Origin of the sequence: Actinocorallia libanotica (assembly GCF_039525175.1) — a bacterium.
GTDB lineage: Bacteria > Actinomycetota > Actinomycetes > Streptosporangiales > Streptosporangiaceae > Actinocorallia > Actinocorallia libanotica.
Genome location: NZ_BAAAHH010000017.1, coordinates 56895 through 112499, shown reverse-complemented (window position 1 = coordinate 112499; position 55605 = coordinate 56895). Strand labels below are relative to the sequence as shown.

The window sequence follows — 55605 nt, the reverse complement described above, 5'->3', positions numbered from 1 at the left end:
CCCGCAGGTTGAAGCCCTCGGCGCGGGACAGCCCGAGCGCCAGCAGGGCACATTGCTCGTAGCTGTTGGCGGCCAGGATGACCCGGGCCCGCTTTTGGTCGCTCTCCTTCTCCGACGCCCGCAGCCTCTCGATCTTCTTGGCGATCTTCGAATACAGGCGGGTGCCGAGTTCGATGAGCGCTTCGCGCTTTCCTGCGGGGTGGCTGCCGGCGATCCGGATCGGTTCGCCCATCATCTGGTGTCCGGGCCCGTAGGTGAGGGTGTGGGACTCGGTGACGATCGAGCGCGCTTGGGCGTCGGTCATCCACCAGGTGACCGGGACGTGCACATGCTCGCGGACCGCTTCGGGGAAGTATGCGGTGGCCGACAGACCGATGACAGCCCGTTCGACGCGGGCGGTGAGCAGTGATACCAGGCCGCCGAGTTCGCTGACGTAGGTGTGGGGGTCGCCGGAGATGTTCTGCGCCGATAGTTCGGCGTCTTTCTCCTTGTTGTCCAGGCCGGTGACCCGGTAGCCGGTGATGGCGCGGCCGAGCATTCCCAGCGGGAGAACGGCGTTGATGGACCGGGGTTGGGCACCCTCCAGGATCCGATTGGCCGAGGCCAGGCCCGAGTGCCGTAGCTGCTGGACGTCGTCGCGCAGGATACCGAGGCAGGCGTCGAGTTCCTTCAGGTAGCCGCGGACGATGAGGAGGTTGATGGCGCGGCTGCGCATCCGGGTTTGGGGGATCAGAGGGGCGAGCAGGCCGTGCAGTTCCAGCTTCACCAGATCGAGGAAGTCCTGACCGCGGGGCGCGGACAGGGAATCGAGGGCCATGCCGACGTCCTGCCACAGGCCGGAGCGTCCCGCTCCAGCCGCCGTCCCGGCCGGGGCGGCGGCGTACCGTTCGGGCAGCAGCGCCTCCAGTTGACCGTACACAGCGGAGGGGATGGGCTGACCGGGGGTGACCTGTCCGGGGAACAGCAGGTCGATCAGTTCGCGGTCCCGTGCTCCGGCCAAACGCCATCCGGCGTTCTGGCCCGCGCCGCTGCGCTGCCGGGTGGTGTCGTCATCGCTGACGGTCAGGTGCAAGGCGCTCTGGCAGACGGCCATCAGCAGGGATTCGGCCATCAGCCGGACGTGGCTGACGGAGGTGAGCAGGCTGGATTCGACCCGGATGGGCAGGTGCTTGGCGTCGGTGTCGAACAGCTGGGGCGCCGATTCCCAGGGTCGGCGGGTGTGCAGGATCATGCGAGTGGCGCACCGGTCCACGACCGTGGACTGGAACTGGTCGATCTCGTCGACGATGACCGCGTGTGAGGTCCGTAGCACGAACTCGCGGACGGTCAGGCCGCTGGTCGGCCGCCCGTCGAGGTTCACGCCTATTTTCAGAGTGCCGTCGATGAAGTTGTGGTGGTTGGTGACCACGACCGAGGCATCACATGCGGCGTAGACGGGCGCCCACTTCCCGCAGTGGGGGATCCACGGACAGGCCGCGAACATGGTGCCGTGCTGCAGGGTCAGGCAGTTCTCCTGGCCAGGAGGATAGGTTCCGGCGCTATCGAGGAACCGGGTCTGAGCACAGCCGTAGGCAAGGACGTCGACGTCACGGGCTCCCCTCACACCCCACTCGCCGGGCGCGGAGGCATCCTCGCGGATAAGCGCGGCGTGTTTGAGGGCGCGTTCGTGCCGCTTACTCGGAGCCATCAGGGGAGCGCAGGTGGCGGCATGGGCGAGGTGGCCCTCGCGGTGCAGGTAGGCCAGGTCGGCGGAGATGTCCCATACGGTGGACAAGGTGGCCTTCACATTGGGGACCACCAAAGTGATCCGCAGGTCGTGCAGGGCGAACCAGGAGGCAAGGACTCGGATCAGGACGGTCTTGCCGGTGCCGGTCGGCGCGTTGAAGATCTGTGTGGCGCCAGCCAGCAGCCGCATCACCTCCACGATGTCCGATTCCTCGCACCGCAGTTCCCTGAACAGATTGGACAGGACGTTGTGCAGGTATCGGTCCTCATCGAGTTCGTAGCGGCGCTCGATCAGCGCCGCGACGTCCAGGAGTTCCTTGACCGTCGGCTCGATCGCCTGGATGTGCGGCACGGTGAGGGCATGCGGCAGGACGTCATGGTCGGGGGCCTCGGTGAAGTCGGGGTAGATGGGGATGGTGAGCTTGCCGTGGACCCTGCCCTCACCGGTGACCCAAACCTTCTTGGTGGCCCAGATGCCCGGGCCGGCGAACTCAGGCGGTTTCGGGCGCGTGCTGGGTCGACGGAACCGTGCTGTGATCCGATCGACATAGGCCAGCAGGTCAACGCCGACGTGCGGGTGGGCGGCCTCTGCCCGGAACGGAGCGAGGCCGGCCAGCAAGAACGGATGCATCACCGTGGTGGGCGCGTCCGGATCTCCGTCGTGGTGGTCGCCCTGTAGGGCGCCCAGGAGGGAGCGGGCAGTGATGGCGAATCGGCGCGGCTGCGCCAAGTCGGCGGGCGCCAGCGCCATGACGTCGGCGATGCGGCGCCGCTCCTCGGGGTCCAGGAGCGGCCAACGGTCCCACGCCTGCGGTTTGCGGGTTGCGAAGAACGCCGCTTGATCGAAGGCGGCCAGGAGCCTGCCGTCGGCGTCGTGGCGGGGGAAGTAGTGCCCGGTCAGCGCCAGTGCGGCGTACACGTAGGTTTCCGTCACGGACAGTTCGTTGCTCATGCCCACCGCACTCCTGCCTCGTCGCACACCATTACTGCGAAATCCGTGACCGCTAGAGCCCGCATCCCGTACTGGCGGCAGATGCCATCCAGCATCGGCACCTGGCCGGAGCGGTGGTCGGGGACGATCAGCCACTGTGCGCCGCCGCGGTCTCCCTGGGCACGGTGGATCGACTGGCCGAGGGTGTGGCCGTGGGTGTAGTCCTTCAGATCAGCCTTGAACACCTTCGCGGCGCCGCCGGGCTGAGGGATGTCGATTCGGTGGTCGTAGGCGTCGCCTAGTGGCCACAGCTGCACCGTCGCTCCCATTCCAGCCAGCCGATCCTCAAGCACCTGGTGGAGGCGGAGCTCGGGCAGGCCGGGCACGGTCGTGTACCGCCACACGCCGCGGTCGAGGGCCTTGCATCCTTCAGCTCGGCGTGCTGGTGGCGGGTCGTCGGAGACCGACAGATGCAGGAGCGCTTCCCTGTTGGTAGGACGGCTGGGTTCGGTAAACGGCTGCAGATCGGGCGGGCCGCCGTCGGTGGGGTGGAAGGAGTAGCGGGCACCGGTGTCGGCGTGTCGGGCGTAGAAGCACTCGACCCGCCCGAACAGCCGGCCGCCTTGCTTGTACTCTGTCACCTTCATCGGCCACCGGCACACCGGGCAACCAAACCACCAGCCCAGGTACAGACACTGGTAGGAGATGTCGGTGTAGAACCCGATGGCCTTCAGCGGCAGCCCGAGCTCCGACAGTTCCTCAGACGTGCCGGCGGGATGGGTGATGAGGTTGCGGCGGTCGGTGACGTACTGGTCCGGACCTCGACCGGAGATCGCCGCGAACACCTCGGCCTGAGCACGGTGGCTGCGGACCTGGTCGGCGCTGACCCGCTGGCCGGAGAAGTCCCGCAGGCTCCGGATCAGCGACAGCAGCTCCGCGTTCTCCCAGCCCAGGTCGAACGCGTCCTCGGTGACGTACCCGTCGGCATCTAGAATCGTGACGCCCTCCATGCCCTCGCTGGAGATCCAGTCGGGGAGCAGGTCGCTGATCGGGCCGCGCAGCCGGGCACGGAAGTAGCCGAAGGGAAGATGGGCGGAGGGGCCGAGCGCGGCGAGGACATCGCCGTGGCACTCCATCAGGGTCGCCGCTCGCTCTTGGGGGTGAAGCCCAGGTGCGGTGAGTGCTTCGCCGGCGAGGATGAACGCGGTGTTGAGCAAGGACAGGCCTTCGGCCGCGCCGAAGGTCACGTCGTCGGACTGTACAGATGCCATGTCGCGAGACCGTAGAGGTATCCACTGACATTTCCAGGTCCCGAGAAAACACTACTCGGCGGTAATACTAGAATTGGCCCTAAATGACTATGTCATCGGTTCCATCGGGGTCATCCGAATTATGATAAATGGTCCGGTATCGGTGGAGATACTCCAGGGTGTGGCGTCGGCCGAGGTCGGTCAGCTGCCAGCGGTACTCCCGCACATGGGTTCCGTCATCGGCCATGATCGGTTGTGACGCGATGAAGCCCCGGCTGGCGCGCGCGTTCGGGGATGGCTTGTATCCGACCGCGAGATAGAAGGGCGCCTTTCCAGCCAGGGAGTTCTCTGGGAGCCCTTCGGGGCCCGCTTCGATGATCCTTTTGATGGTTCTCCACAGCCATTCCGACAGCAGGTGTTCCGGCGGTCCGGGATCACGTGGCTCGCCCCACCCTGCGCGGGCGGCCGACCGGCCTGCCCGAGTGATCTCCACCAGGACGCAACCGACGACACCTGCGCCCGGCACCTCGACCTGATCCTCGCAGACCGACACGAGTCCGCGATGGGCGAGCGCGTGCAGGGTCGGACCTGCTCCCGGATCGTGTAGTCCGCGCTGTTGTAGCCGCTCCTGGAGTCGGGTGTAGCCGACGAGGTCGGAGGGTGCGCGCAGGGCGAACGGCAGCCTGCGCCACTCGGCAGCCGGCGGCACGGGCAGGCGGTGAGTGCGGCGCAGCCACATCTCCACCTCGACCATCCGGTCCTCTCGCATGATCTCACCCAGGTAGATCCGCTGCCGATCGTTCAAGCCCTCCCACCGCTCCACCGCCGCGGCACTCGGCGGTTTCGTGCGTGGTTCCGGCATTACGGGAACCTGGTCGCCTGGCCGGGACCGCATCCAGGCGTCCAGCACCATCCGCACTGGCACCCCGTACAGATGGGCCAGGCGTTGCACCAGGCGTCCGGTGACCTGAGGATCCCGCCATGCCCACCCGCGCACCGGTCGGCCGCGCTCGAGGTCACGCAGCTTGGTGGCGCTGAGGAACAACTTCTCGCCCAGAGGTTCCTCCCGTAGCACCGCGGCGGCCTTCTCCGTGGACAGCCCGGCTGTGAACCGCAGGTCGGCCAGGGATTCCATGCCTGGCTGACGGCCCGTCAACGCAGCCACCGAGCAGGCGAGTGCCTGCGCGAGTCGCTCCACGTTCTTCGCCTCCGGTGTGTGCCGACCCTCCTCCCAGTAACCGACCATCCGGGTCGTCACACCGACCTTCTCGGCGAGTCCATGGGCGTCCAAACCCGCCTGCAGGCGCAGGGACCGGAGCCGAGTCGGATCAACCATCAACAGCCGCTGCACCATGTCTCCAGTTAAATGCAACGAAGACTTCATCGCAACTGCTTGGCTTGAGGGATACGGTGCGCAGAAGGGTCGCTGAGCGCGGAAGATGAACCGTTGGGGGGACGCGTATCCAACTGTCGGATAGATCTATTTCGTCCCTGCAGGTAGCCACGGGAGGCGCAGACCTACCAGAGCACAGCGGTCGCGGAGGCGGGCGGTGAGGCGGCAGGTGAGATAAAGGAGATGGTGGTGACGTAGGGGCTGATAGGGAGGGTGCTGCCCATCGCGAGAAGGAGACCGCCGACCAAGGAGGCGATGACGCGCATGGCGGCCGCGGCGGAGTGCAGATGGGGGAGAGGGCGAGTAGTGCGCCGATGGTTCGCGGTAAGCAAGAGCGCGGCCAGGGCCCCGGGGAAGGACAGTTCCGCGATGCTGCGCACCGCAAAATGCAGGTCGCACATCATCACAAGGATGCTGACGAGCCCGCCGACCAGGCCGAGGACCGCGCCCGTGATGAGGGAGCCGCGCATCAGGACGAGCAGGTCGCCGTATCCGTCGAAGTCGAAGACCTCGTACCAGAGGCTGGCGGGGGCCCTCGCCGGAGGTCGCCAGAGAGGCAGCGAAGTTCCCTCTTCCCACCTCACATACTCGGACCACGACCCTCCCAGGCGGGGACTAGTGGCTTGTAACCCAACCTTGCTGGGGTAACTGGTCCATGAGCGGATCGGGGAACTGGCCGCGAAGCCGACCTTGGGCTTGGCGTTCTGGTTGTGCCAGCGGATGTAGGCGGCGATCGCGTCGTTCTGCTCGGTGTGGCTGCGGTGGTCGGTGCCGTTGAGGGCGAAGTAGCGCAGGGCGGCGAACTCGGATTCGATCCAGTTCAGCCAGGAGCCGTAGGTCGGCAGGAACACCAGGTCCACATCGTTGGCCGCGGCCCATGTCCTGACCTGGGGGTGTTTGTGGGGTGAGTAGTTGTCGCAGACCACGTGCAGGCGCTCGCCGGGCCAACGCTCGCGCAGGGACTTGAGGAAGGACAAGAACTCGCGCCATCGTTTCCGGTGCCGGATGCGGTAGTAGAGGCGGCCGGCGGCCAGATCGAGGGCGCCGAGCAGGTGGCGGACCCCGTCGTTGCGGTTGTAGGTCGCCCGCAGCCGGGCCGGACGCGTGGGCGGCCGCCAGGCCTTGCCCTTGCGCGGCTGCAGGTTCAAGGGGCCGAACTCATCCACGCAGACCACCCGGCCGCCCTTGGGCGGGGTGTCGTAGAGGGCCAGGATCCGCTGCATCTTGGCGATGAAGTCCGGATCGTTCGAGCTCTTCCACGTCGTCGTGGTCTGCCAGGACACCCCGCCGGCCTTGAGGATGCGGGCCCGGTGGGTGCGGCTGAGCGAGGTGACCAGGCCGATCTTCTCCAGGTGGGCGGCGAGCTTGGCCAGGCTCCAGGTCGCAAAGGCGGTGATGCCCCATTCGGCGGGGGTCGTCCGGGCGATCAGGCAGATGCGCTCGCGCACCCACTCACCGATCCTCCGCGGACGGCCCCCTCTCCATTTTGGGTCCAGGGCGTCGAACCCCCGCTCGTTGAACGCGTGCACCACTGAGCGGACGTAGTCGTCGCTCACCTGCATCAACGACCTGATGGCGGAGGCCGGCTGGCGCTGGGCGGACATCAGGACCACGATCGCCCGCCGCAGTTTCACCGGGTCCTTGGCCCGCCGGGTGATGCCTTGCAGCTTGCGGCCTTCCTCCATCGTCAACGCCCGGACGAACACCTCGGGTTTGCGTGCCACGACCACCTCCCGGAAACGACTCCGGGACCAGGCTGCCGGGCCCGCCTGCCGAGATCAATTCCCCAGCAACGTTGGGAGACAAGCCACTAGCTGGGGACCACACGGCATGCGCACCCCCGCTCGAACAGGGCTAACGGAACGCTCCGCAGACCCATACGGGCACCCTGAGCTGGAAAAACGGCTTCCGAATCTGTACTAGGGGTCAAGGGGTCACAGGTTCAAAGCCTGTCGTCCCGACCATGAAGCAGCAGGTCAGAGGCCTCATCTCCCCTTGGGAGGTGGGGCCTTTGATCATCCGTCCGCGATTCGTCCGCGGGATTGAACGTGATCACCTGGCCTGGGCCGCTCCTGGTTGGTCCGCGCTGCTACGCCTCGGACACTGCCATCGGCTCGTTTGAACATGGCTGTCCGCGCCAGTAGGGGTGGTTTGTAATCAACGGGGTGGTGCCGGTCTTCGGGCTTGGACGGTCTTGGGTCGCGTCGCTCTGGCGGAGGTTGTTGATCTGCGGCGTGGATCGACTTGTGAATCTACGGCGTAAAGGCAAACGCTGAGGGCGCCTCCGTTATTTTCTAGGTGACGACGGATGCCAAGCAGGTGGAGCCTGCTGCGATCAGGTGATGCGGACCGCGGACCTCCCCGGTTTGAACGGAGATTCCGTCCGCGCAGGGCGCTTCATTCCCTGCGCGGATTCCCGACGAGGCTGCCGCCTACTTCTTCTCCGCAATTCGGATTTCTCATGAGACATCTGCCGTCTCCTGGCTGGTGCCTGATGACCGCCGCACGCGAGCCGGTCGAGTCCTTCGACCCCGAGGAAGGCTTTCCCTGACCTCAGCCAGTCGTAGCAATTCTGCTGGTCAGTAGATCGGCGAAGACTTCTTTGGGCTTGAGGTAGCCGAGGATAGCCCAGGGCTGGTTGTTGAGCTCATTGGTGACGGCCTGCAGATAGTCCGGGTTATTAGTGATCGCGGTGCCTTTTGGGGAAATGCTTGCGCAGTCATCGGTTGGTGTTCTCGTTCGTGCCGCGTTCCCAGGGCGAGTGGGGGTGGGCGAAGTAAACGGGAAATTCGGCTTTGAGGGTGATGGCGGCGTGGTCGGCCATCTCCGACCCGCAGTCCCAGGTCAGCGACCTGCGCAGCACTTCGGGCAAGCCATGGACGGAGTCGATGACGGCCTCGGAGACCGTGGTGGCGTTACGGGCGGGCGAGTGGGACGAGCACGACGAATCGCGAGACGCGCTCGACCAGGGTGCCCACGGCGCTCTTGCCGTCATTGCCGATGATGAGGTCGCCTTCCCAATGACCGGGGGCCTGCCGGTCTACGGCGTCGGCGGGGCGTTCCTCGATCCACCGCATCCTGGCGATCCGCGGTGCTTCGGGGGTGCGCCCGTGGGCGGGTTTGCGGCGGGTGCGGCCCGAGCGCAGGGCGTAGATCCATCGGTAGACCGTTTCGTGAGACACGCGGACAGCCTCCTCGCCAGGGTGGTCGATGGGCAAGCGGCCGGCGATCTGCTGTGGTGACCAGCCCTGCTTGAGCAGTTCGACGGCCACCAGCAGCAGACAGGGGTCGTCGTCTAGTTTGCGTATCTTCAGTTTCCTGCGGCACATTTTCGCGGCCCGTTCCACCCGCGATGCTCGGTATCTCGCCCCGCCGCCGTGCCAGCCGATCTCCCGCGACACGACGCTCGGTCACCGGCCGATCCGTGCCGCGATCTGCCGATTCTGCAGACCTGGGCGATCCCCCGCGAGATTTCCTCCCGATCTTCCAAAGTCAGCATTCGACGTACAACTCCCATGGCAGATTCCCCGGCTCGGCTCGACGAGAGAACTACCAGCCAACAAGATCAATTACTACGACCGATGGAGGGCAGGCTTCGCAGCGATTCACGACCGTGACACCCACAACCGCGGGCAGGACAGGTCGCTCGCAAAGCCCGGACGCTTGCTAGCCGTCCAATCGTGGGCACCGGGCCCCGCACCCTCGGCCAGAGGGGTAAGACGGCCGATGTCGACATCGAAAGCGGCGGTCCAGGCCGTCATGCTTCAGGACGGTCTCACGGATCGGAACGGTGATTCTGAAGAGCTGCGTTTGACTGACAAGAGGCGGTTGGCATGGGTTTGGTTGACAATGTGGGGATCGGGGGATCCTTCGGCTGAGAGGGCGGAGCGGTGTCGTTCCGACGTGCGGGTCTTCATGTGGTCGCAGGTGTGGCCGGGGTCGTGGCTGCGGGTATCGCGGTCAACCAGGTGCTCAACGACAGCAAGTGGAACTTCTGGGCGCTGGGAATCGCGATCGGTATCGCTGCCGTCGCTGAGTCGGTGAAGTGGTGGCTGGACCACCACTCGCCCAGACCAGGGGTGGCCTCGGCACAGCAGGTCGACGACGCCGCCGCGGCGTTGGCCCATCTGGTGGCGGGCCAGTGGGAGAGCGAGGCTGAGCTGCGGTCGCTGGAGGACCCGGACCCGATGCCGGTGCGATGGCGGCTCACTCCCGACCCCGATCTGGCGGATACGGCAGGTCAGGCCGCAGCCGCGGGATGGGATGCCACCGGCGACGAGGTCGAAGAGCTGGCCGTGCAGTTTCGGGCGTTGGGGCGGTGTCGGCTGGTGGTGCTGGGCGGGCCGGGGTCGGGCAAGACCACGCTGGCGGTCCAGCTACTACGCGAGCTCCTGCGCACCCGGGATGAGAACGGGCGTGAGCCGGTACCGGTGCTGCTGTCGGCCTCCTCCTGGGACACCGCCGTTCACCGGGGGGTGTGGGAGTGGATAGCCGACCAGCTCGCCCTGACCTACCCAGCCCTCAAAGCAGAAGCCTACGGACCTGATGCCTGCCGGGACCTGGTCACCGGCCCCGAGCCGCGCGTCCTACCCGTCATCGACGGCCTGGACGAAATCCCCCCAACCAACCGGATCGCGGTCCTCGAAGCACTCAACCGCAGCCTGGGCCGCGGTCAGCTGATCCTCACCTGCCGCACTACCGACTGGGTCGACGCTGTCGCCGCGGCCGACACCGTGCTGAGTGGCGCCGCCGTCATCGAACCCGATCCGTTGACCCCCCGGATAGCTGCCGATTATCTACGGCGATGCCTACGCCGCGCTCCCAGCCCGGCCTGGCAACACCTGCTGGGCCACCTCACCGCCCAAGACGATATTCCGGCCAGTCCTCTGGCCGAGGCGTGCTCCACCCCCCTGGGTCTGTGGTTGGTCCGTGCTGTTTACCAGCCCCCTGCCACCAGCGCACCCGCACCCGACCTCACCCCCCTGATCGACCCAGCCGCCTACCCCAGCGCCGACGACTTGCGCGCCCACCTGTTCGACCAGCTCATCCCCGCCCTCATCCGCCAACGTCCACCCAGCACTGACCCCCGCCACCTGTTCCGCCCCCGACTCCTGCACGATCCCGACGACGCCACCCGCTGGCTCACCTGGCTCGCCCACCATCTCACCCACCCCCGCGCCCCTGAGGGCCAACCCCGCACCCGCGACTTCGCCTGGTGGCACCTCGCCCGCCACACCCTCGCCCCTAAACAACTCAACATTGCCACCGCACTCGCCATCGGGCTCGGGGTCGGGCTCGTGGCATGGCTCGTGGCTGGCCTCATGGCAGGCCTCCTAGGCGGGGTCGTGTTCGGGCTCTTGCTCGGGCTCGGGGCCGGGCTCACAGTCCGACGCGCATCGAATTGGCTCCATGACCAACCGGGATACGCCAATCTCACCTTGCACAGCCGCAAGAAGGACTTGGTCAGAAAGATCGCAACTGGTCTCCCACTTGGGCTCACCTTCGGGTTCATGTTCGGGCTTGTGTTTGTGACCGAGGTCGGGCTCGCCTTCGGGTTCGCGTTCGGGCTTGTGTTTGGGCTCGCGGTCGGGCTCGCGGTCGGGCTCGTCGAATGGACAGAATCTCCTGCTACTGCGGATCGGGTGAACACACCGACTGGGGTACTGAACGCTGACCGTGCCCTCGCAATCTTTCGGCTGCTCGTGTTCGGGCTTGGGGGCGGGCTCGTGTTCGGGCTTGTGTTTGGGCTCGCGGTCGGACTTGCGGTCGGGCTCGGGCTTGGGGGCGGGCTCGCGGTCGGAGTCCAGGTCGGTCTCCTGCTCGGACTCCTGCTCGGGCTTAGGTTCGGGCAGCATCATGCGTGGTGGTGCTACCTCCTGGCGACCCTCCATCTCAGCCGACGCGGTGCACTTCCCCGCGATCTGATGGGCGTCCTCGACGATGCCCACCGGCTAGGCCTGCTCCGCGCCGTTGGCCCGATGTACCAGTTCCGCCACGCTGATTTCCAAGACCACTTCGCTCGCGAAGCATCCTCTGAGACTGCGGAGGGCTCGGCCTCGACGGATCGCTCCGGGACTTCTTCTGCCGCATAGGTGATGGCGGATGATCACAGCTCTGGGTTCGTCGAGGCGAGGTAGCGGTGCAGGGAAGTCTTCGGGATTCCGGTCTTGGCGGCGATGACGCCCAGGGAGCCGCCTTGGGCCTTGAGGAGCCGTGCGTATTCGATTTTGTCGGCGGGTGGGCGAGGGGCCGGCCGATGTGGCGGCCGGAGGCCTCGGCGACGGTGTGGGCGCGGGCGGCACGCTCGGCGGTGAAGGTGCGTTCCATCTCGGCGAACAGCGCCAGCAGCAGGAAGGCGATGCGGCCCACGCCTTTGTCGGTGGTGTTGATGGGTAGGGGGCTGGCCAGGGAGCGTATGCCGATACCGCGTTCGGCGAGGTCGTGCACGAGGTTGAGGACTTTGCGTAGGTTGCGGCCGATGCGGTCCAGGGTGTGCACGACGACGGTGTCGCGGGCTGGGCGTAGGACCTGTTTTGTGGAATCTGATGTTCCCCCGTTTGGCGGGCACCGTGATGTTCCCCCCGTTTGACGGGCACGGAGGTTGATAGAGATACGGTTCGGCGACCATCTGAAGGAGATCGTTCGTCGTGTCCAAGCCCTATCCGCCGGAGTTCCGGCGGCGTGCCCTGGACCTGCTGGAATCAGGCTGATCGGTGCGGGAGGTCGCCGCGTCGCTGGGTATCGCGGAGTCCTGTCTGCACCGTTGGAAGCGGTTGGACCTGATCGAGTGGGGCCTGAGGGCCCCGAGTCCGGCTGCGGTCGAGTCCGCTGCTCTGGCCCGGGCCCAAGCGCGGATCGCCGAGCTGGAGAATGAGGTGAAGATCCTGCGCAAGGCCGCCGCTGCGGTCGAGCAGGTGATGCCCCAAAAGTCCGGTTCAGCCCTCGTGGCCGAACTGGCCGGTGAGGGCGTCCCGGTCAAACAGGGCTGCCTCGCGCTGGGGGCGTCCAAGTCGATAGAACAGCGCCCGAAGCTCCTGATCGTGACGGTTCTTGGTCGTGGCGATCAACCCGTCTACCAGGAGCTTCTCTACGTTCGACTCGAACGGCCAACCTGCCGTCACGCTGTGACCAGCACGCCCTCTCCAAGGGATGAAAAACGTTCAGTGCCGAACATTATCGAGCGCTCCGCGCATGGAGAGCTCCTCTTTCGATGAGGGGCCTCTGTCAGAGCTTCTCTGGATATCAGCCTTCTTGGGGGGTTGGCCTGTGTTGGTAGTTTTCGATACGTGCGGCTTTGGTGATCAGTTCGGCCACCATCTCCTGTCCTTCGGGTGAGAGTTCGAAGAAGGTGCGAAGCTGGGCGCCACGGACCCCGGTGTCCCGCAGGATGGAGAGGAGTTCGATCTGATGTCTTATTTCTTCGGATATGTTCTCCTGGAAGAAATAAGCCGGACTCACCCCGAAAAATTTAGCCAGGCCTTCCAGTACCCGCTTGGTAGGGTTGTCGGATTTTCCGGTGCGGAGCTTCCACAGGGTGTTGTGTGAGACCTTCTCTCCGGTGAGCCGTTCTATGCCGTCGGCGGCCTCCTGCAGGGAGTAGGGACCCCGGTCGGCTGGGTGCACGGTCTTGAACAGGAGATCGATCTTCTCTGCCAAATCGGACTTGTCATCCGATTTAATTTTTTCGGTGGATGGCATGTTGTTTGTTCCTGTGTGCTTTCACCTGGGTTCAGCGACTCACCATGATGGTCTTCCGGCCGGGTGATTGACAACCTTGCTCGCCTGTTTCTAGCCTCTCGATCATCTGCATCACTCAAAGGTGATTTCGCTGGATCGAGCCTCGCGTCAAGGTGATGCGATGTTGCTGGTCGTCAATGGGGGAAACGGAATGATTCACGAAGGTGGTGCGCTTTCGATGGTCGCGGCCGATGGAAAAGGCGTGCTTCCGGGAAGCAGCATGTCAGAAAGTTCCTTCGACACGCCCGCCGAGATACAGGAAGGAGCCGAGAGCTTCAGGAGGGCTCTTCTGACACGGCTCCTCGTCAACGGCTCGGAGCAGACGCGGGTGGTCCTCGACCGCCGGGAGCTGGGGCGCCTGTTCGAGAGGCACGGGGACGCCATCGCCTGGGAGGCATTCCTGCCTCGCCTTCGGGTCTGTGACCTTCTAGAGGACGCAGTCGAGTATCTGGAAGCCGAGATGGCGGTAACCGACGCGAGACCGGTAGGAGAGAGCAGCGGAAGCCCGTACACCTGCTGGTTCACCACGCCGGGCGCCGATCTCGATGTGGTTCTCCAGACGCTTCAGGGCACACGGAGCCGTCGCTTCCTCGGCTTGCTGTTCGGACCGCGGCCCCACGTGTCGGCGGTCTACGCCATCGAGGACACCACTCGGCCGCGAGGCTTCGGGTTCTCTCCTGAGCTGTTGAGCGGAACTCCGGCAATGACCGAGGAAGAGGCGCTCCGTGCACTGACCTCGTGTCGCATCTGACCTCTGTGCCCTGACCGGCGAAAACGAACCGAACCAAGAAGGGACCTGACCCATGGACGACACGGAAGAGCTCCACAAAGAACTCGGCATCGCGGTGAGCCTGCTCAGAAGGCTGCAGACGATCGCTCGCGCGGAGTTGAAGACCCTGGGTAACTCGATGCGCTGGGGACCGGTGGACCTCGAGGCCACGAACGCACTCGACTCGCTGGGCGAGGCACTGGCGCTTCTGGAAAGCAGCGGGCCGGATCGGAAGATCAAAGCCGGAACCGAAGACTTGGCGGCTGTGGCCGCCGAGGTCGCGGCTTCGATGGAGAAGGCCACGGAGCTGGCACAGAGCCCCGAAGACAAGCTGGCCTGCCTGGATGCGGCCGTGCACGTGAGCCGCCTGCAGAGAGGCCTGCTGTAGATGGCGGCGACCTTCGGGGATCTGCTCGCCGTCGCTGACGCCCACTGGGTGGAGGCGATGGAGTGGCTCGAAACACCGGAGCTGTCCTGGCAGGCCGGCGACCGATCGACCACAGGTGAACTGGGTCAGGCGGCTCTGGTGCTGGCGAGATATGCCGAACGGATCGGAACGGGCTTCAGTGCCCAAGGGCGAGGCACTCCGGTGGCGCGGAAGGCCCAGCTCTGCGCTGCCTCACTGCGTGATGCCGCTTCGGCCTTGCACGAGAACGGAGAACCGCCCTCGGAGCGTTGCGAGCTGGCTCGAAGCCTGTTCATGGCCCGCCAGGCCCTGGGATGCGGATTGGACCTGCTGACAGCCCACTTCGAGGTGGAAGAGGGGAGACTGCGTCCGGTCACCGTGCAGAGCAAGGTCATCTCCAGCACGTCGAGTGTGGAGTGGCTGCTGACAACGGTGGACGGTTACGTCGGCCAGCTGCTGCGGATCGCTGAGAAGTCCGGAAAGGCGGACGCGGCGGCCGAGCTGAGTGAAGCGGTCAGGCACGCGAAGAGGAGAGGAAACCCAGAAGAGCAAGGACTGCGGGCCACGACCATGCCCGCGATCCGAACCACGCCTACGGTAGGTCTCGATGGACGAGAAAGCCTGCTCCCTGAACGAGTACCGCTCAAAGAAGGCGAGACACGAGAACGAGCTCTCGCCGGGATACAGGCCAACGTCCAATGGTTGCGGGCATCGGACGCGCCGCAGAGCGCGCGAACATGGCGATCCCTGGCAACGTCGACGCTGATGACCAGTGAGATCAGCGGCCAGATTCTGCGGCTGCTGATGGAACGCTGCCGCCAGCTCGAATGGCCGGAGACGAGGCATGCACTGGCTGAAGCAGAGGCGGCCGTCGGAGAGCTGAACGACAAGTGGGCCGACGTCACCTTCCTGTGGCGGGAAGTCGTCTGTGACCGGAAGGCACAGCTGGACCAGATGACGGTCGATGCGGGGGAGCTGGTGGTCAGGATGGGACGCCTGGCCTATGCGGACCGCAGGTGGAGGCCGAGCGCCAACGCCGTGACCAGGCTGGTCCGTCCCCAGATCCTCGCTCCTCAGTCCGTTGACGTACGCGTTGTCGCGTTGGCGGTCGAAGACGCTCTCAAAGTTCCGAGAGCAGTGGCTTCACGAGCCTTGGAAGGCCTGACGTCCGGCCGGATGACGGGGCTGAACCGGCGGGGCGAGACCCAGATGAAGCAGAGGCATGAACGGCTCAGCTTGCGCTACCTCCAGGCGCGGAACGCAGCCGGTAAGGCACAGGATGCACTCGCCGAAGCCATGCGGTCCCTGTCCCCGCCGGGAGAACGAAGACCAGGACGCCTGGCTTCGGAGAGCTTTCCTTTCTCGTCCAGGGAGGCGCTTGGCGCAGCCCAGCCGAAGGCCTCTGAAAGAAGAAGTGCCCGGCAGGAACAAGGCGCTCGGCTGACGTTGGGCTGAGCGCCCCGACAAGCCTCGACTGCGCTGAGCCGGGGATAAGTGCTACTTACCTATCTCTTGCTCGCTCGGCGGCTCGTACTTGAGACAGGCAGGGAAGAGGCTGCGAACGGCCTCAAGAGGAGGTCGCGTCGGCTGGATCAGGAGTGCCTCGACGGCGCCGGTCCCGGCAGAGAGAAGAGCGGCGACGCCAGGTCCGGATGCGCTTCAGTGAAGACGAGTACGCGGCGTTCGCGTCGGCCGCCCGGGGCCAGGAGCTGTCCGACGGAGCATACGGAGCACAGGTATGCATGGCGCACGTGCAGGGGCTGGACTCGGTGGAGCAGGAGGTGATGCGCGACCTGTTGAAGACGTTGATGCTGACCGCTGTTCAGGTGCGGAAGATCGGTGTGCTGTTCGACCAGGTGGCGACAAGGGAGAATGCGGCAGGCCGACAGGCGGAGCGGTTCATCGCTTACGCGGTAGCGGCTGATCGGACCTTGCGAAGGGTGGACGAACTAGCCGCCCGGGTTAGGGCATGCCTGCCGTGATCGGAAAGGTGATGCGGGGCAAACGGGTCCAGGGACTGATCCGGTACTTGTTCGGTCCTGAAGAACACGGAAGGCACGTCAACCCGCACATCGTCGCGGGGTTCCGGTCGGCCGAAGATCTCGAGCCGCCGAAGAGAGCCGACGGTCGGCCGGATTTTCGCAGGCTGGACGAGCTGATGACGCAGCCTCTGGCGCTGCTCGGAGAGTACGGGCCGAGGAGACCGGTGTGGCACTATCCGATCCGGGCTCATCCGGATGATCCGGTTCTCGCGGATGAGCAGTGGGCGGAGATCGCTCGCGAGGTCATGCATGCCACCGGTCTGGCCGGGAGGATGGATGGCGGCGGATGTCGTTGGTTCGCGGTGCGGCATGCAGATGATCACATTCATCTCGTGGCGACGCTGGTCCGCCAGGACGGCCGACGACCTGACCTGCACAACGATGCGATCAAAGCCCGGGCGGCGCTACGTCGGATCGAGCAGAAGAACGGCTTGGTACGGACTGCTCCAGCCGACCGGACCGCGGCGCGGAGGCCGAGCAGGGGAGAGCTGGAGAAAGCCAGGCGCCACCGGCGTTCGGAGCCTCCACGCGTTTCGCTGCGACGACAGGTCATCACCTGTGCCGCAGGCGCTCGGAACGAGCACGAGTTCTTCTCGAGGCTGCGCGCAGAAGGCGTTCTGATCAAGTTCAGGACGAGTTCTCAGGATCCGGATCAGGTATCCGGCTATGCCGTCGCTCTCTCCGACAACATCAACGGTGACGGCCGTCCGATCTACTTCGGTGGAGGCAGGCTCGCTTCGGATCTGTCCTTGCCGAAGCTGCGAGCGCGATGGCCATCCGCGTCATCCGGAGAGGATCCGAGCCGGCCGGATGAACATCCGGTCTCCGGATCTCACCTCTCCGTCGGGACTGCGAAGGCTGTTCTTCGGCAGACCGCACATACCTGCGCCGCGGAGGCCTCCGGTGTCACGGATTTCTTCGACCGTCTTGAGCGTGCTGGGCTGCTCCTGCACATCTACCGCAGTGAACAAGACTCCGGCCGGATCAGCGGTTACGCGATGACGCTGCCCGGCCATTGCGACGGCGGCGGACGGCTGCGTTGGTACAGCGGAGGCCAGCTGTCCGAAGAGCTGACGCTGCCAAAGATCACCCGTTCCTTCGGACGGGTGAGACCAGAGCCCGGCCTCACCCATGAGGAGCTCCAAGCGATCTACGACGATGCCGCTCGGGCGGCAGACCATGCGAGCGCCCAGATCCGCCGCTGTCTCGTCCTCAATCCCCAGGCCGCTCGCGACGCGGCTTGGGCGGCGTCCGATGTTCTGCACGTCGCTGCTCGAACCACCGGCAACCCGCATCTACGTCGTGCTGCCCGGGATTACGATCGTGCCGCCCGTGCACCTGACGGACGGATTCCCAAGCGGACCAGAGCAGGAAGCGGTCTTCGTACGGTCGCTCGAGTCATGGCGATGGCCGGTCTCCTTGAAGACCGGACGACCGTTGACCTGCTCACCCTGGTCGCCAGCCTCGTCGCGCTCGTCGACACCGTCTCCCAGCTCCGGGCTGCGGAGGGGCGTCGTGCTCAAGCCGAGGCCGCCGCCAGATCAGTGGGCCACCTTCGTCGTACTGATGCCAGGGCGAGTACCTGCGCGGACGTGGCGGACCCGGCCGGTGCTTCTTTCGCCGCGTCGACGCGACCTCCGCAAGTCGTTCAGCCGGGTAGAGCGCCGGTCATGCCTCAGCACGCCGGTCGGCGGCCGCTGCGGCGAGGATGAGTTCGTCCATGAGCCACCGCGTCTTGGGGGATAGGTCGATCAGGGCTCGCAGCACCTCCGGTTTGATCTCTGCGTTGTGCAGCTTCCGTAGGAGCGCTTTGAACGTCAGGTCTTCGTCGATCGATGTGGCTTCCTCGGCGAATCCGAAGTAGCCGATCGGCACGTCGAAGAACGTCGCCAGTGCTGTGAGCGTTTTGAACTGCGGGTTGTCCTGGCGTCCGGTGCGCAGCTTCCACACTGTGGTGGAGGACATGTCCTCGCCGGTCCGGTTCGATATGGCTTTGGCGATTTCGATGTTGGTGCCCGCGTCTGGCAGGTCGTCCGGCCAGGAGTTGTGGATGAGCCACTCGATCTTCTCGGCCAGGCTGGCCGATGGTGCCACCGCCTCCACCACGTTCACCTCCTGTAAGTGACAACACGCCGTGTGGTCACTTTTGGTTGACAGTGTTGCGTCCGGTCATGCAGAGTTCTTCGCGCCAAGAACCTTAGTTGACGAGCTTTCTTCTCGTCACCTTTCGACACTCAGGGGGAGTCGATGGCGGCGACAACCGGAAACGATCTGAAGACGCGGCAGCAGCTGCTGCTCGACCTGCAGGAGGAACTGGCCGACCAGGGCCTGGACGCCGTGATCCGCAAACCGCGCGGCGGCATCTGGAAACTGAAGGTCAGGCGGGGCCCGTGGTCCGAGACCATCATGTGCGCCGGAGCCGAGGGCGCCTACGCCTTCGTCACCGTCCACGGCCGGCTCCTCGGCAGCGCCGACGACTTCCGCGGCATCGTCGACCTGATCCAGTTCATGGTCAACCGGAGGCAACGGTGACCGCTTCCAGGACGATCCTGTGGTGCCAGATCGCCCTCGCCCCGCTCATCGCAGCTCTCGCCACCCTCGGTGCGGTCGGCTCGTTCGCCACCGTCCGGGACGCCTCCGTGGCCTACTTCGGTGAACGACTCGCCTGGATAGTTCCCATCGGCCTGGACCTGGGCATCCTCGTCCTACTCTCCTGGGACCTGCTGCTCGAGTTGCAGAACCTGGCGTGGCCGATCCTGCGCTGGATCGCCTGGGCGTACATCGGCGGCACCATCACCGTGAACGTCACCGCGGCCGGCGGCGACCCCGCGGGCATGATCGCGCATGCGGCCATGCCCGTCCTGTTCATCACCGTGACCGAAGGCGTCCGGCACCAGATCCGGCAACACGTCGGCCTCGCCGCAGGGACCCGCAGGGAGAAGGTCCCGGCTTCCCGCTGGGTTCTCGCACCCGCCTCCACCTTGCTGCTGTGGCGACGCATGGTGCTGTGGCAGATCACTTCATACGCCAAAGGGCTGGGTCTGGAACAGGAGCGGCTCATCGCCATCTCCAAACTCCAGCAGAGCCACGGCCGGTTCTGCTGGCGGTGGAAGGCGCCCCTCTCCGACCGGCTGGCTCTTCGCATCCACCCTGCCGACGACGTCCACCAGGACGACGACATCGAAGAGCTCGTCAACGCCGCGCAGAAGATCCTCGCCGTTGAGGAGAGCAGCGGGGTACGGATCAGCAACGTCAACCTTGGCCGCCATCTGCGCGCCCAGGGCTACTCGGTCGCCAACGACAAGCTCGCCGCCGTCGGCAAAGCCGCCCGGGCCCGGATGGACGGAGCCCGGCTCTGAGAGACGATCTCGCCGAACTGCTGGAGGTCATCGCCCGCCAAGAGCTCGGCCGCGTGTATCGCGGGGAGCTGCCGTGGCCGACGGTTCTCGAGCGAGCAGCCGCTTACGGGCGATACGGGTTCGTGAACGTCCTGCTGATCGGCGCCCAGCGTGAGGCCACGCAGGTCAAGCCCTTCGAGGAATGGCAGCAGTCCGGGCGCCGGATCCGGAAGGGAGAGCACGCGATCCGGATCCTGTCGCGGCAGGGGAGACCACGCCCGGTCTTCGACATCGCGCAGACCAGCGGGCCAGAGCCGGAACCAGAACCTCCGATGCGCCCGGGGCAGGCATGGAAGCAACTCCACGAAGCCGCAGCCGCTCGTCGCCTGTACGTCGACCGGGGCAGTCGGTGGACCTACCTCGCAGATCCTAAGCTCCGCATCATCATCGAACCGGACCTCGACGATGTCGAGGCGTCCTTCGCGCTCGCCCACCAGCTCGCCCACAAGATCCTGCACCGAGGCGAGTTCGATGAGCCCGGACGAGCATGCGCCGGTATCGGCCGTGCCGAGGCCGACGCGGTGGCCTTCCTCATCACCCGCTCCCTTGGCCTCACGCCCAGCCGGACAGGAGACCTCGAAGTCTCCTCCTGGGCAGGGGGCGACCAGCGAGCGAAGCCCCTTTCGGCCGTCAAGGAAGTCGGATCCCGCATCCTCCGGGCGGCCGCTGCTCTCCAGCGGCAACTCCACGAGCAACCGAAGGCCGCACCGCAGAAGACGACGGTCACCGAGAGGAAGCCTCCTGGAGAGCAGCCGGAAGAGGCCGATACGAGCGTGCTCGACGCCCTTGAAGCCGCCCACGAGTACTTCCATTCGCAGCTTCCGTCGTCGTGGGCCCCGCAGTATCTGTCGGACAGGGGGTTCTCCGCCGAGGTCCAGGCCCAATGGCAACCCGGCCACGCTCCCGCGGGCTGGCGCAACCTGTTCAACGCCCTGACCGGCCAGGGCCACACTCCAGAGGCACTCCTCGCCGCGGGTCTCGTCCGCGCCAAGAACGGCCGTCTCTACGACGTCTTTCGCGACCGCATCACCCTCCCCGTCCGCGACCTCCAAGGACGGGTGGTCGGCTTCATCGGCCGAGCCGCCCCCGGCAGCGACGGCCCCAAATACCTCAACAGTCCAGAGACCGCCCTGTTCAAGAAAGGCCACCTCCTCTACGGCCTCCACGAGGTCAAGGCCAAACTCGCCTCCGGTGCCCGCCCGGTCATCGTCGAAGGCGCCTTCGACGCCTGGGCCATCAACCTCGCCTCCACCGCACACGCGGCCGTGGCCCCCAGCGGCACCGCCTTCACCCCCGCACAGCTCGACCTCCTGTCCCAAGCCGTCCACCTCGCAAAAACCACGCCCCTCATGGCGCTGGACGGCGACCCCGCCGGCCGTAGGGGAGCAGCCAGGGCCTGGAAGGTGTTGTCGCAGCTCAAAGGGAATGTCGGTGCCGTGTGCTTCCCTGAACACCAGGACCCCGCAGAGATCCTGAGCCGCCAAGGCCCAGCAGGCGTACGCGACGCACTGAAAGCCGAACGCCCCCTGGCCGACCTCGCCATCGACGTCGCGATCGAGAGCTCCGCAGACCCGTCCGCCTCGACGGAAACCCGGCTGGTCGCAGCCCGAGCCGCCGCCGAGATCATCGCCCGCCTACCCCCAACCCAGGTCTCCCGCCAGGTGGCCCGAGTCTGCGAAGCCCTTCGCATCGACCACCGCGACATGACCGGCTACGTGGTCGCAGCCGTCTCCCCGGTGACGCAAGCCGCCGAGACCTTCCCCTTACTCCCGCACCCGACGACCCGAACACCCTCCCCACCTCCCCGCCCCGTCCACCGACCGAGAACCACCAGGAGATCCCCATGACCGAGCAGAACACCGACCCGTTCCAAGAAGCCCTCGCCCAAGGAGGCCAACGCCTCGTCCAACTCATCGCCGTCAGCTCTCTCATGACACGAGGCGTCCTCAACTTCCAGGAGAAACGAAGAGCCGCCCGACAGGCCAAAGACGAAGAAGCCCAACGCGAAGCCGAAGCGGAGATCGCTGCCGTCTACGCTCAGGCCTACGCCCGCTTCTCCAGAGCCCTGGATCCCCAATGGCTCAAGGAAGCACCTTTCCTCGACGTCCTCGAAGCCTGGAGTGCCGCCGTGCCCTTCGCCGACGACCGACCGGATGCCGCTCGCGCCGTCACCCGCTGCGAAGAACGCCTACGCGGCCTCCACCCCCACGGCATGTCCCACTACGACCGCTTCCGCGAAGCCGGCAACGAACGCACCGACGCCATGCGCGAAGCCCTGCCCTACCTCGCCCGCGACCCCAACGTCCGCACCGGCCGACCCGGCAGGCAACGCCTCGCACTGACGGCCAACGCCGCAGACCTGGCAGCCGAAAGTTTCCCTTACGACATCACCGAAGCCGTCATCATCAGCTCCCGCTTCGCCGACCCTGGCAACTACCGCGGCCTCAAACTCGAACGCACCCGACACCGGACACGCTGAAGGGAGAACGGCCATGCACGACCTGCTCAGCCAAGACGAGGGCATCGCCCTGCTCGTCGGCGCGGTCATCTTCCTCTTCATCGGCCCCACGACGATCGTGCTGTTCCGAGGAGGAGACGGCCTCGGCCACTTCGCGCTCCTGAACTCCCTCGCCTTCATCATGCCCGTGACCCTGCTGGTCCTCTGGCCGGCCGCCTTCATCTGGCCGAAGCGCTGGGAACCCGAGTCCGACAAGCCTCGCCCTCGGCCCCCGAGGCAGCCCCTGCCACTCGATGAGATGCCCGGCGGCGTAAGACTCATCCGCTCGAGAAGACTGCGAGATTGAACAACGCGAAAGGCCAGTTATCTGGGGAGTGCAGCCTTAGATCGCGATACCGACATTCGGGACACTTGTCCCGACGTCTTCTTCGAGCTGTGTCTTGAAGGTCGGTGGCAGCGGTCGAACCAATCGCCAGAAACGCCCATATGGGAGATTTCCATAGGGATTCACTGGCCCCAAGTGGTGATCTACAGAGAATTTCAGCGAAACCATCGCCGTCTGGATACAATTCCCGGGCGTGCCATCCAAGTAGGGATTCCCGAGAGGGTGAACAAGTCGCAGATCCATGGAAGATCAAGATCCACCTCTCGTCGGTGCGGCGATCTGATCCTCCGCCTCCGGCGAGAGGGCGTGGTTCCCTTCCCCTTTGACATAGATGAATTCGTCTCCCGTTTTCGGGTCTGGCGGGGGCGGGACATCCACTTGGAGCAGATCCATGTCGACCGATCCACCGCCGCCCTGCCTTGCGGACTCTTGGTCAAGACAGCAACGGCAGACCATATCTTCTATGTCTCGGGCTGTGATCGCTGACTGGCTGGAACGGCTGTAGCAAATCCGGCCACGGCCGCCATTGCTGAGGGCCGGATTATCGTGAAGGTTTCTCGGGTCTTCGCTTGGCGCGATGGTGGCGGGAGAAGTAAGCAAAATCCACAAGTGGAAGCCGGATCGCGCGTTTGCTGCTTGACCTTGGCCCTGAGAATTGTGAGGGTGTGAATTCTGTATCGGATGCTAGGTCCCTCGGGGGAGGGGTCGTAGTTGCAGAGGCCGGTTCGCTTGCTAGAACATGCTGGTCGAGAGCAGTGTCATGATCTCGTTAGGGAGTTGGATGTCCCTGATCCGTGGGACTTTGAGGTATTCTGTAAGCTTTTGCAGGAGCGGCGCGGTCGTCCGCTAGAAATTCTTCCTATTTTGCCGGTTCGTGCCGATTTTCCTAATGGCTTGTTTCTATCGTTCGATACTGTCGACCGTATTTACATGGTGAAGGGTACGACTTCCTATCACCGTGAGCACATCGCCTTGCATGAGATCGGGCATCTGCTGCTGAAGCACCAGGGATACGGACTGGATATCAAGGAATTGGCCTCTGTGCTCTTTCCTGATCTTGACCCGGCTCTCGTGCAGAGGGTCCTCGGCCGTAGTGGGTACAGCGACCCGCAGGAACAACAAGCGGAATACTTCGCCGGCCTTGTACTGGCTCGGGCTGATGAGCGTCGAAGTCCCCGGTTCGTCGATGATCTGAATGCCGTGAAAGCAGTCGGCCGGCTGGAGGCGATTTGGGGCCCTGCCTCGCGGCAGGGGTTTTCGTGATCGACGCCGCCTTTTTCTCGGTCGCGGCTCTGGCGTTCCTCGCTGCTGTGCTGAAGGCGCGGGGACTGCGCAAGGGGCCGCCGCGGCCCGGACGGCTCGCCTTGTGCTGTCTGCTGGCGATGTTGGGCTTGGCCCTCGTGCTGCTGTCGGGTTCCGCCCAGGAGATCGAAAGCCGGATCTTCCCCAACCTGGGGCGGCTGCTGTCCAACGTGTGCACACTGCTGGCCGCGTTGGGAGTCGTGTCCCACCTGTTGAGCTTGAGCTACCCGCAGGGTGGGGCCAGGTCGATGATCCGCAGGAAGACGATTGGGTACGGGGCCGTCATCGCAGTGATGGTAGGGATGTTCCTGAGCAGTCCGGTGCCCGCCAGGGTGGGGGACTTCGGGAGCCTCTACTCGGAGCACTTCGCGCTCGTCCTCTACATCGACCTGTATGTTGTCCTGCTGGGAAAGTCGATGATCGACCTCTTGGCCGTCAGCATCCGGTACGCGCGCTATGCCCGCAGGGCGGCTTTGCGGCTCGGGCTGGGGATCGTTGCTGTCGGCAGTGTGGTCGCGTTGGCCTACCTCCTGGAGAAGGCGCTCTTCGTCCAGTCGCAGTCCTTCGGGTTCGCCTTCCCTGTGAACGGCCACGATGCCCCTTGTCCTGCGCTGGTCTCTCCTTTGGGTTGTCTCTTCTCTGTGACGTTCCCCTTGGTGGCAGTGCTGCTCATCACCGTGGGGATGACGTTGCCGACGTGGGGACCGCTACTGGCTGCGCCGGTGCGCTCCTCCAAGGACCGGTGGTTGTACCGCAGGCTCGGTCCCTTGTGGCGCATGCTGTACGAGGCGTTTCCCCAGATCGCCATGCCGGACACCATGAACCTTGGCTCTCGCTGGAACCTGCAGCGAAGAGTGATCGAGATTCGGGATGGGCTTCTCGTGCTTTCGCCCTACCGGTCTCCAGAGTTGGAAGACACCGTGAACGAGGCAGTGGAGCGCGCGGGTCTCAGCGATAGGGAACGAGCGGCGGTCGTTGAGGCGATGCTGATCGCTTTGACCTTGGACGCCTACCGCCGGGGGTTTCCTGCTGAGGCGCGTGAAGAGATTTCCTCGCTGGGAGGAGATGCGTCTGATCTGACGGGGGAGGCCTCCTGGCTCGCCAAGGTCGCAGAAGCGATGCCCACGGCACTCAAATTCCAGGAGTGGGTCGCAAGCTCGATGAGGACTTCTTCGTGACCCCTATCCGATAGGAGCTCCTGACGACATCAGCGAAGACCGGACCGCAAGACTTCGATGCCCGGTGCTACTGGCCCAGCTCGAAAGAGCGGTGACGATGCCAAGCATCGTCCTCGAAAGCGACCAGGTCGATGGAGGTGATGGCGGCGGAGAAGGGCAGGCGGTGCGCGAGATCCTTATCGACCTGGTCGAGGATCGGGTCGGGCTGGTGAATCGCCACGGTCAGGTGCGGAGATGTATCGACATACTTGCCGCCGTAGGGCAGGCAGTCGGGCCAGCGCGCGATGACGTCCGCGGTCAGACGACTGAGCGGGTCGGCGGGTTCAGGCGGCAGATACAGCATCGAAGGCCAGCGCGCGGTACGCCGGAACTCGACAACGAGCTTCCGGTGAGCGGCGAACAGCCGCGCCAGCTCGTCCATCACTGCGGCGTCGATCCGGTCCACATCAAGGAACGGGAAGAGCACGGTGATGTGGGCGTGGACGCCGGCGGCAGCTGAGCGGTCGTAACGCTCCCGCCAGAGCCCCACGACGGGCTCAGCCTCGGGGATGGCCACGACCAACGCGGTCATCCCGGTCCGGTAAGAAGACGGCGCGTCTGTCACGTTGGTGTGCTCCACGTCGGGTTCAAGGCCGTGTACGAGAACGGGCGGTGTATCCGGATATGAAATTTTGTGAGGTGATGATCTGTGCTGTGAACTTTCGAGCTGGGTGGATTTGAAGATCAGGCCGGTCACCGTCTCCTGTCCTTCGGTTGAGAGTTTGAAGAAGGCGCGAAGCTGGGCGCCGCGGGCCCCTGTTTCACATAAGATGGAAAGCTTTTCGATCTAATGCCCGATTTCTTCGGATATGTTCCCTTGAAAGAAATGTGCCGGACTCGCCCCGAAAAACTTAGCCGACCCTTCCAGTATCCGCTTTGTGGGATTGTCGGATTTTCCGATATGAAGCTTCCATAGATTTCTTATCTTCAGGTGCGAATCCTCAGCCTGAGATCATGCCGTGACCCGCAATCCGCCGCCCAAGGATGAAATGGGTTCAGTGGGCCAGTGTGGACGGGAACGCTTTTCCCGAGTTCAGGACGGATCGGCCGGGGAGACGGGCCAGGAGGCGGTGTCGTCGCGGTACAGCGCCGTGGCGATCTCTCCCCGGTCGGCGGGGATGAGCACGACAGTGACCTCTACGGGACGGTCAGTACGGGCTGAGAGGCCGGTGCGGGTCAGTTCCAGTACTGGCATACCGGATCGCGGCATGGCCAGCAGTCGGGCCTCTTCGGTGGTGGGCATGCGGGCTCGAATGCGTTCGGTCCAGGTCAGCGGACCGTGGCCGGCTTCCTCCAGCCGATCGAGGTATCCGCCCGGTCCGGTAGAGATCTCGCCTGCTTGCGGAGCGTCGACGAGAGCCTGGGGATGGATCCAGGAATCGGTGATATCGAACGGAGGCTCACCCACCGGGGCCATGACCCGACGACGGCGCAGCACCGGCTCTCCGGGTGATACGCCGAGTAGTTCGGCGATGTCGGCGGGAGCCGGCTGCATGCCGCGACGGGGCGGGATCGTCGGCAACCACTGCTCCTCGGGGGTGCTGGCACCAGGGAAGACGTAACCGGAGCGGGAACGCCTGATGGTGGTGTCCCGGGTGATGCGCCGCCGAGGAGCGCGTGGCCGCACGATGATGCCCCGGCGTTGGGCGGCCTCGACCAGGCCTGCGGATTCCAGTTCGGCGATCGCCCGGCGGATGACGTCCTTGCTCGCCTGGTAGGTCTGGGCCAGGTCCCGGTAGCCGGGCAGTCGGCCGCCCGTCGGGTACTCGCCCGCCTCGATGCGTTCTCGCAGGTCGGCGGCGATCTCCTGATACCGGGCTGCCATGGACATCATCCCCTTGATCTTCCGGCTCGACCGCGTCCAGTCATACCAAACAAGTATGGACCAGGTCCATTGACAACGGCCTCACTGAGTGTGACATTGGACCTGGTCCAATTGAGATGACTGCGGATCCGTTGTCCCGAAGCCGGGCACCCCACGCCGCTGCATGACGAGGACCGCTCGGGCAGCCTTCAGCGCCGCCCGCCCATCCTTCCGGGCCTCCGCCCAGGCAGGGGTTCAGATTCCAGAACGGGGATTCCACTCATGTCACCTAGCGTCTTCTGCCCCGACCAAGACGGGGAACCTCTCGAAGCCGAAACCCTGTGTCTCCCGGCGGTCGCTGCATCGGTTCCGTTCGCCCGCCGCATGGTCGCCCGATGCCTTTCCGCCTGGGACCTGGACGACCTCCTCTTCCCCTGCACTCAGGTGGTTGCCGAACTGGCCGCCAACTCCGTTGCCGAGGCCGACGCCGAGCGAACCCCCAAGCCGCAAGATCGTGGATCAAAGACGTTCACCGTCCACCTGGCCCGTACCTTCTCTCACCTGTTCGTCAAAGTCGGAGACGCTTCTCCTGACCCGCCCAAGCCACGGGACGCCACCGAGCAGGACGAGAACGGGCGCGGCCTGGTCTTGGTCGAGGCGCTGGCCGACCACTGGGGCTGGCACCTCGACGGCCCCGAAGGGAAGGTCGTCTACGCGGCATGGATCCTCCCTGGCACCTCCGCGACCGCACGCCCAGTGGAGGTGCGGTGGTGAGCGAGCAGCCGGCTGCGCCTGACGCCTACGATCCGCGACCGATCCCGCCTCTCCTTCTGCTCGCCCTCCCCTCAGGGCTGGACCAGGCTTCCGCCCTGAGGGACATGGTCCGCGCGATTCAGCAGACGCACACCGCGCTGAGCCAGCGCATCAAGGAATCCGTCCGGGCTGTTGAAAAGACAGGCCAGGGGGAGCAGGACTACTGGTGGGGCAGTTTGGCCGCCTTCAGCGAATCCCAGGATTTCCTGGTCAAGGAGCTCTGTGATCAGTTCGACCTCCATGACCAGTTCGACGCCTGCGAGCCGCTCTCAGGCGATCCGGTCCACGTCGGCACTTCGCCGTACCGGCCTCGGCTACCTGCGGCCGACGGTGTCGAGGCCGCAGACGAAGTGCTCGAGGTGCTGTACGCCAAGCGCGATCATCTAGCCTCGTTGGCCGCGAGCTTCAGTGCCGAAGCCGATAGCTGGAAGGATGCGGACACTGAGGACCGGTATCTCCTCAATCGCGGCATGTCCCTGGCCTACGCCACCGCGTGCGACCTCATCGAACAAGCCCTGGCCAGGATCACCGGACTCGACCTGGTGACCTTCACCGCCTTCCTCGACGAACACGGCACCAACCGCGGCGCCTACCAATAGAACGAGGAGGCATCGTCCTCTGGACAGCAGACGTCTCTTTCAGAGGAGTCCAGGGCCATGCCGGTCGCCGTTCATGCGGAGGTTGCGCGTGTCGAGCAGTTGGGAAGCCAGGTCGTCACGTCGCTGCGACGGCCTGGCTTCCCGGCTGCTCTCGAACTCACCGACGCCTCCCAACGGAGGAGATCAACAACTAGCTCTCGTCCCGACTGGTATCTGGAAGAGGTCAGGAGGTCGACAGCAGGGCCAGAAGCGCCGAGAAGGAATCGGTGAGGGATTCCAGGACGGCCTTGCCCTTGTTGGCCGCGGCGAGGGAGGGCCGACCGACGACACCAGTGGCGGTATAGCGTGCCAGGCCGGTGGTCAGCATGTGGCGGCGGTCCTCAGCGACGGTGTCGTCCGCTGAGGTGAGGGGGCCGACGAGGTCGGGGTAAGCATGGAGGAGCAGAGAAGTCTCCAGCTCGCCCGCGTGCATGTCCTCGTAGCTGGAGGTAACCAGGTTCGCGGCTTTCCGGGCGTCCTGCCAGTCCTCTCGGGCGGGGAAGAGAGCCATGCAGTGGCCGTTGGCGTTGGCCTCTTGGACGACGTTCGACAGGGTGTAATTCCCGCCGTGCCCGTTCACCAGGACGAGCGCCGGAACACCTGCCCTGTCCAGAGAATGGCGGACGTCCCGGACGATCCGGCTCAGTGTCTCGGAGGAGATGCTGACGGTACCGGCCCATGCGTTGTGCTCATGGGAGCAGGAGATCGTGATGGGAGGTAGCTGCAGCACCGGGTAGCTACGGGCGAGCTGGTCCGCGATCAGGCAGGCCACGATCGTGTCAGTGGCCAGCGGGAGGTGTCGACCGTGCTGTTCGAAGCTGCCGACCGGCAAGAGGGCAATGCCAGATCGCCTGTTCTGGACGTCGAAAGTGGTCGTGGTGGGCAGCAGTTCTTTCACGTTCTCCTCAGTTCGGAGTCGGCCACGGCGCCTTTGCCGCTGCGCGCACTTTACCTCGCACCTCTTCCACACTCCGGTCCCCCGACCACGGGGACAAAGCGGCTTCCAATGCGTTGAGTTGGGTGCCGACCCGCCAAGAACGGATCGTGCCTACGGCTTGGACGGCCTCCACTGCCACCTGACAAGCCTGTTCACGTTCGCCGAGAGCCGCGTAGGCCGTGGCCAAGCGTGCCAGCCCCAAAGCGCGATCGCGGGCCTGCATGGGATCCAGCCCGCGCGAGTGGTGTGCTTGCAGGACGGGCAGCGCATCGTGCGCTCGGCCTGCTCGCAGCAGAGATGCTCCGATCTCCATCTCGATGTAGGCCGGGGTGCAGTATCCGGCCCGGTCGGATTCTTCCTGGCCGAGACTGTCGTTGACCTCCGCCAGAGCCAGTTCGACGTCCCGTTGGAACTGGTGCTGGTCATCCGTATACGGCAGCAGGGCATGAGCGTGGAGACGCTGGCGCAGGATGACCGCACGCAGCCGCGGGGTCAGTCGTGGAGCGGTGGCCAGCGCGGCGTTGGCCAAGGTGAGCCCATGGCCGGGATCTCCGCTTTCGGTGGCTATGTTGCTCTTACGCATGAGGACATAGGCGGTGACCCGAGGGTCTCCCAGCTCCAGTGCATAGTCCAGCGCCCGGTTGGTCCATTTCGTGGCGCATGCGAAATCGCCGGCGTCTTGGAACAGCCAACCGCAGAACTCCACGAATTCAGTGGCGAAGATCAGGACGCGGGAACGGTCTTCGCCGGCGGTCCGGCAGATCTGCTCGACGACGGGGACATGCGACGTGATCGCGTTGAGCAGCAGGAGCGGACCGAGCATCGCATCGGCCTGGATGTGGGCCGCCAGGATTCCCTGCAGCCCGGTCAGGAGCGTAGTGCCGCCCAGGTCCATCCGGTTGATCTGGGCAGTCGTCACGATCATCCGGTCGGGAGCATCGTGTGGATCGCAAGGATGCCAGGAGCCGGACATCACGTGTCCTGCGCGAGCGTTCTGTTCCTGGCCAGGGGTGAACCACAGTAGGTTCCTGGGAACGCCCAGAAGCCCTGTCCACTGAGTCAGCCGGACCAAGTCCCGTACGGTGGGCCCGGACTCGATCCGGCTGAGCTGCGGTTGAGAGAGATGCAACCAGGAAGCGGCCACGCTCTGTGAGATGGCCCGTCCATGATGAGGGTGCTGACGAAACGCGCGGATGAGCCTGCCTACGTGTTGCGTCTCAACCGCTCGACGTATGTGGGGGTCCTCCCAGAAGTGCGCAGGCACGTCGGGTGGAGCCTGAAGCGTATCGCGATGCCCGCGCCAACAGGATCCGCACAGCTCGCCGCTGTTGTCGCGTGCCAGTCGTGTGCCGCACCGACGGCACGTATGCGCTCCCATGGCCTCATTCACTCAAAGGTCCTGTCCGGCGCCGTCACTTTGATTGACGGGCATCATTTTAGGCCGCTGCCAGGGTGAGGCATCGAAGAATTATGCGTCTTACGCATACCGCTTATGCATGGTGCGCATCGCCGCCAGCCGTCCTCTCCCTGATGCTGAAAACGAAGCAGCCGTCGCCCCACGGTCGGGTCGGCAGGCCGTTTTGGAACTTCTGTCCTCTTGGCGGAGCTACGGGAAGGAGTACTCCGATGTCCGGCTCAAACGCACTTTGGGCAGACGAAGCCCTCGAAGCGCTCAAGAACGAGTTCGGCAACACCCACCGTGTGTGGCGCAGCAAGTCTGAAGGCGGCCGGTCAGGCGGTTGGTACGCCACGCTCCGCCGCGGCCTCCGTCCCGAAGAGGAAGGGCGGCTTTTCCTCACGGTGGGTGCGGACACCCACCAGCAGCTCTACGACCTCCTCGCACAGCAGGCGGAGATCGCCCTGCGGCCACAAGACCTTCGCGAGGTGTGACAAGGCCCTGACGCCCATCCTTGATGGCACTCGAGCAGCGCCTTCACCAGGACAGGAACACGACGATGAAACGTGATACCGAGCCGCCGACCCAGCTCGGAGAGTTCTTCGCCCAGCTCTCGGTAGCGGGAGTACGGCATGCGGTGCTGCTCGGCGCGGACGGTCTGCTGATAGGCCGCTCGTCCCAGACCGAACAGGACGTCGGCGAGAGAATGGCCGCTGCCTGTTCCGGCTTGTACGCCCTGGGCATGAGCGCGGCCCCCGCCCAGGAGTGGCAGCCTGTTCAGCAGGTCCTCGTCGACTTCAGCGAGGGATTCTTGCTCACCCGCTCGGTGGACAAGCTCGTGCGCTTGGCGGTGCTCACCGACGGGGACGCCGACCTGGCCACGATCGCCGAGCTGGCTGAGCACCTCACCATCCGGTTCCGCCCCGTCCTGTCGCTGCTGAGCTGAGCGACGTGCCGGCAAGGGCGTGGATGCAGCCCGCTGCTGGTGGACGGACACCACGACAATCACGAGATCAAGGGAGATCCGCATGACGACGGCCGACAGCATCGCCGACTCCGACGAGGCGAGCCGCGCCCGCCAGGAGATGGTCGACAAGCTCGTCGCCTCCGGGATGATCACGTCCGGCGACGTCGAGCGCGCTTTCCGGACTGTTCCCCGCGAGGTGTTCATGCCGGAGGGAACCGATCTGGCGGCCGCCTACAACCCCGACGACGCGGTCGCCGCCAAGAGGGACGAGCACGGCCGGATCATCTCCTCGCTGAGCGCCCCGTTCATCCAGGCCCGCATGATCGAGCAGGCCGAACTCGCCCCGGGCATGTCCGTGCTGGAGATCGGCTCTGGCGGCCTCAACGCGGCGCTGATCGCCGAAGTGGTCGGACCCGGTGGCCGGGTCGTCTCCGTCGACATCGACCCCGACATCACCACCAACGCTGGCGCGGCTCTAGACGCCGCCGGATACGGCGGCCGGGTCGAGGTCCTGCTCGCCGACGCCGAGCACCCCGTCCCCGACCTGGACGAGGTGGACGCGGTGATCGTCACCGTCGGCGCCTGGGACATCCCTCCGGCCTGGACCGGTCCCCTCGCGCCGGACGGTCGCCTGGTGGTCCCGCTGCGGATGAACAACGTCACCCGCAGCATCGCCTTTGGCCGCGTCGGCGACCACCTGGAGAGCACCTCGTTGGAGGTGTGCGGGTTCGTGCCGATGCAGGGCGACGGCGAGCACCACGAGCGCGTCTTCGAACTACCCGATCCCCGGGGCGGGGCCGTCAAGCTTCAGTTCGACGTCACGCCCAAGGACCTGAGCCCGCTCGACGGAGTCCTGGCCAAGCCCCGTACCGAACTGCGCTCAGGCGTCGACATCCCGCGCGGCGTCTCCTTCGCCGACCTCCACCTGTGGTTCGCCTCCTTCCTGCCCGGCTTTTGCCGGGTCGCGGCAGGGGAGGGCACGGAGCTGGCCGAGGAACGCCGCTGGTTCCCCTTCGGGACGGTGGCCGACGATGGCTCCTTCGCCTACCTGGCGATCGGGCCCACCCTCGAGGGCATCGGCGATGAATTCCTCGCCCGCGGCTGGGGCGAGGGCGATGCCGGCCCGGCTCTGGTCGCCCAGATCCAGGCATGGGCGGACGCTGGACGGCCCCAGCCCGACAGTGTCGCGTTCTGGCCGAACGGCGGAGACCGCGACCTTCCCAAGGGTGCCGTCGTCCTGGAGAAGCGGCACGGCCTGGTCACGATCTCCTGGCCTGCGGCGCCGTAACGCCACAGGTCGGGGAAATCCCGAAACCGAATCTAAGGAGCAGGAAATGAGTGTCCTGACCCACGAAAGCCCCGCCGCCGTCCTGGAGGACGATGACTTCGTGCTGGACATGCGCGTCGTGGAGACCCTGACCCCGCTGATGGGCAACTGCAGCACCAGCGACGGCTGCGGCAGCACCTGCCAGACCAGCGCCTGCAACAGTGGGGTCGCCAACCCCGTCTGACCCGTTCCGAGCCTCTCCGCCGTCCCGTACCGCGTGGTCCAACGGGACGGCGGAGAGCCCTTCATCTTCCGGGAGTTCGATGTGAAGACGGCTCGCTCAGCCCCGTCCCTCTCCGTCCCTCTCGTTCCCTACACCCATGACGGCGTGGTCCTGGTCCGCGCGACCACCGACCCCGGCGGGCTCGACCTCCCCGACTTGGACCCCACCGACCGAACCGCGTTGGAGACCCACGGGCGTGCCTGGCTGACCAAAACGTGGGAGCGTCCGCAGATCAGGGCCGCGGTCGCAGCGGCCAGCCCTGATCTGGCCGCCAACCTGGACCGATGGGTCATTCCCGGAGACCATGCGACCGCCCGCGACGTGCGCCGCGCGGTTCTGTCCCTGGCCGGCTACGTGAAGCGGTGGCAAGGCCGCACCACGCCCTTCGGCCTGTTCGCAGGAGTCACCGCAGCCAGGATCGGTCCGGCCTCCGTCCGGATCGGCACCGGGCACCGCTCGATCGCCCGAGTGGACGCCGAATGGCTGACGGACGTCGTCGTCGGGCTCGAAGCACACCGACTGCTACGGTTGCGATTGACGGTCGTAGCAGCCAGCACTGCCGTCGTACGCGACGGTCGCCTCATCGTGCCGCGTCGCACCGAAACAGGTGAGCGTCTGCCGGGCCCGCTGCGCGATACAACAGTTCGCCACACCCGCCCGGTTCATACTGCGCTGGCCATCGCCCGCACACCGGTCCCCTTCACCCGGTTGGAAGCCGACCTGGCGCACGCCTACCCGACCGCGTCGCCCGTCGCGATCCGCAACGTGCTACATGGGCTCATCGACCAAGGCGCGCTCATCACGAACCTGCGACCGCCGATGACGGCTGTTGACGGACTCACGCACCTCATCACTGTTCTGCGCCACGCGCTTGAGGGCGAGACTCTGCCGGATCTGGAGGACGTCGCTGATCTCTTCACCCGACTGGAACACATCAACACCGACATCACTGCGCACAACGCCGGGGACACCGCGGCGGCCGACCGTGCGGTCGCGATGATGGCCGAAGCAGCCAGCACCACCTCACGGCCGTGCCTGGCCCACGATGTGCGGCTGGACGCCGATGTGTCCATTCCCGCCCAAGTGCTGGCCGAGGCCGAACGCGCCGCCGGAATCCTGCTGCGGGTGGTCACCCAACCGTTCGGGACCGGTGCATGGCTGGACTACCACGCTGAGTTCCGTCACCGATACGGGCCTGGCGCACTCGTACCTGTGGCCGAACTGGTGTCGGATGCCGGGCTCGGTCATCCCTCCGGTTTCCTCGGATCGACGAAAGCCCGGCCCGGCTGGCGGGCGATCACAGAACGGGATGTGGCGCTGCTACGGCTGATCGAGCAAGCGCACATGGACCAGGCCGAGGAGATCGTGCTGACCGACGCCGACGTCGACGCCCTCACGTTCGGCGACGCCGCCGCGATGGTGCCGCCCGACCGAATCGAGCTGGCCTTCGTCCTGCACGCCGTCGACACCGAAGCGATCGACAGTGGTGACTACCGGCTGCGCGTGACCGGAGCTCCCGCCGTCCCCACCAGCATGGCCGGACGATTCGGTCACTTGCTGGACGACGAGGAACGCGTCCGGCTCGCAGCCGGTTACGGCGATGCCTCCGGTGAAGCACTGGCGGTACAACTCGTCTTCCCGCCACGCCGCCCTCGCAACGAGAACGTCACCCGCACCCCGGTCTACCTCCCGCACATCGTGCCGCTCGGCGACCATCCCGACGACATGGCCGGGACGGTGATCGGAACAGAGGACTTGGCGGTCACCGCCGACGCCGAGCAGATGTACCTGATGCAGGCATCCACCGGCCGGAGGATCGTGCCGAGAATCCCTCACGCTCTCGAACTCACCGTGCAGACGCCCCCACTCGCAAGGTTCCTGGCCGAGGTCGCCGACGCGCGCACCGCCGCGTTCAGCCCCTTCGATGTCGGAGCGGCCCGCAACCTGACGCACATTCCACGCATCCGCTACCGTCGGACGATCTTGTCCCCGGCCCGCTGGGTCCTGGAGGCCGCAGACCTGCCCGAGCTGGAGACGTGGAGGCACAGGTGGCGGGTCCCGGCCCGGATCGTGGCGAACACCGGGACGCTGCGCCTACCGCTTGACCTCGATCAGCCGCTCGACCGGGCCCTCCTCGCGACCCAGCTGAAAAAGACGCCCCGCATCGAGCTGCTGGAAGACGCGCCGGCCGACGGGCTCGGGTGGTCGGATGGTCGACCGATCGAATTGCTCCTCCCGATGCGCGCCGCCGTGTCCCGCCCTTTGCCGGTGACGACGCCACCCGGCAAATCCCAACCGCCGGGTTCTGGTCTCGTGCTGGTCGCGCAACTGGCCGGCAATCCCGCACGATGTCGACGACATTCTGACCGACCACCTGCCCGGCTTCCTGGACGGCTTGAGCGGCCTGGTCGACTGGTGGTGGATGACCAGGACCCGCGACCTGATCCGGGTCGAGGCCGACCACCATCTGACGGTGATCGTCCGTCTCCATGACCGGCAGGGATGGGCGCCGGTCGTCCGCGCCTTCGGGGCATTCGCCGAATCCCTGGCTGGGGCCGGGCTACCCGGCCAGGTCACGTTCGCCTCCTACAACGAACATCCCGGCCGGTACGGGTACGGTGACGCGTTGGAGGCCGTGGAGCGGGTGTTCGCCACGGACACGAGCGCAGCCATCGCCCAACTGCAGGTAGCCAGGTCCAACGGAATTTCCTCGCAGGCAGTGGCCGCGGCATCGATGACGCACTTGGCCGCCGCGTTCGCTCCCGACCCCGCCACCGGTTACCGCGCATTGCTCGCTCGGCTGCCCCGGGGGAGCGGGCCGGTCGACCGGGCGTTGGCCACTCACGTCCATCAGTTTGCCGATCCCACAGACGGCTATCGAGCAGTCCGGGAACTGCCCGACGGCTCGGCGCTTGCAGAAGCATGGTCGGACCGCGATACCGCCCTGGCCGACTACCACCGGGCGGTGTCGGAACAGCGAGAAGCCGACAACGTGCTGCGTAGCCTGCTGCACGAGCACCACCGGCGAGCCGTCATCATCGACACCGAGGTCGAACGCGATACTTGCAGGCTCGCCCGCGCCGCCGCGATGCGCCGACTCGCCTTGGTCGGAGCCGTCCGATGACCTTGCAACCAGCGGGCCAGTCCCTTGCCAACGGTGCTGCCGGTCATGCCCTCCTGCACATCGAACGCGCGCTGCAGAACGGTGAGTGGGACAAAGCCCGAACCGTCATCCGTCAGGTGGTTGCCGAACCGGTCGACAGCGGCGTGAACGCCGGTCTGTACTACGGCGCCCCTGCTGTGGCGTTCGTCCTGAACGCGGCCTCCGCCGACGACCGCTCCCGCTACAGCGACGCCAGCCGCACCCTGGACCAGCACGTTAAAGCCGCAGTCGAGCGAAAGCTCAGACACGCGGCTGCGGCCATGAGAACCGGGCGGCCTACCGCGTTCGCCGACTACGACCTGTTCAAAGGGCTGACCGGTTTCGGGGTCCTCCTCCTGACCCGTGCCCCAGGCAGTGAAGTGCTTGGAAAGATCCTGACTCACCTCGTCCGCCTGGTCCGACCGCGGACAAGCGACGGGCTTCAGGTGCCAGGCTGGTGGGTCGATCACCATCCAGACCCCACCCTGCCGACGCCAGGGGGACACGCCAACCTGGGGATGGCACACGGAGCCGCCGGGATTCTGGCACTGCTCGCACTCGCCTCCCGCGCCGGGCGCATCATCGACGGCCAGCAGGAGGCGATCGAGAGCTTGGCCGACTTCTTTGACCAATGGCGACAGGACTCCTCTGCCGGACCTTGGTGGCCGCAATGGCTTACCTGCGATGACCTCCGCAGCGGAGCTCTCACCTCCCATACGCATTCAGGACGACCGTCCTGGTGCTACGGCGCCATCGGGATCACCCGTGCCCTTCAACTCGCTGCTGAAGCAACCGGTCAAAAATTCCGCCAGGAGGTCGCTGAGGAAGCTCTGGCAGCGAATCTGACAGACCGCCACCTCGATCGGCTCGACACACCAGGCCTGTGCCACGGGGTCGCCGGCGTCTACCAAACCGCCTACCGCGCAGCCCGCGACGCCCGACATCCCTCCATCGCCGAACGGCTGCCCGCGCTCGCAGCCCGCTTGACGACCCTGCCCGACGGCGATGCGAGTGGGCTCCTGACCGGCGCCGCAGGCATCGCCCTGGCCGCTGAGACCGCACGCCGTAACGTCCCTCCTGTTTCGGATTGGGACCGATGCCTGCTGATCACCTGATCTCGACCGCCGAGCTCGTGACCGCAGTCCGAGCCATCCTCGTAGGCGCCGATCCTGCTTCCACCGCAGCTCACTACGGGGCCGATCCTGCTGATCTCGACGATGCCGTAGCCGCCTATCACGCAGCTGGAACAGCGGCCTTGGAGCAACGCGCCAACGACGGCTGGTTCCAGGTCAAGGTCGAACCCGCCAATTGGGCGGCTGCCGAGAAGCTCGCCGCCTTCAGCTTTGGGCCGCGCTTGGATGAGCTGACTTCTGCCGGAGCGATCACTGGATGGTGGTTCCTGCGCAAATACCCCTGTTGGCGGCTTCGGTTCCACCGCGCCGATCCCCAGCCCGTCACCGAAGTCCTGGAGGAGCTGACCGCGGCTGGAGTGCTTACCGGATGGCGGACGAGCCTGTACGAGCCGGAGACCACCGCGTTCGGCGGACCGACCGCCATGGGCATCATCCACGACTTGTTCTGCGACGACTCCACCGGAGCTCTGGCCTACCTGCGGCAGCCCACCCCCGTCATCGGCCGACGAGAGCTGTCGCTCCTGTTGTTGAGTGGCCTGTTCCACGCGGCAGGCCTGGACGGCTTCGAGCGAGGTGAGGTATTCGCACGAACCGCCCACCTCCGCCCGTCACCCGACCCCATCGCACTCGCATCGCTCATCGAGAACATGCGGACCTTCCTGTCCATCACCAACCCGGCCAGCAGCCCCTTGTTCTCGACCGAAGGCGACGCCGCTCACTCGGCCGGATGGCTGGCCGCCTACACCGCCGCAGGCCACCGACTACGCGCCGCCGCCGACCAGGGCCGTCTCGAACGAGGTCTGCGCGCCATCCTCACCCACCTCGTGATCTTTCATTGGAACCGGCTGGGATTGTCCGCCGACCGGCAAGGCATCCTTGCCTCCGCCGCAGCCGCCGCGCTCCTGCCGCCCGACTGAACCAGGACCAGCACATGCGCCCCGACACCGTCTCCCTCGCACTACGCCACTTCCCCCTGATCGGATGGGCAAAGCCCGCCTGCCCCTCCCTCGCCGAACGCATCGACGAAGTGACTCGGACCGCTCACGCCGCCCACCGCACCGACACGGACCCGCTCCACGAAGGCGCACACGCCCTCAACATGGCAGCCCTGATCGCCTCCGACTGCGGCCTGCCCGACCTCGCCACCGACCTGTGCCACCAACACATCGACGCCTACCGAACCGCAGGAATGCACTTCACCGTCACCCAGGCCCGCTACCAGCTTGAACCCGTCATCAACCTCGCACGGCTCCGACTGCGCGCCACCGATGGACAAGCCACCCTCGACCTGCTCAACACCATGTACAAAGCCGCCATCACCCACACGGACTTCGAGGTCGACGGCCGAACCATCCGTCTGAGCGACCTGACCGGCACCCGCGAGGAATACCACCAGTTGGTGGAGTCGGTATGGCTCCAACTGCTCGGCGACGGCATCCGCGCACTGGCCCTCGCTGGCCGCTGGAACGACGCCGCCACCCACGCCCACGCGCACAACGGCATAGGTATACGACTCATGGAAGGCCGACAGGCGCTGGTGATCGCCCATCTACTAGCCGACGACCGCTCCCAGGCATCCGCCGCGCTCGACGAATCCGACCCAGTCGACCCCTGGGAGAGAATCGCCGCCGGCTGCCTGGCCGTCCTGTGTACAGAGCCCGGAACACAGGATGGGAGTGCAGCTCTCGACCGCATGCTGGAAGCCTTCTGGAACTACCAGTTCCGGCCCGAACGCATCGTGTTCCACACCCGCGCGGGCCTAGCCGCCATAGCCCTGACACAGCCGATCGACCCGGAGACTGCCGCACTGGTTCTAGAACACGTCGTAGACAAGGCCCTGCAGGTCGGTGACGGTTACGCCGCACGCGAGATCCTCCGGCACCACCTGGCCGCCCCTTTTCTCCATCGGGACTACCAGGCCACGCTGGACACAATGGTGGAGAGAGCAGGCCTCAACTCTGGGAAGATTCCGAAACAGCTGCACCGCTTGCTTTCGGCATCGGTAGACGAAGCAACAGCGGCCGTGCGATCCGCAATAGCCACCACGTCGCCGACCCCGGCGAAGGGCTAAACCGCTACAGTTCGGAAATATCACCAGTCTGCCGAACCCGATCTCCTCACCAGCGAGTCCGTGAAGCCGGGGGAGTGTCAAGGTGGCCGTGCTAGGGGAAGCTTAAGAGGTATCAGCCATATCCAGGGTCTTCTCGCAAACACTTCTCAGAATGAAGGATCGGGCCGTTTTGTATGAGAAAAAGTTCTGAGAAGAAATTGGAGTCTTCGAGGATCAGATTGGGCTCCTTGGGCGGTCTGCTGGAGGTGTTCTGGCAATCGAGGGTTTATGCGAATCGCGCAGAGCCCGCAGCGGCCCCTTATCAATAGGTGAAGAGGCTTCCGCAGAGGGTGCAGTCGAACTGGGTCCAAAGCCGGGATTCTCCGGCATGGGCGACTTCTGGTGCGGGCCGGTCAACAGCGGCGGTTGTTCAGGCCGAGGAGGAGAAGCCGGTGCGGGGGCTGCGGCGTTCTAGGAGGATGACGTCGCGCCAGTGGCCGTGGTGTTGGGCGATGCGTTCTCGGACTCCGATGGTGCGGAAGCCCGCACGGTGGTGGAGGGCGAGGCTGGCGGTGTTCTCGGGGAAGACGCCGGATTGGATGGTCCAGATCCCGGCGGCTTCAGTGGAGGCGATGAGAGCGTCCAGCAGGGCGGTACCAATGCCTTGACCGTGTGCGTCGGGATGGATGTAGAGGGAGTGTTCGACGACTCCGGCGTAGACGGTGCGGGTGGAGGTGGGGCTGACGGCGGTCCAGCCGAGGACCTTGCCGTCGGGTGCGGTGGCGACGTGGCGGTGGTCGGGGAGTCTGCTGGCGTCGAAGTCTTCCCAGGAGGGGGCGGTGGTTTCGAAGCTGGCGTGGCCGGTGTCCAGGCCGGCTTGGTAGATGGCCAGGACCTGGTCGGCGTCGTCGGTGTGCATGGGGCGCAGCAGGTAGGTCATGAAGCAGGCTCCCGGACGATGCGGAGGGAGAGGACGGCCGGAAGGGAGCGTAGCGGGCGGTGGCGGTGTGGGCGGTTCATGGTTTGGCGGGGGTACTGCCGACGGCCAGGAGCGCGGCGAGGACGGCGGCGGCGGTCAGTGCGGTGAAGAGGGCGGGGTAGCCGCCGAGGGTGGCGGCGAGGGCGGCTCCTGCCCAGGGAGCGAGGGCTCCGGCGATGGTGACGGGGGCGGCGAGGATGCCGGAGAGGATGCCGTAGGCGGTGGTGCCCCAGCGGTCGGAGATGGCGGTGGCCTGGAGGAGGGTGGTGATGCCGCGGGCGGTTCCGGCCAGGGTGGAGATGGCGATGAGCAAGGTGATGGGTCCGGGCACGATCGCGAGGGCGGCGGTGGTGGCCGCCGACAGGGCGAGGATCCACACGGTGCGGGCGCTGGCGGTGGTGTGGCGGGTCAGCAGGCCGTAGCCGAGGCGCCCGGCGATCTGGCCGACGCCGCCCAGGCCCAGTGCCCAGGCGGCCAGGGTGGTGCTGGATCCGCGTGCGGTGAGCAGGGGGATGAGGTTGATCATGACGGCGTACGTGGCGAACGCCGACAGGGTCAGGGCCGCGGTGAGCAGGAGGAAGGCGCGGCTGCGCACGATGGCGGAGACGGAGCCGTGAGGTGTCTCGCCGTGCGTTTTCGGTGCCTCGGGCCAGGGCTGGCGCAGGCCGAGGGCGTGCAGGGGCACGGTGATGAGGGCGAGGAGCACGGCGAGCACCAGGTAGGTGTGCCGCCAGGTGAGGTGGGCGGCCAGGGCGTCGGTCAGCGGCGCGAACACCGTGCTGGCCAGTCCCGCCACCAGGGTGAGGGTGGTCAGGGCGCCGAGGTGGCGGGGTGCGTAGTAGCGGGTGAGGGCGGCGAAGGCGGGCTGGTAGAGGACGGCGGCCTGGGCGATCCCGGCGAGCAGCCAGGCGATGGTGAACCAGGCGAGGTTCGGTGCGGTCGCGATCAGGGCGAGTGATGCGCTCGCCAGAAGCGAGCCGCCGGTCATCAGGATGCGGGGGCCGTGCCGGTCCAGGAGCCGCCCGGCGGGAATGCCGATGAGCGCGGCGAGGACGAGGGAGGCGGAGAACGCGGCGGTGACGGCCGGGGTGGACCAGCCGGTGTCGGCGGTGATGGCCGAGGCCAGGACAGGGAAGGCGTAGTACAGCACGCCCCAGCTGGTGATCTCGGTGATGCACAGCGCGATCAGCGGAAGGCGCGAGGGCCGGTCGGCGCCCGCGGCGGTGTTCGCCGCGGGCGCCGACCGGGAGAAGAGACGACGCATGTGTCGGTCGAGTCTCAGGATTCGGTGTCGCCGGAGTAGCCGTGGGTGCTTCCGGTGGGGAAGCCGAGCCCGGCCGGGGTCCCGAGGCCGATCGTCACGGGCTGCGGGGCGCTGCCGCAGCACGAGACGGCCTCGGCGGGGGCGGGTTCGGGTGCGCAGGAGGTGCCGCATCCGGGCTCGGCGCCGGGCAGGAGGTCTTCGGTGATGAGGCTGGTGGAGCACACTCCGGTCTCGGGCAGGTCGAGGTGGACGGTGTCGGCGGCCTCGCGGTCTCCTGCCAGGGCGGCGACGACGGAGCGGACCTGCTCATAGCCGGTGGCCATGAGGAAGGTGGGGGCGCGGCCGTAGCTCTTGGCTCCGACGAGGTAGAAGCCGCTCTCGGGGTGGGCCAGGACGCGTTCGCCGTGCGGGGGGACGGTGCCGCAGGAGTGGAAGTTCGGGTCGATCATCGGCGCGAGATTGACCGGTGCTTCGGTGGCCGGGTCCAGGGCTACGCGGACTTCGCGGAGCATGTCCACATCGGGGCGGAAGCCGGTGGCAGGAACCACCAGGTCTACGCTCAGCGTCCGCTCCCCGTCCGGGGTGGTGCCGGTGACGGCGACGGACGCCCCGCCCGGTGTCTCCTGCAGGGAGGTGATGGTGAAGGAGCGCACAAGGTCGATCTCACCGGCTTCGACGGCCTGCTTGAGGCGGGTGCCCAGGGCGCCGCGGGCGGGCAGTCCGTCGGCGTCACCGCCTCCGTACAGGCGGGCGACCGAGGCGCCGCGCACGGCCCAGGTGATGCGAGTGCCGGGCGCCTGGGAGGCGAGTTCGGCCAGTGCGAGGAGGGTGTTGGCGGCCGAGTGGCCCATCCCGACGACCAGCGTGTGCCTGCCGGCGAAGCGTTCCCGGTCGCGGCCCAAGACGTCGGGCAACGGCCCGGTCAGGTAGGCCCCGGCTGCTTCTTCGCCGATCGCCGGGAGGCCGGAGTGGCCCAGCGGGTTGCGCCGTCCCCAGGTGCCGGAGGCGTCGATGACGGCGCGGGCCGTGATGTCCTCGACGGTCCCGTCAGCGTCCTGGATGCGCACGAGCAGCGGGTGGGCGTCGCGGTTGACGGTTCGGGTGGCGTCGACGCCGCGGCGGGTCACGGCCACCACGCGGGCTTCGGTGCGGATGCGTCCGGCCAGGGCGGGGACGGCGGCGAGCGGTTCGAGGTAGTCGCGCACGAGGTCGGCGCCGGTCGGCAGGAGTTCGGGGTCGGGCGCGCTCCAGCCTTCGGCTTCCAGGAGGCGGCGGGCGGCGGCGTCGGTGTCGTAGCGCCACGGGGAGAACAGGCGCACGTGCCCCCAGTCGGCGATGGCCGCGCCGACCGTTGGTCCGGCCTCCAGGACGAGGAAGTCCAGGCCGCGTTCGGCCAGGTGCGCGGCGGCGGCCAGCCCGATCGGCCCGGCGCCGATGACGACGACCGGCGAAGCGTCCTGGCCGTCTCCGTTGTGGAGGCAGCCGCAGCCGGCGTCGGTCTTGGCCTGGAGCACGGTGGTGGACGGGTCGAGGGAGGACTCGGCGCCGGTGCAGCAGGCGCTCACCCCGCAGCAGCTGTCATCGGCCGCCGGGGCGGCGGGTCCCTGGGAGGCGGAAGTACTCATGATGGCTCTCTCCTTCAGAACTCAAGAACACCGGATGGTCGAAAGATCAAAGACGCAAGCGCAGTACGTCCGCCTTCACGCGGTCGCGGTGGGAGGCTGAACGGCACGCGCTGTCGCAGGCCCGGCCGCCGCAGCACTCGTTGAAGGTGATCCGCTCCTTCACTCGCTTCCCGCGGCCACCGGTCGCACCCAGCGCAAGGATCCTGCTGAACAGGCTGCGCATCGCCCACCTCACTATTTCGAAGTCTGTCTAAGTAGGTCAGAGTTTGCCTTTCTGGATAGATGGATGTCAAATTAGATGCATGTCGAAGCTGCTGGACGTCGAGGACGTCACCGCCCGGGAGTGCTGCGCGCCGCTGAACGGCCCGGCGATCGGCGAGGGGGAGGCCGCCGAGCTGGCCCAGGTGTTCAAGGCGCTGGCGGATCCGGTGCGCCTGCGCCTGCTGAACCTGATCGCCGCGAGCGAGAGCGGCGAGGCGTGCGTGTGCGATCTGACCGGCCCGTTCGAGTTGTCGGGACCGACGATCTCCCACCACCTCAAGGTGCTGCGCCAGGCCGGGCTGATCACCGGGGAGCGGCGGGGGACCTGGGTGTACTACCGCGTGATGCCCGATGCGATCACCCGCCTGTCCACCTTCTTCACCCTCCCCATGGCCGCCCCTGCCTGATCCCCCGTTCGGCGCGGTTCAGGCTCCGGGGCGTGCGCGCAGTGCGGTCATGACGTGGCGGGCATCGGCCCCGACGCCCCGCAAGGTGGCGGAGGCGAACGAACGCTGCCACTCCAGGCCCACATACCCCAGACCGGCATGGGTCGTCGACAGCCCTTGGCGGTGCAGCGGCATCCCTGTGGAGTCCAGGGCGCCGGCCTTGGACAGGTATCCCAGCTCGGGCCGGTACCCGGTCGCCAGTAGCACTACATCGACGTCCTCGCGCGTGCCGTCCGCCCAGACGACGCCGGTGGCGTCCAGGCGGCGGAACATGGGCCGCCGATCGGGCCGTCCCTGCGCGATCGCCTGCCGGTAGGCGCCGGTGTCCATGACCGGGGTTCCCTTCCCTCCTGTCAGGAGTGGCCTCGCCCATCCCGCGGTGTCCAGGCCGAAGGTCTTGAGCCACAGATGAATGTCGCGGCCGAACGGCCGCTGCGGCATGAACCGCAGCGGATGCCTGGTCGCCAGCGTGACGCTCGCCTTCTCGGCCAGCTCGATGCCGATCTGCACCGCGGAGTTCCCGCCGCCCACGATGACGACCCGGCGCCCGGAGATCTGTTCGGGGCCGCAGTACTGGCTGCTGTGCAACACGGTGCCGCCGAAATCCTCCAGCCCCGGCAGGTGCGGCCGGTGAGGCCGGCCGAACCCGCCTGAGGCGGCGACCACCCGCGCGGCGGACAGGGTCCCGGCCCCTTCCACCTCCACCTCGAAGCCGCCCGGTCCGGCGCCGGTGACAGCGACCACCTTCTGGCCGGTGCGGATCTCGGCGTCCAGGTGTTCGGCGTAGGCGGCCAGGTAATCCACGACCTCGTCGCGCGCGGGGTAGCCGTCCGGGTCGCCGGGGAAGGGCTTGCCCGGCAGAGCACTGCACCTGGCCGGGGAGAACAGGGTCAGGCTGTCGTAGTAGTGCGACCACGAGCCTGTGGCCGAGTCGGACGCCTCCAGGACGAGCGGTGCCAGGCCCAGGCCTGTCGCCGCCCGCGCTGTGGCCAGCCCGGCCTGGCCTCCTCCAATGATGATCACGTCGTGGTGGGTCATGACCACAACATATCGTCATTTCGTGAAATCGCAATATGATGGAGCGTGGGAAGATGGCTTCGGAAGCCCGGCAGAGCTCCTGGGGCCGTGCGGGCGGTGAAGTCTGGAGGAACGACGCGGTGAACGAGATCGAGCCGACCATGCACGCCGCGGACGCGGCAGACGCCTCGGCGGGCTGCGGTGCGGCCGTCCAGCCGAGCGGGAAGCTGCGCGACTTCCTCAAAGGCCTGGCCAGCGAGCAGCGCCAGCAGACCCTGGAGGTGTTCGCCGGCGGCGCCGAACTCACCGTCGGCTCGGTCGCCGAACGTCTGGGGATCGGCCAGTCCACAGCCTCCCAGCACCTGTCGATCCTACGTCGGGGCGGCCTGCTCGCCTCACGCCGCGAAGGCAAGCAGGTCTACTACCGCGTCGATGCCGCCTCCGTCGAACCGCTCCTGGACGAACTGCGCGCCTACCTGCGCACCTGCTGCCCGCCTACCGGCTGCTGACGAGGCTTGTAAGGCATCGGGAGCGGTTGAAGCGGTGTGGCGCCGCTGGGCAGGGCGAATGGCAGGAGCGCGAGCTTGATCTCGCGTTCGACATCGCCCTCGGCATGCATCACGAAGTCGATGCGCTCCTCGCCGTCGTGGGCCCCTTGCCGCTTGAAGTCGGGTGGGCTTCGATCTTCTCGATGGCTGCCTTCACCGCGGCGGTGACGTTCTTTCTGCGGGAGTCTTCTTCAGCGGCCTATCGGGGTGGCTGAGAGGTCTGGAGTTGTGCGGTGATCTGGGTGACGGCGTCTCGGGCGGTGCGGCCGACGCCGATGAGGGTGGCAGAGGCCGGGCCGGTCCAGTCGCCGTAGCCCAGGAGGTGCAGGCGGGGCTCGGCGACGGCGCGGGTGCCTTGGGTGGGGATGAGGCCGTCGCGGGTGCGCAGGCGCAGCGGGGTCAGGTGGCCCAGGTCGGGGCGGAAGCCGGTGCACCACACGATGGTGTCGCAGGCCAGGTGAGTGTCGTCGGGCCAGGCGACGCCGACGGGGGTGATGCGGGCGAACATCGGCTCGGCCTTGAGGACGCCGCGCTCGCGTGCTTCGCGGATCGGTGGGACGGCGACGATGTCACCGAGGCCTCCGACGCCGGCGTGCTCCTGTCCGGAGGTGAGTGCCTGGTAGCGGCGGGTCGCCAGATCGAAGAGGGCCTTGCCGTCGATGTCGTCGGGCAGGAGCTTCGGCGGGCGGGACGTGACCCAGGTGGTCTCGGCGACGGTGGAGATCTCGGCGAGCAGCTGGGCGGCGGAGTTGCCGCCTCCGACGATCACGACGCGCTGTCCGGTGAAGGGTTCGGGGCCGGTGTAGTGGGCGGTGTGGAGTTGGCGGCCCGCGAACTCGCCGATGCCCGGGTAGTAGGGGATGTAGGGGCGTGACCAGGTGCCGGTCGCGCTGATCACGATCTTCGCGTGCCAGTCGCCCGTGCCAGTCCGGACGAGGAGGCCACCGTCGGCCCGGTGGACGGCATCGACGTGCACGGGCCGCACCATGGGCAGGTCGTAGCGGCGCTGGTAGTCGGTGAGGTAGGCGACGGTGCCGGACGCGGTGGGGTAGCCGCCGTCCGCCGGAGCAGGCATCATCCGGCCAGGGAGCGAGCTGTACTGGGAGGGGGAGAACAGGCGCAGTGAGGGCCAGGCGTGCCGCCAGGCTCCGCCCGGCTGGTCCTGGTCGTCGAGGATGGTGAAGTCGATCCCGGCGCGGCGCAGGTAGAAGCCCGCCGCCGATCCCGCCTGACCGCCTCCGATGATCAGGACATCGACCTCACGCCCCTGTGTATCCGGCACGTTCTTCGCCCTCCGCCTCAGAGCAGGCAGGCGTCGGCGGCGCGCCCCTGGTCGGTGACCGTCCACACGGCGGGCGTGACCTCCTTGATCAGGCCCCGCTGCGCCAAGCGCCAGGCCAGGATTCCGGCCATCTCGGCGATCGCGTACCGGTAGGACGGATGACTGCCCGGGCCTCGGGCGGCGACCAGATGTCCGCCGATCTCGGCCGTGCTGAGCGGCCCGTGCACGCAGAGCAGCTGCAAGGCCTCCCGCTGGGCCGCACTCGGGCGCTCGTCCGCCATGGTGATCGTCTCCCTGTCCGGTAGCGCCTGCGTTCGAGGGGTTCTGTAGCGTCAACGCCCCTTACCCCTCAACTATTTCGAAGAATATCGAATCAGTGGTGGTTTGGGATACCGGGCGGTGAGGTGTGGAAGGTGGAGCCGCCGTGCCTCGCTGGAGGACTCCAGCGAGGCACGGCGGGTCTTCTGTGGTCGTCAGACGCCGAGTTCGACGATGAGGCCCTGGATGCGGGTCTTGATCTCGTCGCGGATGGGGCGGACGGCCTCGACGCCCTGGCCGGCGGGGTCCTCGAGGGTCCAGTCGAGGTAGCGCTTGCCGGGGAAGATGGGGCAGACGTCACCGCACCCCATGGTGATGCACACATCCGAGGCCTCGACGGCATCGGGGGTGAGGATCTTGGGTTTCTGGTCGGTGATGTCGATGCCTACTTCTTTCATGGCCTCGACCACGGACGGGTTGACTGAGTCGGCGGGGGCGGAGCCGGCGGAGCGGACTTCGACCTTGTCTCCGGCGAGGTGGGCGAGGAAGGCGGCGGCCATCTGGGAGCGTCCGGCGTTGTGGACGCACACGAACAGGACGCTGGGCTTGTCGGACATGGGGAAGCTCCTTTTAGTTCTGCCGGAGGCCCGGCGCGGGCTCGGTGAGTTCAGCGAGCAGTCCGCGGACGCGCTCGTCGATGTGGTCGCGGATGCGGCGCACGCGTTCGATGGAAGCGTTCTCGGGTTCGTCCAGGAGCCAGTCCTGGTAGCGCTTGCCGTGGTAGACGGGGCAGGCGTCCCCGCAGCCCATGGTGATGACGACGTCGGCGGCGCGGACGACCTCGTCGGTCAGCGGCTTGGGGAACTCCTCGGCCGGGTCCAGCCCGATCTCGGCCAGGGCCCGTACCACCACGGTGTCCAGGTGCGCGGCGGGCGCGGTGCCCGCGGTGCGGATGTGTACCCGGCTCCCGGCGTGGCGGGCCAGCAACGCGGCGGCCATCTGGGAGCGTCCGGCGTTGCGAGTGCACACGAACAGCACCTCCGGGACAGTCCTGCCACTCAGACCCTGAGTCTGGGCGAGGGCGATGAGCCGCTCCCGGGCAAAGCGTTCGGCCAGGAGTGGCAGGTGGCTGCCGTCCACGGCGTCGCGGACCAGCAGGTGGTAGGACTCGTGGACGTAGCGGTGCACGGTCTCGGTGCTGAAGACGCCGTCGAATCGCGGCGCGATCGTCGACGCGATACGCGTCAGCAACGCCTCCGGATGCCTGGTCACGTCTTGTCCGCGGAGAACTTCCGGCGCCAGGCCAGGGAGACGTAGACGAGGGCGACCAGGACGGGCACCTCGATGAGAGGGCCGACAACGCCGGACAGGGCTTGGCCGGAGGTGACGCCGAAGGTGGCGATGGCGACGGCGATGGCCAGTTCGAAGTTGTTGCCCGCAGCGGTGAAGGCCAGGGTGGTGGTGCGCTCGTATGGTAGGCCGATGGCCTTGCCGAGGGCGAACGTGCCGAACCACATGAGGGCGAAGTAGACCAGTAGCGGCAGCGCGATACGTGCGACGTCGAGCGGCTGGGAGGTGATCGTCTCGCCCTGGAGGGCGAAGAGGACGACGATGGTGAACAGCAGCCCGTACAGCGCCCACGGCCCGATCTTCGACAGGAAGCCGGACTCGTAGCGCTCCCGGCCGAGCTTCTTCTCGCCAAGGCGGCGGGTGAGGAACCCCGCAATGAGCGGGACGCCGAGGAAGACCACGACGTTGAAGGCGATCTCCCACATGGAGATGTCCAGGTTCTCGCCCTCACCGAGACCCAGCCATCCGGGCAGCAGATCGAGGTAGAACCAGCCGAGCAGCCCGAAGGCCAACACTTGGAACACCGAGTTCAAAGCGACGAGGACAGCCGCGGCCTCGCGATCGCCGCAGGCCAGGTCGTTCCAAATGATGACCATCGCGATGCAGCGGGCCAGCCCCACGATGATCAGGCCGGTGCGGTACTCGGGCAGGTCGGGCAGGAACAGCCAGGCGAGGGCGAACATCACGGCGGGCCCGATGATCCAGTTGATCACCAGGGAGGAGGCCATGAGGCGGCGGTCGCCGGTGACGGCGTCGAGCCTGTCGTAGCGAACCTTGGCCAGCACCGGGTACATCATGATCAGCAGGCCGAGGGCGATGGGCAGGGAGATCCCGCCGATCTCCACGGCCGCCAGCACCTCGTCGAAACCCGGCACGAGCCGGCCGAGGCCGAGTCCGGCGGCCATCGCGAGGAGGATCCACACGGCCAGGAACCGGTCGAGGGTGGAGAGTTTGGCGACGACGGACTCTTGGCCGCCCGGAGTGGGGGCGTCTACAAAGGTCATCAGCAGGCCCTCTTGCGGCCGGTCTCGGCGGTGGCGCGGGCAGTTGCCGCCAACTCGCCCAAGACACCCGCCAGTTCCTCGATCACTTCTGGCCGCAGCCGGTAGTAGGTGAACCGTCCGCACGGCTCGGTCTCGACGACCCTGGCCTCGCGCAGGACGCGCAGGTGGTTGGACAGGTTCGTCTGCCGCGCTCCGGTCTCGTCGACCAGGTGCGTGGTGCACAGCGTCTCGTGTGCCAGCAGGGTGATGATCTGCAGCCGCAGGGGGTCAGCCAGCACCCGCATTAGGTCAGTCTGTACTGATGTCAGCATAGGATGATGCTATCAGGACATGCTGATATGTAGCCCATGGCGTCCCTTAATAGACGAACGTCGATGTTATGGATCGGGTCATGCTCTGTTCCTCCGCCGTTCATATAGACGGTCTTCGATCTAATCGCGGTGCCCGGACCGGGTGCCCGAGAAGACCGCCCGCGGCGCTGCGGGCTGAACGAAGCAGAGGAAGTTCACGTGAGCATCTCGATGAGGGGCACTACGCGGACCGCCGCGGTCCTGGCCGGCATGACCCTGGCCCTGACTGCCTGCGGCGGGGGCGGCGAGGATTCCTCGGGGGACCAGCAGCTGTCGGGCACGATCAAGATCGACGGGTCCAGCACGGTGGCGCCGCTGACCACGGTGGCTTCGGAGCTGTTCGTCGAGGAGAACGGCCGGGTGCAGGTCCCGGTCGGCACCTCCGGCACCGGCGGCGGCTTCGAGAAGTTCTGTGCGGGGGAGAGCGACGTCTCCAACGCCTCCCGGCCGATCAAGGACGAGGAGAAGGCCGCCTGTGACGCCAAGGGCATCAAGTACGCCGAGTTCACCGTCGCCAACGACGCCCTGACGGTGGTGGTCAGCAAGGACAACACCTGGGCGAAGTGTCTGACGGTCGAGCAGCTCAAGAAGATCTGGGAGCCCGGCTCGAAGGTGAACAACTGGAATCAGGTCGACCCCACGTTCCCCAACGAGCCGCTGAAGCTGTTCGGCGCGGGCACCGACTCGGGCACGTTCGACTACTTCACCGACGTGATCAACGGTGAGGAGGGCGCCTCGCGCACCGACTACCAGCCCTCGGAGGACGACAACGTCACCGTCACCGGTGTGTCCGGTTCCAAGGGCGGCCTGGGCTACTTCGGCTTCTCCTACTTCGAGGAGAACGCCGACAAACTCACGGCCGTGCAGGTCGACGGCGGGGACGGCTGCGTGGCGCCCAGCGTCCAGGCCGCCCAGGACGGCACCTACAAGCCTTTGTCGCGGCCGCTGTTCATCTACCCCAGCGCCTCCGCGCTCAAGCGACCGGAGGTGAAGGCGTTCTTGGAGTTCTACGTGAACAACCACAAGCAGATCGCGGAGAAGGCCAAGTTCGTGCCGCTGCACCCCGCCCAGGAGGCCAACCTCAAGCAGGCCCTGACCGACCTTCAGCAGCAGGCGGGCTGAGTGGCGGCCACCGCTTCACGCTCCGCCGCCGGGCCTTCCTTGCGGCGGAGCCGTCCGCGTTACGGAGAGTCGGTCATCAAGGCCCTCCTGCTGGCCGCCTCCCTGGTCTCGGTGGCCACGACGGTCGGGATCGTCGCCTCCCTCGTGCCGCCCACGCTCCGGTTCTTTGAGCGGATCGGGCTGTGGGACTTCCTGACCGGCACCGAGTGGTCGCCGTTGTTCGAACCGCCCGCCTATGGGGTGCTTCCGCTGGTGACGGCCACCTTGACCATCACGGTGATCGCGATCGCGGTCGCGGTGCCGATCGGCCTGGCCGCCGCGGTCTACCTCAGCGAGTACGCCACGCCCCGCACCCGCTCGATCCTCAAGCCGGTGCTGGAGGTGCTGGCCGGGATCCCGACCGTGGTCTACGGGTTCTTCGCGCTGAGCTTCCTGACCCCGCTGCTGCAGGACCACTGGCCGCTGGGCGAGCCGCCGGAGATCTTCAACGGGCTGTCGGCCGGCCTGGTCATGGGCATGATGATCGTCCCGACGGTGGCGTCCCTGTCGGAGGACGCCATGGCCTCGGTCCCGCAATCGCTGCGCCAGGGCGCTTATGCGCTGGGCTCGACCAAGCGCATCACCGCTTTGAGCGTCGTGCTGCCCGCCGCCCTCTCAGGCATCGTGGCCGCCGTCGTCCTGGCGATCTCCCGCGCCGTTGGCGAGACCATGATCGTCGCGGTCGCGGCCGGGCTGCGCCCCAACCTCACCCTCAACCCGCTGGAAGCGATGCAGACCATGACCGGCTACATCGCCGCGGCAGGAGAAGGCGACCTGCCGGTGTCCTCCTTCGACTACACGACGATCTTCGCGGTCGGGATGCTGCTGTTCCTAGCCACGTTCGCGATGAACTTCGTCAGCATCCGGCTGGTCCGCAAATACCGGGAGGTCTACGAATGACGGCCACCCTGCCCCAGCACAAGGCCGCCGGCCCGCTGCGCGGCCGCTCGCGCCCACTGGAGCCGGCGTTCCGCGGCGTACTGCTGGCCAGTCTGATCGTCGCGGTCCTGTTCCTGATCGTGCTGCTGTCCTACGTCTTCATCGAGGGCTCGGGGCGGCTGGACACCCGGCTGTGGGAGAACTTCCCCTCCAAGCTCTACCCCGAGAGGGCCGGAGCTCAGTCGGCGATCGTCGGGACGCTCTACATCATCGGCCTGACCGGCTTGTTCTGCGTGCCGATCGGCGTCATGACCGCCATCTACCTGGAGGAGTATGCCGACGGCGAGCGCTGGTACAACCGGCTGATCGAGCTGAACGTCCAAAACCTCGCCGGAGTGCCCTCCATCGTGTACGGCATCCTCGGCCTGGGCATCATCGCCCGCGGTCTGGGCGTCGGGCGCACCCTGCTGGCCGCCGCCCTCACCCTGTCGCTGCTGGTGCTGCCGGTCGTCATCATCTCCGCCCGCGAAGCCCTGCGCGCGGTCCCCGGCTCCATCCGCCAGGCCTCCCTGGCGCTGGGCGCCACCCCTTGGCAGACGACCGCCCGCCAGGTGCTGCCCGCGGCCGTGCCCGGCATCGCCACCGGCACGATCCTCGCGCTGTCACGCGCGATCGGCGAGGCCGCGCCGCTGCTGCTGCTGGGCGCGGTCACCCACATCACCTTCAACCCCGCGAACATCACCGACGCCTACACCGTGCTGCCCATCCAGATCTACAACTGGATCAAGCAGCCCGAGGCCGAATTCCACACCCTGGCCTCCGCGGCGATCGTGATCCTCCTGCTCATCCTCCTGGCCATGAACTCCGTGGCGATCTGGCTCCGTAACCGCTACCAGAAGCGCTGGTGACGCATGACGACGACAAGAGACTTCGTGAACAACCCGCCCGCCGGCCCCGCCTCGCCCGGCCTGCCCGCCTCCGTCAAGCAAAACCTGCAAGAGGCCCCCGACCTCGTCGACCCCATTTTCCAGGTCGAGGACGTCAGCGTCTTCTACGGCGACTACGAAGCCGTCCGAGGCGTCGACATGAAGATCGGCCAGAAGCAGATCACCGCGCTCATCGGCCCATCCGGCTGCGGCAAGTCCACCCTGCTGCGCTGCTTCAACCGCATGAACGACCTCATCCCCGGCACCCGCGTCGGCGGAAAGATCAGCTTCCGCGGCGAAGACCTCTACGGAGACGACGTCGACCCCATCGAGGTCCGCCGCCGCATCGGCATGGTCTTCCAGAAACCCAACCCGTTCCCCAAGTCCATCTACGACAACATCGCCTACGGCCCCCGCGTCAACGGCATCCGCCGCGGCCTGGACGACCTGGTCGAACAGACCCTGCGCCAGGCCGCCCTGTGGGACGAGGTCAAGGACAAGCTCAAGCAGAACGCCCTGTCGCTGTCCGGCGGCCAGCAGCAGCGACTGTGCATCGCCCGCGCCATCGCCATCAGACCCGAGGTCATCCTTATGGACGAGCCCTGCTCGGCGCTCGACCCGATCGCCACCGCCAAGATCGAAGACCTCATGCAGGACCTGGCCCGCAACTACACGATCGTCATCGTCACCCACAACATGCAGCAGGCCGCCCGAGTCTCCGACCGGACCGCCTTCCTCACCGCCGAACTCGACTCCGCCGGCGTGCGCTACGGCAAGCTGATCGAATACGAGCAGACCAGCAAGCTGTTCACCACCCCCTCCGACGACCGCACCGAGGCCTACATCACCGGCCGTTTCGGCTAAGGAACCGACGTGACCGCCGTCCAAGAACAGGCTCCCCTCCGCGAGGACGACTCCGTGCCCCTGCTCCTGGTCGCCGACCCCGACGAGAGGTTGGGCCACGACCTCATCCTCGCGCTCACCGGGCGCGGGATCGAGGTCGCGGTCTGCACCGACGGAGCCGAGGCGCTGCTGCGCGTCGGCTCCCTCAACCCCGACGTGCTCATCATCAGCGCCGGCCTGCCCACGGTCGGCGCCGCCGCCTTCGTCAAAGCGGTACGCACCCGGTACCAGATGCCGGTCATCCTCGGCATCGGCGCGGACGACGCCGAGGAAGCCGTCCGCGCCCTGGCCGCCGGAGCCAACCTCTGCGTCGCCCGCCCCTACCGCCTGGATGAACTCCTGCCCCTCATCACCGGAGTCCGCCCCGAAACCCAAACCGCCGCCCAGCTCCTGACCTGCGGTGGCATCGACCTCGACTCCGTCTCCCACGTCGTTCGGGTCGACACCCGCCCCGTCCACCTGCCCCTGCGCGAGTACGAACTGCTCCACTACCTCATGCTCCACGCCGGCAAAGTGGTCACCCGCCAGCAGATCCAGATCCACGTCTGGCGCAGCGACAAAGTCATGACCAACACCATCGCCGTCCACATCCGCCGCCTGCGCGAACGCCTCGGCGACGACCCCGAAAACCCCAGGATCATCCTGACCGTCCGGGGAATCGGCTACCGGCTGGCCTGCCCCTGACCGCCATTCACCGAACCTTCACCTTCGTTCACCCCTCGTACACTGACATGGTGAACGATGGCAGCGTGCCGCTCATCGCCCAGGTCGCCCCCACCGAGGACACCTGCACCACCACCCCTGCCGCCCTCACGCCCCCACCGCGCGAGGAGGCCGAACGCATCGCACGCGTCTTCAAAGCGGTCGCAGACCCCACCCGCATCCAGATCCTGGCCATGATCGAATCCAGCCCCTCCGGCGAAGCCTGCGTGTGCGACCTCACCGACCCCCTCGGCCTCACCCAGCCCACCGTCAGCCACCACCTCAAAATCCTGGTCGACGTCGGCCTCCTCACCCGCGCCAAACGCGGCACCTGGTCCTGGTACGCCCCCGCCCCCGACCGCCCCGCAGCCCTCCACGCTCTCCTCACCCAACCGCACTGAACGATCATTGCCCTCTGGCGGGGAAGCTTGTGCGCATCAGCGGCGATTGAGCTGCGTGGCGACGCCTGTGGTGTTGTAGCGGAAGCGAGCCATCTCGGTGGTGACGTTGTAGGAGGCGGCGATCTGCTCGGGGGTCATGCCCTGGGCTACGGCGGTCATGAGTAGGGGGCGGGGCAGCATCAGGGTGCCGCCCATGGCGGTGGCCTGCTCCTCCTCTTCCGGCTGGCAGGTGCGAAAGGGCAGGCCACCGATCTCCCGGACCTCGGTGAGGTCGTGCTCGAGCAGCAGGTGGGACAGCTCATGGGCGATGTCGCTGGCCAGCCTGCCCGCCGTGCGCAGCGGGTTGGTGACGATGTAGTGCTTGCCGTGGACGGAGAACGTCGCGGCGGAGAACGCGAACGCCTGCATGCGCTCCAGCTCCTCGAGCCGTGTGACGTCGATGAGCCGCTCGGCGCCTACGATCTTGGCGCCCAGGTGCTCGGCGAGGTCGCGGACGTCCAGGTGGGCGTTCGGGGGTAGGCCCATGTCGTTCCTGAGCCGCACGGCCTCGCGTTCGGCGTTCGCCTTGAACCCGCGGGGAAGTGTCACAGTTCGCCTATCTCGATCTGGCGGACGAGTTCGTCATGCATGTCGTTCAAGATGCCTGCGAGCCGCTGCGGGACGCCCGGCCGCATGACCGAGGTCGCCCGCAGATGACAGGCGACCGGCGGTCGGGCGGGAACGACGTCCCGGGCGAGGGCTTCGTACATGTCGCGCAGGACGGAGCTGATCTTCGCGGAGTTCTCGGCGGTCAGTCGCGGGTCGGT

At 66.7% G+C, this 55605-nt stretch carries 58 protein-coding genes and 3 pseudogenes (2 of these 61 running past the window's edge); 36 read left to right on the top strand and 25 right to left on the bottom strand.

Features of this window, described 5'->3' with window-relative positions:
- From ABD140_RS21000 to ABD140_RS40180, 5 genes and pseudogenes are all read right to left on the bottom strand, one after another.
- Positions 1–2677, bottom strand: the 5' portion of a protein-coding gene (locus ABD140_RS21000) for a hypothetical protein (protein WP_344242605.1). Its footprint begins 656 nt before the window's first position; 2677 of the gene's 3333 nt are visible here — the first part of the coding sequence; its start codon is at positions 2675–2677; its stop codon lies beyond the left edge, outside the window.
- Positions 2674–3903, bottom strand: a complete 1230-nt coding sequence (locus ABD140_RS20995) for a restriction endonuclease-related protein (protein WP_344242604.1) — start codon at positions 3901–3903, stop codon at positions 2674–2676. Before ABD140_RS20995 ends, ABD140_RS21000 begins: the two co-directional genes overlap by 4 nt.
- 103 nt (positions 3904–4006) lie before the next feature.
- Entirely contained in the window at positions 4007–5260 is a 1254-nt protein-coding gene (locus tag ABD140_RS20990; RefSeq protein WP_344242603.1) for a helix-turn-helix domain-containing protein, read from the bottom strand.
- 164 nt (positions 5261–5424) lie between these two features.
- Positions 5425–7023 carry an IS630 family transposase gene (locus ABD140_RS20985; RefSeq protein ID WP_344242602.1) on the bottom strand — a complete coding sequence of 533 codons (1599 nt, stop codon included), beginning with the start codon at positions 7021–7023 and terminating at the stop codon, positions 5425–5427.
- A gap of 829 nt (positions 7024–7852) precedes the next feature.
- A pseudogene (locus ABD140_RS40180) lies at positions 7853–8798 on the bottom strand (IS30 family transposase).
- A gap of 442 nt (positions 8799–9240) precedes the next feature.
- Here ABD140_RS40180 and ABD140_RS20970 point away from each other — a divergent pair.
- Together ABD140_RS20970 and ABD140_RS20965 are read left to right on the top strand one after the other, a co-directional pair.
- Positions 9241–11391: an NACHT domain-containing protein gene (locus tag ABD140_RS20970; protein WP_344242599.1), complete on the top strand. Its 2151-nt coding sequence runs from the start codon at positions 9241–9243 to the stop codon at positions 11389–11391.
- A 145-nt stretch (positions 11392–11536) separates the two neighbouring features.
- On the top strand, positions 11537–11695 hold the full coding sequence (locus ABD140_RS20965) for a hypothetical protein (RefSeq protein ID WP_344242598.1): 159 nt from the start codon (positions 11537–11539) through the stop codon (positions 11693–11695).
- Here the strand turns inward: ABD140_RS20965 and ABD140_RS40175 are convergent.
- Positions 11621–11797: pseudogene (locus ABD140_RS40175) on the bottom strand (recombinase family protein); the annotation flags it as partial. The gene ABD140_RS20965 and the pseudogene ABD140_RS40175 overlap by 75 nt on opposite strands.
- A gap of 275 nt (positions 11798–12072) precedes the next feature.
- Between ABD140_RS40175 and ABD140_RS20960 the strand changes: the two are divergent.
- Entirely contained in the window at positions 12073–12513 is a 441-nt protein-coding gene (locus tag ABD140_RS20960) for a hypothetical protein (protein ID WP_344242597.1), read from the top strand.
- Positions 12514–12541: 28 nt separating this feature from the next.
- On the opposite strand, the gene ABD140_RS20955 is transcribed toward ABD140_RS20960, so the two are convergent.
- Positions 12542–12997, bottom strand: a complete 456-nt coding sequence (locus ABD140_RS20955) for a helix-turn-helix domain-containing protein (RefSeq protein WP_344242596.1) — start codon at positions 12995–12997, stop codon at positions 12542–12544.
- Positions 12998–13157: 160 nt separating this feature from the next.
- Here ABD140_RS20955 and ABD140_RS20950 point away from each other — a divergent pair, with 160 nt between their 5' ends.
- From ABD140_RS20950 to ABD140_RS20930, 5 genes are all read left to right on the top strand, one after another.
- Positions 13158–13787, top strand: coding sequence for a hypothetical protein (locus tag ABD140_RS20950; RefSeq protein WP_344242595.1), 630 nt, complete (start codon positions 13158–13160; stop codon positions 13785–13787).
- A gap of 52 nt (positions 13788–13839) precedes the next feature.
- The gene (locus tag ABD140_RS20945) at positions 13840–14193 is read left to right on the top strand and encodes a hypothetical protein (protein WP_344242594.1); all 354 of its coding nucleotides are present in this window, start codon (positions 13840–13842) and stop codon (positions 14191–14193) included.
- Positions 14194–15666 (top strand): hypothetical protein, encoded by a 1473-nt coding sequence (locus tag ABD140_RS20940; RefSeq protein ID WP_344242593.1) that lies wholly within the window; start codon positions 14194–14196, stop codon positions 15664–15666.
- Between the two features lie 197 nt (positions 15667–15863).
- On the top strand, positions 15864–16193 hold the full coding sequence (locus ABD140_RS20935) for a hypothetical protein (protein WP_344242592.1): 330 nt from the start codon (positions 15864–15866) through the stop codon (positions 16191–16193).
- Positions 16181–17965, top strand: a complete 1785-nt coding sequence (locus ABD140_RS20930; RefSeq protein ID WP_344242591.1) for a relaxase/mobilization nuclease domain-containing protein — start codon at positions 16181–16183, stop codon at positions 17963–17965. Before ABD140_RS20935 ends, ABD140_RS20930 begins: the two co-directional genes overlap by 13 nt.
- Here ABD140_RS20930 and ABD140_RS20925 read toward each other — a convergent pair.
- Positions 17922–18359, bottom strand: a complete 438-nt coding sequence (locus ABD140_RS20925; protein ID WP_344242590.1) for a hypothetical protein — start codon at positions 18357–18359, stop codon at positions 17922–17924. The genes ABD140_RS20930 and ABD140_RS20925 overlap by 44 nt on opposite strands.
- A gap of 141 nt (positions 18360–18500) precedes the next feature.
- On the opposite strand from ABD140_RS20925, the gene ABD140_RS20920 reads away from it, so the two are divergent.
- The 8 genes and pseudogenes from ABD140_RS20920 (at position 18501) to ABD140_RS20885 (ending at position 24974) form a co-directional block, all read left to right on the top strand.
- A complete protein-coding gene (locus tag ABD140_RS20920; RefSeq protein WP_344242589.1) occupies positions 18501–18785 on the top strand; it encodes a hypothetical protein in 285 nt (94 codons plus the stop codon).
- On the top strand, positions 18782–19612 hold the full coding sequence (locus tag ABD140_RS20915; protein ID WP_344242588.1) for a DUF2637 domain-containing protein: 831 nt from the start codon (positions 18782–18784) through the stop codon (positions 19610–19612). Before ABD140_RS20920 ends, ABD140_RS20915 begins: the two co-directional genes overlap by 4 nt.
- A gap of 53 nt (positions 19613–19665) precedes the next feature.
- Positions 19666–19788: pseudogene (locus ABD140_RS40315) on the top strand (hypothetical protein); the annotation flags it as partial.
- 636 nt (positions 19789–20424) lie between these two features.
- Complete coding sequence (locus tag ABD140_RS20905) at positions 20425–21498, top strand: toprim domain-containing protein (RefSeq protein WP_344242586.1); 1074 nt, start codon at positions 20425–20427, stop codon at positions 21496–21498.
- Positions 21495–22130 (top strand): hypothetical protein, encoded by a 636-nt coding sequence (locus ABD140_RS20900; RefSeq protein ID WP_344242585.1) that lies wholly within the window; start codon positions 21495–21497, stop codon positions 22128–22130. The genes ABD140_RS20905 and ABD140_RS20900 overlap by 4 nt, the downstream gene beginning before the upstream one ends.
- A gap of 13 nt (positions 22131–22143) precedes the next feature.
- Complete coding sequence (locus ABD140_RS20895) at positions 22144–22455, top strand: hypothetical protein (protein ID WP_344242584.1); 312 nt, start codon at positions 22144–22146, stop codon at positions 22453–22455.
- 816 nt (positions 22456–23271) lie between these two features.
- The gene (locus tag ABD140_RS20890; protein WP_344242583.1) at positions 23272–23757 is read left to right on the top strand and encodes a hypothetical protein; all 486 of its coding nucleotides are present in this window, start codon (positions 23272–23274) and stop codon (positions 23755–23757) included.
- Positions 23754–24974, top strand: coding sequence for an MAB_1171c family putative transporter (locus ABD140_RS20885; protein WP_344242582.1), 1221 nt, complete (start codon positions 23754–23756; stop codon positions 24972–24974). Before ABD140_RS20890 ends, ABD140_RS20885 begins: the two co-directional genes overlap by 4 nt.
- A 67-nt stretch (positions 24975–25041) precedes the next feature.
- Here the strand turns inward: ABD140_RS20885 and ABD140_RS20880 are convergent, their stop codons facing one another.
- Together ABD140_RS20880 and ABD140_RS20875 are read right to left on the bottom strand one after the other, a co-directional pair.
- Positions 25042–25710 carry a 2'-5' RNA ligase family protein gene (locus tag ABD140_RS20880; RefSeq protein ID WP_344242581.1) on the bottom strand — a complete coding sequence of 223 codons (669 nt, stop codon included), beginning with the start codon at positions 25708–25710 and terminating at the stop codon, positions 25042–25044.
- 336 nt (positions 25711–26046) lie between these two features.
- Entirely contained in the window at positions 26047–26838 is a 792-nt protein-coding gene (locus ABD140_RS20875) for a GntR family transcriptional regulator (RefSeq protein ID WP_344242580.1), read from the bottom strand.
- 261 nt (positions 26839–27099) lie between these two features.
- Here ABD140_RS20875 and ABD140_RS20870 point away from each other — a divergent pair, with 261 nt between their 5' ends.
- Positions 27100–27591, top strand: coding sequence for an ATP-binding protein (locus ABD140_RS20870; RefSeq protein ID WP_344242579.1), 492 nt, complete (start codon positions 27100–27102; stop codon positions 27589–27591).
- Positions 27588–28229 (top strand): hypothetical protein, encoded by a 642-nt coding sequence (locus ABD140_RS20865; RefSeq protein WP_344242578.1) that lies wholly within the window; start codon positions 27588–27590, stop codon positions 28227–28229. Before ABD140_RS20870 ends, ABD140_RS20865 begins: the two co-directional genes overlap by 4 nt.
- A gap of 223 nt (positions 28230–28452) precedes the next feature.
- Here ABD140_RS20865 and ABD140_RS20860 read toward each other — a convergent pair whose 3' ends face one another.
- Both ABD140_RS20860 and ABD140_RS20855 read right to left on the bottom strand, forming a co-directional pair.
- Entirely contained in the window at positions 28453–29166 is a 714-nt protein-coding gene (locus tag ABD140_RS20860; protein WP_344242577.1) for a creatininase family protein, read from the bottom strand.
- Positions 29167–29173: 7 nt separating this feature from the next.
- A complete protein-coding gene (locus tag ABD140_RS20855) occupies positions 29174–30178 on the bottom strand; it encodes an NsdA family TPR-like regulatory protein (protein ID WP_344242576.1) in 1005 nt (334 codons plus the stop codon).
- A 653-nt stretch (positions 30179–30831) separates the two neighbouring features.
- On the opposite strand from ABD140_RS20855, the gene ABD140_RS20850 reads away from it, so the two are divergent.
- From ABD140_RS20850 to ABD140_RS20810, 9 genes are all read left to right on the top strand, one after another.
- Entirely contained in the window at positions 30832–31095 is a 264-nt protein-coding gene (locus tag ABD140_RS20850) for a hypothetical protein (RefSeq protein ID WP_344242575.1), read from the top strand.
- Positions 31096–31160: 65 nt separating this feature from the next.
- Positions 31161–31547, top strand: coding sequence for a roadblock/LC7 domain-containing protein (locus ABD140_RS20845; RefSeq protein WP_344242574.1), 387 nt, complete (start codon positions 31161–31163; stop codon positions 31545–31547).
- A gap of 82 nt (positions 31548–31629) precedes the next feature.
- On the top strand, positions 31630–32856 hold the full coding sequence (fxlM, locus tag ABD140_RS20840; RefSeq protein WP_344242573.1) for a methyltransferase, FxLD system: 1227 nt from the start codon (positions 31630–31632) through the stop codon (positions 32854–32856).
- A 46-nt stretch (positions 32857–32902) separates the two neighbouring features.
- Positions 32903–33079, top strand: coding sequence for an FxLD family lanthipeptide (locus tag ABD140_RS20835; RefSeq protein ID WP_344242572.1), 177 nt, complete (start codon positions 32903–32905; stop codon positions 33077–33079).
- Positions 33080–33223: 144 nt separating this feature from the next.
- Positions 33224–35611: a lantibiotic dehydratase family protein gene (locus tag ABD140_RS20830; RefSeq protein WP_344242571.1), complete on the top strand. Its 2388-nt coding sequence runs from the start codon at positions 33224–33226 to the stop codon at positions 35609–35611.
- Positions 35514–36242: a thiopeptide-type bacteriocin biosynthesis protein gene (locus tag ABD140_RS20825; protein WP_344242570.1), complete on the top strand. Its 729-nt coding sequence runs from the start codon at positions 35514–35516 to the stop codon at positions 36240–36242. Before ABD140_RS20830 ends, ABD140_RS20825 begins: the two co-directional genes overlap by 98 nt.
- Positions 36239–37375, top strand: a complete 1137-nt coding sequence (locus ABD140_RS20820; protein WP_344242569.1) for a lanthionine synthetase C family protein — start codon at positions 36239–36241, stop codon at positions 37373–37375. Before ABD140_RS20825 ends, ABD140_RS20820 begins: the two co-directional genes overlap by 4 nt.
- A complete protein-coding gene (locus tag ABD140_RS20815) occupies positions 37357–38310 on the top strand; it encodes a thiopeptide-type bacteriocin biosynthesis protein (protein WP_344242568.1) in 954 nt (317 codons plus the stop codon). The genes ABD140_RS20820 and ABD140_RS20815 overlap by 19 nt, the downstream gene beginning before the upstream one ends.
- Positions 38311–38324: 14 nt before the next feature.
- The gene (locus ABD140_RS20810; protein ID WP_344242567.1) at positions 38325–39464 is read left to right on the top strand and encodes a hypothetical protein; all 1140 of its coding nucleotides are present in this window, start codon (positions 38325–38327) and stop codon (positions 39462–39464) included.
- 409 nt (positions 39465–39873) lie between these two features.
- Here ABD140_RS20810 and ABD140_RS20805 read toward each other — a convergent pair whose 3' ends face one another.
- The 4 genes from ABD140_RS20805 to ABD140_RS20790 all read right to left on the bottom strand — a co-directional run bounded on the left by ABD140_RS20805 (position 39874) and on the right by ABD140_RS20790 (position 43534).
- Positions 39874–40383 (bottom strand): GNAT family N-acetyltransferase, encoded by a 510-nt coding sequence (locus ABD140_RS20805; RefSeq protein WP_344242566.1) that lies wholly within the window; start codon positions 40381–40383, stop codon positions 39874–39876.
- A gap of 76 nt (positions 40384–40459) precedes the next feature.
- Complete coding sequence (locus ABD140_RS20800; RefSeq protein ID WP_344242565.1) at positions 40460–41686, bottom strand: MFS transporter; 1227 nt, start codon at positions 41684–41686, stop codon at positions 40460–40462.
- Positions 41687–41700: 14 nt separating this feature from the next.
- A complete protein-coding gene (locus tag ABD140_RS20795; protein ID WP_344242564.1) occupies positions 41701–43311 on the bottom strand; it encodes an FAD-dependent oxidoreductase in 1611 nt (536 codons plus the stop codon).
- 46 nt (positions 43312–43357) lie between these two features.
- On the bottom strand, positions 43358–43534 hold the full coding sequence (locus ABD140_RS20790; RefSeq protein ID WP_344242563.1) for a hypothetical protein: 177 nt from the start codon (positions 43532–43534) through the stop codon (positions 43358–43360).
- Between the two features lie 79 nt (positions 43535–43613).
- Between ABD140_RS20790 and ABD140_RS20785 the strand changes: the two genes are divergently transcribed.
- The gene (locus ABD140_RS20785; RefSeq protein ID WP_344242561.1) at positions 43614–43979 is read left to right on the top strand and encodes a metalloregulator ArsR/SmtB family transcription factor; all 366 of its coding nucleotides are present in this window, start codon (positions 43614–43616) and stop codon (positions 43977–43979) included.
- 18 nt (positions 43980–43997) lie between these two features.
- On the opposite strand, the gene ABD140_RS20780 is transcribed toward ABD140_RS20785, so the two are convergent.
- Complete coding sequence (locus tag ABD140_RS20780) at positions 43998–45056, bottom strand: flavin-containing monooxygenase (protein WP_344242560.1); 1059 nt, start codon at positions 45054–45056, stop codon at positions 43998–44000.
- 119 nt (positions 45057–45175) lie between these two features.
- Here ABD140_RS20780 and ABD140_RS20775 point away from each other — a divergent pair, with 119 nt between their 5' ends.
- Both ABD140_RS20775 and ABD140_RS20770 read left to right on the top strand, forming a co-directional pair.
- The gene (locus tag ABD140_RS20775) at positions 45176–45544 is read left to right on the top strand and encodes an ArsR/SmtB family transcription factor (protein ID WP_344242559.1); all 369 of its coding nucleotides are present in this window, start codon (positions 45176–45178) and stop codon (positions 45542–45544) included.
- Between the two features lie 26 nt (positions 45545–45570).
- On the top strand, positions 45571–45798 hold the full coding sequence (locus ABD140_RS20770) for a hypothetical protein (protein WP_344242558.1): 228 nt from the start codon (positions 45571–45573) through the stop codon (positions 45796–45798).
- Here the strand turns inward: ABD140_RS20770 and ABD140_RS20765 are convergent.
- The 6 genes from ABD140_RS20765 to ABD140_RS20740 all read right to left on the bottom strand — a co-directional run bounded on the left by ABD140_RS20765 (position 45783) and on the right by ABD140_RS20740 (position 49761).
- Positions 45783–46865: an ArsO family NAD(P)H-dependent flavin-containing monooxygenase gene (locus ABD140_RS20765; protein WP_344242557.1), complete on the bottom strand. Its 1083-nt coding sequence runs from the start codon at positions 46863–46865 to the stop codon at positions 45783–45785. The genes ABD140_RS20770 and ABD140_RS20765 overlap by 16 nt on opposite strands.
- Positions 46866–46882: 17 nt before the next feature.
- Positions 46883–47146 carry a hypothetical protein gene (locus ABD140_RS20760; protein ID WP_344242556.1) on the bottom strand — a complete coding sequence of 88 codons (264 nt, stop codon included), beginning with the start codon at positions 47144–47146 and terminating at the stop codon, positions 46883–46885.
- Positions 47147–47338: 192 nt separating this feature from the next.
- Positions 47339–47740, bottom strand: a complete 402-nt coding sequence (locus tag ABD140_RS20755; RefSeq protein WP_344242555.1) for an arsenate reductase ArsC — start codon at positions 47738–47740, stop codon at positions 47339–47341.
- A gap of 13 nt (positions 47741–47753) precedes the next feature.
- Entirely contained in the window at positions 47754–48395 is a 642-nt protein-coding gene (locus tag ABD140_RS20750; RefSeq protein WP_344242554.1) for an arsenate reductase/protein-tyrosine-phosphatase family protein, read from the bottom strand.
- On the bottom strand, positions 48392–49477 hold the full coding sequence (gene arsB / locus ABD140_RS20745) for an ACR3 family arsenite efflux transporter (RefSeq protein ID WP_344242553.1): 1086 nt from the start codon (positions 49475–49477) through the stop codon (positions 48392–48394). Before arsB ends, ABD140_RS20750 begins: the two co-directional genes overlap by 4 nt.
- Positions 49477–49761 (bottom strand): ArsR/SmtB family transcription factor, encoded by a 285-nt coding sequence (locus ABD140_RS20740; protein ID WP_344242552.1) that lies wholly within the window; start codon positions 49759–49761, stop codon positions 49477–49479. Before ABD140_RS20740 ends, arsB begins: the two co-directional genes overlap by 1 nt.
- 225 nt (positions 49762–49986) lie before the next feature.
- Between ABD140_RS20740 and ABD140_RS20735 the strand changes: the two genes are divergently transcribed.
- Genes ABD140_RS20735 through ABD140_RS20710 form a run of 6 tightly spaced genes read left to right on the top strand, consistent with a single transcriptional unit; the run spans position 49987 to position 54799 of the window.
- Entirely contained in the window at positions 49987–50949 is a 963-nt protein-coding gene (locus tag ABD140_RS20735; RefSeq protein WP_344242551.1) for a PstS family phosphate ABC transporter substrate-binding protein, read from the top strand.
- Positions 50950–51888, top strand: coding sequence for a phosphate ABC transporter permease subunit PstC (gene pstC / locus ABD140_RS20730; RefSeq protein ID WP_344242550.1), 939 nt, complete (start codon positions 50950–50952; stop codon positions 51886–51888).
- Positions 51885–52775 carry a phosphate ABC transporter permease PstA gene (gene pstA, locus ABD140_RS20725; RefSeq protein ID WP_344242549.1) on the top strand — a complete coding sequence of 297 codons (891 nt, stop codon included), beginning with the start codon at positions 51885–51887 and terminating at the stop codon, positions 52773–52775. Before pstC ends, pstA begins: the two co-directional genes overlap by 4 nt.
- A 3-nt stretch (positions 52776–52778) precedes the next feature.
- Positions 52779–53657 (top strand): phosphate ABC transporter ATP-binding protein PstB, encoded by an 879-nt coding sequence (gene pstB, locus ABD140_RS20720; RefSeq protein ID WP_344242548.1) that lies wholly within the window; start codon positions 52779–52781, stop codon positions 53655–53657.
- Between the two features lie 9 nt (positions 53658–53666).
- Positions 53667–54380, top strand: a complete 714-nt coding sequence (locus ABD140_RS20715; RefSeq protein ID WP_344242547.1) for a response regulator transcription factor — start codon at positions 53667–53669, stop codon at positions 54378–54380.
- A 50-nt stretch (positions 54381–54430) separates the two neighbouring features.
- Positions 54431–54799 carry an ArsR/SmtB family transcription factor gene (locus tag ABD140_RS20710; RefSeq protein WP_344242546.1) on the top strand — a complete coding sequence of 123 codons (369 nt, stop codon included), beginning with the start codon at positions 54431–54433 and terminating at the stop codon, positions 54797–54799.
- A gap of 36 nt (positions 54800–54835) precedes the next feature.
- Here ABD140_RS20710 and ABD140_RS20705 read toward each other — a convergent pair whose 3' ends face one another.
- Together ABD140_RS20705 and ABD140_RS20700 are read right to left on the bottom strand one after the other, a co-directional pair.
- Positions 54836–55387 carry an ImmA/IrrE family metallo-endopeptidase gene (locus ABD140_RS20705; RefSeq protein WP_344242545.1) on the bottom strand — a complete coding sequence of 184 codons (552 nt, stop codon included), beginning with the start codon at positions 55385–55387 and terminating at the stop codon, positions 54836–54838.
- A protein-coding gene (locus ABD140_RS20700) for a helix-turn-helix domain-containing protein (protein WP_344242544.1) crosses the window boundary here: on the bottom strand, positions 55384–55605 show its final stretch. 303 nt of this gene lie beyond the right edge of the window; the window shows 222 of its 525 coding nt (coding positions 304–525); its start codon lies beyond the right edge, outside the window; it ends in the stop codon at positions 55384–55386. Before ABD140_RS20700 ends, ABD140_RS20705 begins: the two co-directional genes overlap by 4 nt.

What these genes read in the sequence shown, in the direction of transcription:
- ABD140_RS20805 (WP_344242566.1), bottom strand. Translation starts at nt 40,383, where the DNA reads ATGACCTACCTGCTGCGCCCCATGCACACCGACGACGCCGACCAGGTC.
- ABD140_RS20990 (WP_344242603.1), bottom strand. Translation starts at nt 5,260, where the DNA reads ATGGTGCAGCGGCTGTTGATGGTTGATCCGACTCGGCTCCGGTCCCTG.
- ABD140_RS20820 (WP_344242569.1), top strand. Translation starts at nt 36,239, where the DNA reads ATGACCTTGCAACCAGCGGGCCAGTCCCTTGCCAACGGTGCTGCCGGT.
- ABD140_RS20780 (WP_344242560.1), bottom strand. Translation starts at nt 45,056, where the DNA reads ATGACCCACCACGACGTGATCATCATTGGAGGAGGCCAGGCCGGGCTG.
- ABD140_RS20815 (WP_344242568.1), top strand. Translation starts at nt 37,357, where the DNA reads ATGCCTGCTGATCACCTGATCTCGACCGCCGAGCTCGTGACCGCAGTC.
- ABD140_RS20870 (WP_344242579.1), top strand. Translation starts at nt 27,100, where the DNA reads ATGTCACCTAGCGTCTTCTGCCCCGACCAAGACGGGGAACCTCTCGAA.
- ABD140_RS20790 (WP_344242563.1), bottom strand. Translation starts at nt 43,534, where the DNA reads ATGCGCAGCCTGTTCAGCAGGATCCTTGCGCTGGGTGCGACCGGTGGC.
- ABD140_RS20755 (WP_344242555.1), bottom strand. Translation starts at nt 47,740, where the DNA reads ATGTCCGACAAGCCCAGCGTCCTGTTCGTGTGCGTCCACAACGCCGGA.
- ABD140_RS20920 (WP_344242589.1), top strand. Translation starts at nt 18,501, where the DNA reads ATGGCGGCGACAACCGGAAACGATCTGAAGACGCGGCAGCAGCTGCTG.
- ABD140_RS20875 (WP_344242580.1), bottom strand. Translation starts at nt 26,838, where the DNA reads ATGGCAGCCCGGTATCAGGAGATCGCCGCCGACCTGCGAGAACGCATC.
- ABD140_RS20800 (WP_344242565.1), bottom strand. Translation starts at nt 41,686, where the DNA reads ATGCGTCGTCTCTTCTCCCGGTCGGCGCCCGCGGCGAACACCGCCGCG.
- ABD140_RS20785 (WP_344242561.1), top strand. Translation starts at nt 43,614, where the DNA reads ATGTCGAAGCTGCTGGACGTCGAGGACGTCACCGCCCGGGAGTGCTGC.
- ABD140_RS20945 (WP_344242594.1), top strand. Translation starts at nt 13,840, where the DNA reads ATGGACGACACGGAAGAGCTCCACAAAGAACTCGGCATCGCGGTGAGC.
- ABD140_RS20810 (WP_344242567.1), top strand. Translation starts at nt 38,325, where the DNA reads ATGCGCCCCGACACCGTCTCCCTCGCACTACGCCACTTCCCCCTGATC.
- ABD140_RS20940 (WP_344242593.1), top strand. Translation starts at nt 14,194, where the DNA reads ATGGCGGCGACCTTCGGGGATCTGCTCGCCGTCGCTGACGCCCACTGG.
- ABD140_RS20950 (WP_344242595.1), top strand. Translation starts at nt 13,158, where the DNA reads ATGTTGCTGGTCGTCAATGGGGGAAACGGAATGATTCACGAAGGTGGT.
- ABD140_RS20895 (WP_344242584.1), top strand. Translation starts at nt 22,144, where the DNA reads ATGCACGACCTGCTCAGCCAAGACGAGGGCATCGCCCTGCTCGTCGGC.
- ABD140_RS20835 (WP_344242572.1), top strand. Translation starts at nt 32,903, where the DNA reads ATGAGTGTCCTGACCCACGAAAGCCCCGCCGCCGTCCTGGAGGACGAT.
- ABD140_RS20930 (WP_344242591.1), top strand. Translation starts at nt 16,181, where the DNA reads ATGCCTGCCGTGATCGGAAAGGTGATGCGGGGCAAACGGGTCCAGGGA.
- ABD140_RS20845 (WP_344242574.1), top strand. Translation starts at nt 31,161, where the DNA reads ATGAAACGTGATACCGAGCCGCCGACCCAGCTCGGAGAGTTCTTCGCC.
- pstA (WP_344242549.1), top strand. Translation starts at nt 51,885, where the DNA reads ATGACGGCCACCCTGCCCCAGCACAAGGCCGCCGGCCCGCTGCGCGGC.
- pstB (WP_344242548.1), top strand. Translation starts at nt 52,779, where the DNA reads ATGACGACGACAAGAGACTTCGTGAACAACCCGCCCGCCGGCCCCGCC.
- ABD140_RS20760 (WP_344242556.1), bottom strand. Translation starts at nt 47,146, where the DNA reads ATGGCGGACGAGCGCCCGAGTGCGGCCCAGCGGGAGGCCTTGCAGCTG.
- ABD140_RS20935 (WP_344242592.1), top strand. Translation starts at nt 15,864, where the DNA reads ATGCGCTTCAGTGAAGACGAGTACGCGGCGTTCGCGTCGGCCGCCCGG.
- fxlM (WP_344242573.1), top strand. Translation starts at nt 31,630, where the DNA reads ATGACGACGGCCGACAGCATCGCCGACTCCGACGAGGCGAGCCGCGCC.
- ABD140_RS20795 (WP_344242564.1), bottom strand. Translation starts at nt 43,311, where the DNA reads ATGAGTACTTCCGCCTCCCAGGGACCCGCCGCCCCGGCGGCCGATGAC.
- ABD140_RS20740 (WP_344242552.1), bottom strand. Translation starts at nt 49,761, where the DNA reads ATGCGGGTGCTGGCTGACCCCCTGCGGCTGCAGATCATCACCCTGCTG.
- ABD140_RS20900 (WP_344242585.1), top strand. Translation starts at nt 21,495, where the DNA reads ATGACCGAGCAGAACACCGACCCGTTCCAAGAAGCCCTCGCCCAAGGA.
- arsB (WP_344242553.1), bottom strand. Translation starts at nt 49,477, where the DNA reads ATGACCTTTGTAGACGCCCCCACTCCGGGCGGCCAAGAGTCCGTCGTC.
- ABD140_RS20850 (WP_344242575.1), top strand. Translation starts at nt 30,832, where the DNA reads ATGTCCGGCTCAAACGCACTTTGGGCAGACGAAGCCCTCGAAGCGCTC.
- ABD140_RS20855 (WP_344242576.1), bottom strand. Translation starts at nt 30,178, where the DNA reads ATGTCCGGCTCCTGGCATCCTTGCGATCCACACGATGCTCCCGACCGG.
- ABD140_RS20955 (WP_344242596.1), bottom strand. Translation starts at nt 12,997, where the DNA reads ATGCCATCCACCGAAAAAATTAAATCGGATGACAAGTCCGATTTGGCA.